This is a genomic window from uncultured Porticoccus sp., from assembly GCF_913061305.1.
In the GTDB taxonomy this organism is placed as follows: domain Bacteria; phylum Pseudomonadota; class Gammaproteobacteria; order Pseudomonadales; family Porticoccaceae; genus Porticoccus.
On record NZ_CAJXST010000005.1, the window covers coordinates 230323 to 287993 of the forward strand.

At 53.0% G+C, this 57671-nt stretch carries 54 protein-coding genes (2 of these 54 only partly in view); 32 read left to right on the top strand and 22 right to left on the bottom strand.

What is annotated here, in order from left to right:
* The 3 genes in view from nagZ to QZ516_RS07995 are tightly spaced (at most 15 nt apart) and all read left to right on the top strand, a layout consistent with a single transcriptional unit that may run on beyond the window.
* On the top strand, window positions 1–978 hold the 3' portion of the coding sequence (gene nagZ / locus QZ516_RS07985; protein WP_297188239.1) for a beta-N-acetylhexosaminidase. It extends 39 nt beyond the left edge of the window; 978 of the gene's 1017 nt are visible here — the last part of the coding sequence; its start codon lies beyond the left edge, outside the window; it ends in the stop codon at window positions 976–978.
* Between the two features lie 15 nt (window positions 979–993).
* Window positions 994–2097: a mechanosensitive ion channel family protein gene (locus tag QZ516_RS07990; RefSeq protein ID WP_297188241.1), complete on the top strand. Its 1104-nt coding sequence runs from the start codon at window positions 994–996 to the stop codon at window positions 2095–2097.
* Window positions 2094–2849: an S-methyl-5'-thioinosine phosphorylase gene (locus tag QZ516_RS07995; RefSeq protein WP_297188251.1), complete on the top strand. Its 756-nt coding sequence runs from the start codon at window positions 2094–2096 to the stop codon at window positions 2847–2849. Before QZ516_RS07990 ends, QZ516_RS07995 begins: the two co-directional genes overlap by 4 nt.
* A 53-nt stretch (window positions 2850–2902) precedes the next feature.
* On the opposite strand, the gene QZ516_RS08000 is transcribed toward QZ516_RS07995, so the two are convergent.
* Window positions 2903–3706, bottom strand: coding sequence for a CsiV family protein (locus QZ516_RS08000; protein WP_297188253.1), 804 nt, complete (start codon window positions 3704–3706; stop codon window positions 2903–2905).
* Complete coding sequence (gene mfd / locus QZ516_RS08005) at window positions 3707–7156, bottom strand: transcription-repair coupling factor (protein WP_297188255.1); 3450 nt, start codon at window positions 7154–7156, stop codon at window positions 3707–3709.
* A gap of 120 nt (window positions 7157–7276) precedes the next feature.
* On the opposite strand from mfd, the gene QZ516_RS08010 reads away from it, so the two are divergent.
* The 10 genes from QZ516_RS08010 to nqrM all read left to right on the top strand — a co-directional run bounded on the left by QZ516_RS08010 (window position 7277) and on the right by nqrM (window position 17013).
* A complete protein-coding gene (locus QZ516_RS08010; protein WP_297188257.1) occupies window positions 7277–7927 on the top strand; it encodes a hypothetical protein in 651 nt (216 codons plus the stop codon).
* 194 nt (window positions 7928–8121) lie between these two features.
* On the top strand, window positions 8122–9597 hold the full coding sequence (locus QZ516_RS08015; protein ID WP_297188259.1) for a glyceraldehyde-3-phosphate dehydrogenase: 1476 nt from the start codon (window positions 8122–8124) through the stop codon (window positions 9595–9597).
* 279 nt (window positions 9598–9876) lie between these two features.
* Complete coding sequence (locus tag QZ516_RS08020; RefSeq protein ID WP_297188260.1) at window positions 9877–11220, top strand: Na(+)-translocating NADH-quinone reductase subunit A; 1344 nt, start codon at window positions 9877–9879, stop codon at window positions 11218–11220.
* Between the two features lie 2 nt (window positions 11221–11222).
* Complete coding sequence (locus tag QZ516_RS08025) at window positions 11223–12425, top strand: NADH:ubiquinone reductase (Na(+)-transporting) subunit B (protein ID WP_297188263.1); 1203 nt, start codon at window positions 11223–11225, stop codon at window positions 12423–12425.
* Window positions 12418–13191: a Na(+)-translocating NADH-quinone reductase subunit C gene (locus QZ516_RS08030; RefSeq protein WP_297188265.1), complete on the top strand. Its 774-nt coding sequence runs from the start codon at window positions 12418–12420 to the stop codon at window positions 13189–13191. Before QZ516_RS08025 ends, QZ516_RS08030 begins: the two co-directional genes overlap by 8 nt.
* A 5-nt stretch (window positions 13192–13196) precedes the next feature.
* Window positions 13197–13856 carry an NADH:ubiquinone reductase (Na(+)-transporting) subunit D gene (locus tag QZ516_RS08035; RefSeq protein WP_297188267.1) on the top strand — a complete coding sequence of 220 codons (660 nt, stop codon included), beginning with the start codon at window positions 13197–13199 and terminating at the stop codon, window positions 13854–13856.
* The gene (gene nqrE / locus QZ516_RS08040) at window positions 13856–14473 is read left to right on the top strand and encodes an NADH:ubiquinone reductase (Na(+)-transporting) subunit E (protein WP_297188269.1); all 618 of its coding nucleotides are present in this window, start codon (window positions 13856–13858) and stop codon (window positions 14471–14473) included. The genes QZ516_RS08035 and nqrE overlap by 1 nt, the downstream gene beginning before the upstream one ends.
* Window positions 14474–14494: 21 nt before the next feature.
* Complete coding sequence (gene nqrF, locus QZ516_RS08045) at window positions 14495–15718, top strand: NADH:ubiquinone reductase (Na(+)-transporting) subunit F (protein ID WP_297188271.1); 1224 nt, start codon at window positions 14495–14497, stop codon at window positions 15716–15718.
* 41 nt (window positions 15719–15759) lie between these two features.
* Window positions 15760–16764 (top strand): FAD:protein FMN transferase, encoded by a 1005-nt coding sequence (locus tag QZ516_RS08050; RefSeq protein WP_297188273.1) that lies wholly within the window; start codon window positions 15760–15762, stop codon window positions 16762–16764.
* Window positions 16765–17013: a (Na+)-NQR maturation NqrM gene (gene nqrM / locus QZ516_RS08055; RefSeq protein WP_297188275.1), complete on the top strand. Its 249-nt coding sequence runs from the start codon at window positions 16765–16767 to the stop codon at window positions 17011–17013. It abuts the gene before it with no gap.
* Window positions 17014–17046: 33 nt separating this feature from the next.
* Here the strand turns inward: nqrM and QZ516_RS08060 are convergent, their stop codons facing one another.
* Window positions 17047–18468 carry a LysM peptidoglycan-binding domain-containing protein gene (locus QZ516_RS08060; RefSeq protein ID WP_297188277.1) on the bottom strand — a complete coding sequence of 474 codons (1422 nt, stop codon included), beginning with the start codon at window positions 18466–18468 and terminating at the stop codon, window positions 17047–17049.
* A 307-nt stretch (window positions 18469–18775) separates the two neighbouring features.
* The gene (gloB, locus tag QZ516_RS08065) at window positions 18776–19543 is read right to left on the bottom strand and encodes a hydroxyacylglutathione hydrolase (RefSeq protein ID WP_297188279.1); all 768 of its coding nucleotides are present in this window, start codon (window positions 19541–19543) and stop codon (window positions 18776–18778) included.
* Between the two features lie 79 nt (window positions 19544–19622).
* On the opposite strand from gloB, the gene QZ516_RS08070 reads away from it, so the two are divergent.
* From QZ516_RS08070 to sohB, 7 genes are all read left to right on the top strand, one after another.
* Entirely contained in the window at window positions 19623–20447 is an 825-nt protein-coding gene (locus QZ516_RS08070) for a methyltransferase domain-containing protein (protein ID WP_297188281.1), read from the top strand.
* Window positions 20448–20897, top strand: a complete 450-nt coding sequence (gene rnhA, locus QZ516_RS08075; RefSeq protein ID WP_297188283.1) for a ribonuclease HI — start codon at window positions 20448–20450, stop codon at window positions 20895–20897.
* Between the two features lie 26 nt (window positions 20898–20923).
* Window positions 20924–21664, top strand: a complete 741-nt coding sequence (dnaQ, locus tag QZ516_RS08080) for a DNA polymerase III subunit epsilon (RefSeq protein ID WP_297188285.1) — start codon at window positions 20924–20926, stop codon at window positions 21662–21664.
* Between the two features lie 450 nt (window positions 21665–22114).
* Window positions 22115–23767 carry a hypothetical protein gene (locus tag QZ516_RS08085; RefSeq protein WP_297188287.1) on the top strand — a complete coding sequence of 551 codons (1653 nt, stop codon included), beginning with the start codon at window positions 22115–22117 and terminating at the stop codon, window positions 23765–23767.
* A 26-nt stretch (window positions 23768–23793) separates the two neighbouring features.
* Window positions 23794–24627, top strand: coding sequence for an NAD(+) diphosphatase (gene nudC / locus QZ516_RS08090; protein WP_297188289.1), 834 nt, complete (start codon window positions 23794–23796; stop codon window positions 24625–24627).
* Window positions 24624–25271, top strand: coding sequence for a cation/multidrug efflux pump (locus tag QZ516_RS08095; RefSeq protein ID WP_297188291.1), 648 nt, complete (start codon window positions 24624–24626; stop codon window positions 25269–25271). The genes nudC and QZ516_RS08095 overlap by 4 nt, the downstream gene beginning before the upstream one ends.
* 70 nt (window positions 25272–25341) lie before the next feature.
* Window positions 25342–26364 carry a protease SohB gene (gene sohB, locus QZ516_RS08100; protein WP_297188292.1) on the top strand — a complete coding sequence of 341 codons (1023 nt, stop codon included), beginning with the start codon at window positions 25342–25344 and terminating at the stop codon, window positions 26362–26364.
* 23 nt (window positions 26365–26387) lie between these two features.
* Here the strand turns inward: sohB and QZ516_RS08105 are convergent, their stop codons facing one another.
* The 3 genes from QZ516_RS08105 to QZ516_RS08115 all read right to left on the bottom strand — a co-directional run bounded on the left by QZ516_RS08105 (window position 26388) and on the right by QZ516_RS08115 (window position 29825).
* The gene (locus tag QZ516_RS08105; RefSeq protein WP_297188294.1) at window positions 26388–27554 is read right to left on the bottom strand and encodes a cation:proton antiporter; all 1167 of its coding nucleotides are present in this window, start codon (window positions 27552–27554) and stop codon (window positions 26388–26390) included.
* A gap of 134 nt (window positions 27555–27688) precedes the next feature.
* Complete coding sequence (locus tag QZ516_RS08110; RefSeq protein WP_297188296.1) at window positions 27689–28177, bottom strand: DUF934 domain-containing protein; 489 nt, start codon at window positions 28175–28177, stop codon at window positions 27689–27691.
* Window positions 28158–29825 carry a nitrite/sulfite reductase gene (locus QZ516_RS08115; protein ID WP_297188298.1) on the bottom strand — a complete coding sequence of 556 codons (1668 nt, stop codon included), beginning with the start codon at window positions 29823–29825 and terminating at the stop codon, window positions 28158–28160. Before QZ516_RS08115 ends, QZ516_RS08110 begins: the two co-directional genes overlap by 20 nt.
* A 240-nt stretch (window positions 29826–30065) precedes the next feature.
* Between QZ516_RS08115 and QZ516_RS08120 the strand changes: the two genes are divergently transcribed.
* Window positions 30066–30197 (top strand): hypothetical protein, encoded by a 132-nt coding sequence (locus tag QZ516_RS08120; protein ID WP_297188300.1) that lies wholly within the window; start codon window positions 30066–30068, stop codon window positions 30195–30197.
* 109 nt (window positions 30198–30306) lie between these two features.
* Here the strand turns inward: QZ516_RS08120 and QZ516_RS08125 are convergent, their stop codons facing one another.
* Complete coding sequence (locus tag QZ516_RS08125; protein ID WP_297188301.1) at window positions 30307–30522, bottom strand: DUF2970 domain-containing protein; 216 nt, start codon at window positions 30520–30522, stop codon at window positions 30307–30309.
* A gap of 2 nt (window positions 30523–30524) precedes the next feature.
* Window positions 30525–34217 carry a methionine synthase gene (gene metH / locus QZ516_RS08130; RefSeq protein WP_297188303.1) on the bottom strand — a complete coding sequence of 1231 codons (3693 nt, stop codon included), beginning with the start codon at window positions 34215–34217 and terminating at the stop codon, window positions 30525–30527.
* A gap of 198 nt (window positions 34218–34415) precedes the next feature.
* On the opposite strand from metH, the gene nfuA reads away from it, so the two are divergent.
* Window positions 34416–34997, top strand: a complete 582-nt coding sequence (nfuA, locus tag QZ516_RS08135) for a Fe-S biogenesis protein NfuA (RefSeq protein WP_293615294.1) — start codon at window positions 34416–34418, stop codon at window positions 34995–34997.
* Between the two features lie 95 nt (window positions 34998–35092).
* A complete protein-coding gene (locus QZ516_RS08140; RefSeq protein ID WP_297188305.1) occupies window positions 35093–35683 on the top strand; it encodes a TetR/AcrR family transcriptional regulator in 591 nt (196 codons plus the stop codon).
* Window positions 35684–35758: 75 nt separating this feature from the next.
* Here the strand turns inward: QZ516_RS08140 and QZ516_RS08145 are convergent, their stop codons facing one another.
* The 3 genes from QZ516_RS08145 to QZ516_RS08155 form a co-directional block, all read right to left on the bottom strand.
* The gene (locus QZ516_RS08145; RefSeq protein ID WP_297188307.1) at window positions 35759–36823 is read right to left on the bottom strand and encodes a 3-deoxy-7-phosphoheptulonate synthase; all 1065 of its coding nucleotides are present in this window, start codon (window positions 36821–36823) and stop codon (window positions 35759–35761) included.
* A gap of 129 nt (window positions 36824–36952) precedes the next feature.
* Window positions 36953–40351: a UvrD-helicase domain-containing protein gene (locus QZ516_RS08150; protein ID WP_297188309.1), complete on the bottom strand. Its 3399-nt coding sequence runs from the start codon at window positions 40349–40351 to the stop codon at window positions 36953–36955.
* Complete coding sequence (locus QZ516_RS08155; RefSeq protein WP_297188310.1) at window positions 40348–43041, bottom strand: PD-(D/E)XK nuclease family protein; 2694 nt, start codon at window positions 43039–43041, stop codon at window positions 40348–40350. Before QZ516_RS08155 ends, QZ516_RS08150 begins: the two co-directional genes overlap by 4 nt.
* A gap of 86 nt (window positions 43042–43127) precedes the next feature.
* Here QZ516_RS08155 and rmuC point away from each other — a divergent pair, with 86 nt between their 5' ends.
* The 3 genes from rmuC (at window position 43128) to QZ516_RS08170 (ending at window position 45700) form a co-directional block, all read left to right on the top strand.
* On the top strand, window positions 43128–44465 hold the full coding sequence (gene rmuC / locus QZ516_RS08160) for a DNA recombination protein RmuC (RefSeq protein WP_297188312.1): 1338 nt from the start codon (window positions 43128–43130) through the stop codon (window positions 44463–44465).
* 71 nt (window positions 44466–44536) lie between these two features.
* Window positions 44537–45037 carry a DUF2489 domain-containing protein gene (locus QZ516_RS08165; RefSeq protein WP_297188314.1) on the top strand — a complete coding sequence of 167 codons (501 nt, stop codon included), beginning with the start codon at window positions 44537–44539 and terminating at the stop codon, window positions 45035–45037.
* Window positions 45038–45562: 525 nt separating this feature from the next.
* Complete coding sequence (locus tag QZ516_RS08170) at window positions 45563–45700, top strand: hypothetical protein (RefSeq protein WP_297188316.1); 138 nt, start codon at window positions 45563–45565, stop codon at window positions 45698–45700.
* Between the two features lie 4 nt (window positions 45701–45704).
* Here QZ516_RS08170 and QZ516_RS08175 read toward each other — a convergent pair whose 3' ends face one another.
* The 3 genes from QZ516_RS08175 to QZ516_RS08185 form a co-directional block, all read right to left on the bottom strand.
* Window positions 45705–46031 (bottom strand): DUF1330 domain-containing protein, encoded by a 327-nt coding sequence (locus QZ516_RS08175; RefSeq protein WP_297188318.1) that lies wholly within the window; start codon window positions 46029–46031, stop codon window positions 45705–45707.
* 41 nt (window positions 46032–46072) lie between these two features.
* Entirely contained in the window at window positions 46073–46393 is a 321-nt protein-coding gene (locus QZ516_RS08180; protein ID WP_297188320.1) for a hypothetical protein, read from the bottom strand.
* 156 nt (window positions 46394–46549) lie between these two features.
* A complete protein-coding gene (locus tag QZ516_RS08185; protein WP_297188322.1) occupies window positions 46550–46909 on the bottom strand; it encodes a hypothetical protein in 360 nt (119 codons plus the stop codon).
* A 325-nt stretch (window positions 46910–47234) separates the two neighbouring features.
* Here QZ516_RS08185 and QZ516_RS08190 point away from each other — a divergent pair, with 325 nt between their 5' ends.
* Window positions 47235–47552 carry a hypothetical protein gene (locus QZ516_RS08190; protein WP_297188323.1) on the top strand — a complete coding sequence of 106 codons (318 nt, stop codon included), beginning with the start codon at window positions 47235–47237 and terminating at the stop codon, window positions 47550–47552.
* A gap of 193 nt (window positions 47553–47745) precedes the next feature.
* On the opposite strand, the gene QZ516_RS08195 is transcribed toward QZ516_RS08190, so the two are convergent.
* From QZ516_RS08195 to QZ516_RS08205, 3 genes are all read right to left on the bottom strand, one after another.
* Window positions 47746–48144, bottom strand: coding sequence for a hypothetical protein (locus QZ516_RS08195; protein ID WP_297188325.1), 399 nt, complete (start codon window positions 48142–48144; stop codon window positions 47746–47748).
* 147 nt (window positions 48145–48291) lie between these two features.
* Window positions 48292–49380, bottom strand: coding sequence for a tRNA (uridine(54)-C5)-methyltransferase TrmA (gene trmA / locus QZ516_RS08200; protein ID WP_297188326.1), 1089 nt, complete (start codon window positions 49378–49380; stop codon window positions 48292–48294).
* A 136-nt stretch (window positions 49381–49516) separates the two neighbouring features.
* On the bottom strand, window positions 49517–49834 hold the full coding sequence (locus tag QZ516_RS08205; RefSeq protein ID WP_297188327.1) for a hypothetical protein: 318 nt from the start codon (window positions 49832–49834) through the stop codon (window positions 49517–49519).
* Between the two features lie 552 nt (window positions 49835–50386).
* Between QZ516_RS08205 and QZ516_RS08210 the strand changes: the two genes are divergently transcribed.
* Window positions 50387–50941 carry an NAD/FAD-utilizing enzyme gene (locus QZ516_RS08210; protein WP_297188329.1) on the top strand — a complete coding sequence of 185 codons (555 nt, stop codon included), beginning with the start codon at window positions 50387–50389 and terminating at the stop codon, window positions 50939–50941.
* Window positions 50942–50976: 35 nt separating this feature from the next.
* Here the strand turns inward: QZ516_RS08210 and QZ516_RS08215 are convergent, their stop codons facing one another.
* The 4 genes from QZ516_RS08215 to QZ516_RS08230 form a co-directional block, all read right to left on the bottom strand.
* Window positions 50977–51336 carry a 4a-hydroxytetrahydrobiopterin dehydratase gene (locus QZ516_RS08215; RefSeq protein WP_365333320.1) on the bottom strand — a complete coding sequence of 120 codons (360 nt, stop codon included), beginning with the start codon at window positions 51334–51336 and terminating at the stop codon, window positions 50977–50979.
* 25 nt (window positions 51337–51361) lie between these two features.
* Entirely contained in the window at window positions 51362–51670 is a 309-nt protein-coding gene (locus tag QZ516_RS08220) for a TusE/DsrC/DsvC family sulfur relay protein (protein ID WP_297188332.1), read from the bottom strand.
* A 6-nt stretch (window positions 51671–51676) separates the two neighbouring features.
* Window positions 51677–52330: a Bax inhibitor-1/YccA family protein gene (locus tag QZ516_RS08225; RefSeq protein WP_297188334.1), complete on the bottom strand. Its 654-nt coding sequence runs from the start codon at window positions 52328–52330 to the stop codon at window positions 51677–51679.
* A gap of 109 nt (window positions 52331–52439) precedes the next feature.
* Window positions 52440–53597, bottom strand: coding sequence for a patatin-like phospholipase family protein (locus QZ516_RS08230; protein ID WP_297188336.1), 1158 nt, complete (start codon window positions 53595–53597; stop codon window positions 52440–52442).
* Window positions 53598–53795: 198 nt separating this feature from the next.
* Here QZ516_RS08230 and QZ516_RS08235 point away from each other — a divergent pair, with 198 nt between their 5' ends.
* The 4 genes from QZ516_RS08235 to msbA form a co-directional block, all read left to right on the top strand.
* Window positions 53796–56069: a DNA internalization-related competence protein ComEC/Rec2 gene (locus tag QZ516_RS08235; RefSeq protein WP_297188338.1), complete on the top strand. Its 2274-nt coding sequence runs from the start codon at window positions 53796–53798 to the stop codon at window positions 56067–56069.
* A gap of 146 nt (window positions 56070–56215) precedes the next feature.
* Window positions 56216–56851, top strand: a complete 636-nt coding sequence (locus QZ516_RS08240) for a MotA/TolQ/ExbB proton channel family protein (RefSeq protein ID WP_297188340.1) — start codon at window positions 56216–56218, stop codon at window positions 56849–56851.
* Window positions 56848–57270, top strand: coding sequence for a biopolymer transporter ExbD (locus tag QZ516_RS08245; RefSeq protein ID WP_297188341.1), 423 nt, complete (start codon window positions 56848–56850; stop codon window positions 57268–57270). The genes QZ516_RS08240 and QZ516_RS08245 overlap by 4 nt, the downstream gene beginning before the upstream one ends.
* A gap of 9 nt (window positions 57271–57279) precedes the next feature.
* Window positions 57280–57671, top strand: partial view of a lipid A export permease/ATP-binding protein MsbA gene (gene msbA, locus QZ516_RS08250; protein ID WP_297188343.1) — the beginning only. 1483 nt of this gene lie beyond the right edge of the window; 392 of the gene's 1875 nt are visible here — the first part of the coding sequence; the start codon lies at window positions 57280–57282; its stop codon lies beyond the right edge, outside the window.

The following is a 57671-nucleotide window of genomic DNA, read 5'->3' on the forward strand; positions in this document are numbered from 1 at the left end:
GTACTGACCCCGGAAGAACGGGCCCTGATTCTCAATCCATCAGTGGGCGGTATTATCTTTTTTGCCCGAAACTTTGCCAGCCGCAGTCAGCTCGTGGAGCTGGTGGCAGATATTCGCGCAACAAGAGCTGAGTTGTTGCTCTGTGTCGATCAGGAAGGGGGCCGGGTGCAACGCTTCCGCGATGGATTTACCTCTTTGCCACCGATGCAGTTACTGGGTGATTTATTGTTGAAGGACGAGGATGGCGAAGCATTGCTTCAGGATGCCGGTTGGCTGATGGCCTCTGAATTACTTGCCTGCGGACTGGACTTCAGCTTTGCCCCCGTACTGGATCTGGATCGTGAAAACTGCGCGGTGATCGGCGATCGGTCGTTTGCTGATAATCCGGAGCAAGCCATTCGGGCCGCCCACTTGTTTATTGCCGGTATGCATCAGGCCGGCATGGCGGCAACAGGAAAACACTTCCCGGGCCATGGTGGTGTCATCGCCGACAGTCATCACGAAACACCCTATGACAACCGCTCTCTCCAGCAACTGCGAGATCGGGACTTGCAACCGTTTGTCCGACTTGCCGGTGAACTGGATGCGATTATGCCTGCCCATATCGTTTACCCGGATGTTGAATCTGTGCCGGTGGGGTTTTCCCGTATCTGGCTACAGAAAATACTGCGCGAGGAATTACAGTTTGAGGGGGTCATTTTCAGTGATGACCTGTCCATGAAAGGGGCGGATCTGGTGGGTGGTTACCCGGAAAAAGCCGACCGTGCCCTTCAGGCCGGCTGTGATATGGTGCTGGTCTGTAACAACCGTGCGGGTGCCTTGGAAGTGCTTGATTTTCTTTCTGAAAACCCTGTGAAGCCGTCTGGAAGATTAGATAAAATGGCGGCCAGGCAGTATCCGGATTGGGACGCGCTGCGATCCTCCGAACGCTGGCAGATCACTTCGCAGAAATTTGCAAAACTGCTGAAAAAGTCGTGAACAGGAATCCATAGCATGCAGCAACTGGAAGCGTGGTTAGTCAATATCACCGGGGAAAGCTATCTGTTGATCGCCGAGATTTTCCTGATCGTTCTGGCAGCCATGACAGCGGGATTTCTGGCAACGCGAATACTGAACTTTCTGCAAACGCGGGCGCTCAAGACGTCAAATTTTTGGGATGACGCCTTGATTGAGGCCTGCCGCCGTCCGGCAGTCTGGGCCATCTGGATACTGGGGGTTAATTATGCGGCGGCTGTCGCCGCCAGGCAGGCCGGATCCGAATGGTATGAATTGCTGGCACCTATTAACCGGGTTGTCATTATCTTTCTGGCGGCGCTATTTTTACTCAACCTGATTAAGCGTGCTGAACTGAATCTGGTGCATCCAGAATATACCAGTGATCCCATGGATGAGACCACGGTCAAGGCCATTGGCAAATTGCTGCGCGCTTCGGTCATCATCACCGCCACGCTCATTGCCATGCAGGCTTTTGGCTACAGTATTTCTGGCTTGCTCGCTTTTGGTGGTATCGGCGGCCTAGCAGTGGGTTTTGCCGCCAAGGATCTGCTGGCAAATTTCTTTGGTGGTTTGATGATTTATCTGGACCAGCCCTTCAAGGTGGGGGACTGGGTACGATCCCCGGATAAGGAGATTGAGGGCACTGTCGAAGATATCGGCTGGCGACTGACACGTATTCGCACCTTTGACAAGCGTCCACTCTATGTTCCGAACTCGGTGTTTAACAGTATTGCCGTGGAAAACCCCTCGCGTATGTTTAACCGGCGGATCTACGAGACGGTGGGTATTCGCTACCAGGATGTCGATAAAATGGCGGGAATTGTGGCCGACGTGAAACAGATGTTGTGCGATCATCCGGAAATTGATCAGAACCAGACCATGATCGTCAATTTTGTCTCTTTCGGTGCCTCATCGGTTAACTTCTTCGTTTATACGTTTACCAAAACCACCAAGTGGGTGGTTTTTCACGAGGTAAAACAGGATGTGCTGTTAAAGGTAAGCGACATCGTAGCCGGTCACGGTGCCGAGATTGCTTTCCCAACATCCACTGTCCATATTCCCGACCAGCTGCGATTGTTGCAGGCCTCGGAGGTCGAATGAGTATCGGCATTATCGGTGGCAGTGGGCTGGACAGCTTTTCCGATCTGAGCATTCGGGAGCAGCGTGAGGTCAGCACAGATTGGGGGGAGCCGTCTGCCCCCCTCTGTTGTGGCACGCTGGGCAATACGGAGGTTGTATTTCTGGCGCGACATGGTGTGAATCATCAGCTGCCGCCTCACCGGGTCAACTACAGGGCCAATATCGCTGCATTGCGTGCGGCGGGAGTGAAGGCGATCTATGCCGTCAATGTGGTGGGTGGTATCAATGGTGAAATGGGCCCGGGCGATCTGGTTATTCCCGATCAGATTATTGATTACACATTCGGGCGGGGTCACACCTACTCGGATAGCGCGGATCAGGCATTACAGCACATCGACTTTACTTTTCCCTATGACGATAGCCTGCGGGACAGATTGTTGCAGGCGGCTATTGCCTGTGGGACTGCCTCTAAGGTAAGGGTTCATGCAGAGGCTGTTTATGGCGCCACGCAGGGCCCCAGGCTGGAAACCGCTGCCGAGATTGCGCGAATGGCGAATGACGGCTGTGACATCGTCGGCATGACCGGTATGCCGGAGGCGGCATTGGCTCGGGAGTTGCAGATTCCGTACGCCTGTCTGGCGCTGGTGGTGAACATGGCGGCTGGCTTGAGTGACGAGCGGATCTCTTTTGGGCAGATGGAGGCGGTGATGGCAAACAATATGCCGCTGGTGCGCAAGGTTTTGGCCAAGGCCTTGGCGAGCCGACAGCACTGATGGCATTTTTCCGGCTCACGCCTTATCACCGTCAGAATTTTTGAGTGCTGAAGTCAGTCAGCTGCGGCCGAAGTATGACGTGTTACCAGAACCAGTACCCCCATTTCAGGGTGATCCAGATAGGTCAGTTTGTTCAGGTCCACCTGTTCCGACTGATTGAGAACAATGATCTTTTTAACCGGCGGGTGGCGTCGATCGACGGGACTGCTGGTATCGATGGCGGCCGCTGGCGAGGCGTCGCCGGGCACCGGAAGAGCCGCTAGCCAGGGTTTTACCGGTAATTGTGGCCAACTGTCTGGTCGGTCCGGATTGCCAGGTGAGGCGGTGCCAGTCCCTGCTGTGGTGGCAAAACTGGTTTTCCAGAGATCTGCCTGAATGTGCAGATAGCGGGTCACTACCAGCCGTATACTGCCCTCCAGCTCATGGTGGTTGCCATGGCGATGGCCTCCGGAAACAATAATCCAGGGGCTCTGTGCCTGTCCCAGCCCGGGTTGGCGCCATGCCATGTGGGTCAGTACTCGATAGCCTGCGGCGCGGTTCAGTGTGTATTCATCGGGTCCCAGGCTGAAATCTTCCTTCTCGAGACGAATCAACAGTTGTTCCGCAGGTTGGGGGTTGTCCGCCGATGTGGATGTATCGTTCTCAAGCCGTTGCCAGTTTTCCGGGTATTGCAGTCTGATGTTGGTCGGATGTTGTTCATCCTGATAAAGATCCTGCTGGCTGAATACGATCAGCTCAACCTGATACCAGTCTTCATTTGGATCCGCCCGGGTCTGGTCGGAGAGGCTTGTGCTTAAGGTGACTGCCAATAGCAGCAGACAGTTGAAAGGCATGCCAGCGGTTTTGAGTGGTCTCATTTAATGTCCATTGTTTGCGGGGGTAAGCCGGGTCAATAGCGTCTGTAGCTGTTCAAGTCGCTGTTCTTTCGTTTCCATCGGTAGAGTATATTTCAAGGTTGAAGCCCCTTGAAGTCGAAAAACAGTGGGCTCTTTTTGTACCATTTGTACAATCACCAGTGGTTCCACCAAGGTATCACTGCCAAATTCAATCCGTCCACCGGTTGCGCCGGCTTCTACCTTGCAGATGCCGAGTTGTCTGGCCTGAAGTTTCAGTGATGTGACTTGAAAGAGCGTCTTCAGATAATCGGGAAGCAGCCCGAAACGGTCGATCATCTCTACCTGAAGCTCCCATAAATCATCTTCTGTGGTGGCGTTGGCAATGCGCTTGTACATCATCAGACGCATGTGGACATCCGGCAAATAATCCTCGGGGATCAGCGCCGGCAGGTTCAGGTTGATCTCAATGTCCTCCGCCAGAGGCACATTCAACTCTACCGCCTTGCCTTTGCGCAGCGCATCAACAGCACGATCCAGCAGTTCCATGTAAAGCGTGAAACCAATCGATTGAATCTGTCCACTTTGATTCTCGCCGAGCAGTTCGCCGGCACCGCGAATTTCCAGATCATGGGTGGCCAGTGTAAACCCGGATCCCAGGTGATCGGCATGGGTGATGGCCTCGAGTCGCTTGATGGCGTCAGCCGTCATGGTTTTTGGCTCGGGAGTGAGCAGATAGGCATAGGCCTGGTGGTGAGAGCGTCCCACTCGGCCCCGCAATTGGTGCAGTTGGGCCAGCCCCAGTTTGTCGGCGCGGTCAATGATGATGGTGTTGGCACTGGGGATATCGATGCCGGTCTCGATGATGGTGGAGCATACCAGCACATTGAAGCGCTGGTGGTAAAAGTCGGACATGACTTTTTCAAGATCCCGCTCGCGCATCTGGCCGTGTGCGATATTAACCCGCGCCTCCGGCACCAGCTCTTCTATCACCTGCGCCGTTTTGCCAATGCTCTTGACCTCGTTGTGCAAATAATAGACCTGCCCGCCACGCAGAATTTCCCGCAGGATCGCCTCCCGGGTCACTCGGGGATCATTCTGGCGGACAAACGATTTTACCGAGAGTCTTCTCGCCGGGGGGGTAGCGATAATCGACAGATCCCGAATGCCTGACATCGACATGTTCAGGGTGCGTGGAATGGGAGTGGCCGTCAGTGTCAGGATGTCCACTTCGGCTCGCAGAGCCTTGATCTGTTCTTTCTGGCGGACGCCGAAGCGATGCTCCTCATCAATAATGAGCAGTCCCAGATTCTTGTAATTCACTTTGGCATGGAGCAGCTTGTGAGTACCGATCAGAATATCGACTTTTCCCAGGCCGGCACGGTGGAGAACCTCCTGTTGTTCCTTGTCAGAACGGAATCGCGATAGCTCCTCGATAGTGACTGGCCAGTTGGCAAATCGGTCGCGAAAGTTTTCCAGGTGTTGATGGGCCAGAAGGGTGGTCGGCACCAGCATCACCACCTGTTTGCCGCTGGCCACAGCGATAAAGGCGGCGCGCATGGCGACTTCCGTTTTCCCGAAGCCAACATCCCCACAGACAAGTCGGTCCATGGGCTGCTCAGCCAGCATATCCCGCCTGACGGCTTCGATGGTGTCCAGCTGATCGGGCGTTTCCTCGAAGGGGAAATCCGCACAGAAAGCGCGGTAGTCCGCTGCCGGGTCGCGGCAGGCAAACCCCTTGCGCGCTGCCCGCGTCGCATAGATGTCCAGCAACTCGGTGGCGGTATCGCGAATCTGCCGCAGGGCCTTGTCTCTGGCTCTTTGCCACTGGTCTGTGCCCAGTCGGTGTAAGGGTGCCAGGCTGTCTTCCGCACCACTGTAGCGGCTGATTAAGTGCAGCGATGAGACCGGGACGTAGAGTTTTGCCTGATCGGCATAGGATAACGTCAGAAACTCCTGGGGTTCGCCACTGGCGGTGATGGTCTGCAATCCCAGGTAACGACCGACACCGTGATCGATATGGACCACGGGCGCCCCAACGCTCAGTTCAGTCAGGTTTTTGATGACCTGGTCGGCATCGGTGCGCTCTTTGTTGCGTCGGCGACGTTGCATGACCTGCTGGCCAAACAGTTCTGTCTCGGTAATCAGGCTGATATTTGCCGGCGCTACAACAAAGCCGCGGGTCAGCGGGTAGGCGGTTATGGCGAGGGCTTGTGTTCCTTCGGCAAAAGATTCCCAGTCGGTTACGTCCTCTGGGCGAATAGACTGGCGGCCGAGCAATTCCAGCAGGGTTTCCCGGCGGCCCGCTGATTCCGCGCAGATCAGTACCCGCTGTCTCGCGTTGGCCAGATGTTCCTGAAGTTTTTTCAGGGGATTGTCTGCCTTGGCATCAATCGCCACCGGCGGTGGAGCGGATATGTGCAGGGAAAAATGATTTTTCTGCTGGTCGGATTCGCTATTGATTCGTGTGCAGGGGTATTCTTTCAGATGGCCGAACAGTTCTTCGACCGGGATAAATAAGGCTGCCGGGGGGAGCAGCGGCCTGGTTGGATCAACACCGTATTCCTGGTAGCGCTGGCTGGCATCCTGCCAGAATTTTTCGGCGGCCTGTTCCACAGCCCCTTCGGTAAAGATAAGGCTGTGATCGGGCAGGTAATCAAACAGGGTGGCGGTTTCTTCAAAAAACAGAGGCAGAAAATACTCGATTCCCTGGGGTGGAATACCCTCACTGACATCCCTGAAGACCGGGCAGCGTCGCTCATCGACATCAAAGCGGGACAGCCAGTTGTTCTGAAAGCGCCGGATAGCCGGTTTGTCCAATGGGACTTCCCGTGCGGGCAGTAGGTGTATGTGATCGGTTTGCTCCAGCGTGCGCTGGGTGTCCGGGTCGAAGGTGCGAAGCGTCTCAATTTCATCGTCGAACAGGTCGATACGAAAGGGCAGTGTGGCACCCATCGGGAAGATATCAATCAGAGCGCCCCGAACAGCGTATTCACCGTGTTCGGCCACGGTATCAACACAGCGATAGCCTGCTGACTCCAGTTGGGTGCGCACTGTATCGAGATTCAGCTTGTCACCACGTCGGTAATCGAAGGCGCGCTGATTGACGAACTCGGCGGGCGGCAAGCGGTGCATCAGGGTGCCGACGGGCACTATCACGACACCGCTACGGGTTTGCGGTAAGCGGGAAAGGGTGCGCAACCGTTCGGAGACAATATCCTGATGCGGTGAAAAGATATCGTAGGGAAGGGTTTCCCAGTCAGGGAAATGGAGTACAGCGGCCTCTTCGCCGAGGAAGAATTTCAGTTCGGATTCCAGCTCAGCTGCTGCTTTTGCCGAGTCTGCAATGACGACGGTCAGCCCCGGCACTTGTTGGCTTGCCTCGGCAATGACCAGGGCGCTGCCGCCGTTTACATCCTGCCAAACGCGCTTGTCGCCAGCTGTGTTGGCTGGCGGTAGTGACAAAATCGACATACTGGAATGGCACTTCTGTGGGTTAACCTTGAAGGTATGCTATTTTAGCGGGGCAATAGAGAGATTGATATGCCGTACCCGTGTTTTCCATTCAGAGGCAGTTTGCTGATAGGCTTTTGCTTGCTGTATCTGCTGGTGATGACCGGCTGCAGCGGCTCCTCATTCCGGGTCCAGGATCTGGCCAAAACGGATATCGATATGGTGGCGGACCTGCACTATCAGCAGGTCGAGCTGTTGCTCAAGGAGCTGACGGTGAAGCTCTATAAGAGGAATCCGCGAGAATTGCAGAAGGTCCCCGGCAAGACGATAGACCTTCGTGTCACACAGATTTTTACCCATCCGGGAAAGCCCCAATTTGCTGAGCTGGGCGGCAGTGGGATCGATGCTATGCAGCTGTCTGTGGACCCGGCATTCAGAGGCGACCGCGTGTTTGCCCTGATGGTGGGAATGACGGGCATGATCAGGGAGTCCTACGGCATGAAAACCGAGTTTTTCATGCTCAGCAAGCTTGATTATCAGAAGCTTTATTACAGTGCCCGCAACATTGAAATTGCCATGTGGCGGATCAGAACGCACCTGGACGAACAGGGCAAGGCCCTGATTCTTACCAATAGTCGCAAGGGGGAGGGTTATAACCTCAGTTACGAGCGCCTGTTCGGTAAATTGATTGCCCATCAGGATATGCTCGCCTTGATCATTGCCCAAAAAAACCAGCGAGTCATCAAAACAGTTGCCCTGAATGTGGCCAGCATGGCATTTATCCCCCTCTGAAAATTTCCCTGGCCAGTAATCACCGTTGCGGTGTCCGGTTTTTTGACCGCATAGCTGTTTGCTGATCCAGATCAACCATCGTCGAACCGCAGTACCGGTTATTCACCGCACTTTGTTGCCCTTAAAAGACTGAATGCCGATAATAGCGCCCCAACCCGTGATGGGATTGCCGCCCATCGTGTTAGACCAACAAAATGAGAGGTTTACCTGTGACCGAACAACATCGCCCCATTCCTGCCGACTTTTTTGCTGACTGGAAAGAGCGCGAGTCGCTGGCCGAAGCCATGATCCCGCTGATCGGAAAGCTTTACAGGCAAAATAACGTCTCTCTCTACATGTATGGCAAGAATATGGTCAATCGTTCAGTGATTGATCTGATGAAGGTTCATCGTTTTGTTCGCCAGATTGAACAGAATGAGCTTTCGGAATTTGAAACCTTCCCTCTGATTCTGGCGTTGTCGGAAATGGATTTGGGGCCTGCCCATATCGACGTGGGTAAGCTGACTGTCAAATACCAGGAGTCCGGTAATGGCGAGAATCTGACTGCGTTCCTGCAACGGGAGGTGGGCGATGACATTGGTTGCGTGCGCAAGCCACTGCCACAACCCCAGGATGTGGTGCTCTACGGTTTTGGTCGTATCGGCCGGTTGCTGGCCAGATTGTTGATTGAAAAGACAGGTAGCGGTGATCTGTTGCGATTGCGTGCCATTGTGGTTCGCAAGGGGGGCAGTGCGGATGATTTGGCCAAACGAGCCAGCCTGCTACGACGCGATTCTGTTCACGGTGCGTTTGACGGCACCATCAGGGTCATTGAGGATAAAAATATTCTGGTGTGTAACGGCAACCCCATTCAGGTGATCTACGCCGACTCTCCTGCGGAGGTAGATTACACCCGCTACGGTATCAGCAATGCCATTGTGATTGACAATACCGGTGTATGGCGTGATGAAGAGGGTCTATCCAGGCACCTGCAATGCCCCGGTGCCAGCAAGGTGATCCTCACCGCGCCCGGCAAGGGCAATATTCCGAATATTGTTTATGGGATCAACCAAAATGAGATTACTGCAGATACCAAAATAATTTCTGCCGCGTCCTGTACCACCAATGCCATTGTGCCCGTGCTGAAAGCCCTGATGGACGAATTCGGCATAGACCGTGGGCATGTGGAAACCGTACATTCCTACACGAACGATCAGAACCTGATTGATAACTATCACAAAGGGTCACGTCGGGGTCGCAGTGCCGCGCTCAATATGGTGATTACCGAGACAGGTGCTGCCAAGGCGGTGGCAAAGGCATTGCCGGAGCTGGCCGGCAAGTTGACCGGTAATGCGATTCGGGTGCCGACACCCAACGTATCCATGGCGATTCTCAATTTGCAGCTGGGTCGTGAGACAACCAGAGAAGAGCTCAATGAATACATGAGAAAAACCGCACTCTATTCGTCTTTGCAGCAACAGATTGACTATACAATTTCTTCCGAAGCGGTCTCGACCGACTTTGTCGGCTCGCGGCATGCCTGTGTTTATGATTCAGAGGCGACGATCGTGAGTGGTGACAGTGTTGTGCTGTATTGTTGGTACGACAATGAGTTTGGTTATAGCTGTCAAGTGGTGCGATGTCTGGAAAATCTGGCTGGCGTATCCTGGCCGATGTACCCAACAGCCTGACGGGCAGTGTCTCTCGCTGCAGTCGGGAGCTGTTGCCCTGACAAATTGTTGGTGGTGGGTGCTTGGTCGAGAATCAATTACCACAATGTCTGTACTGGTAATGGGAAGCCTCCGCCTTTATAATCGCGCCGATTTATTTGCCGGTGTCGGTGTGCTTCAAGCAAGCCACCTTGCACGAAAAGCACTGGTGCTGCCGTAGGATGACCACGATGTTTTCGGCTGCATTTTGGGGGCTCGAGAAGAGCAATAATTAATTACATTTCGTAATAGGCATTACCTATGATTAAGATCCGTCGGGGATTGGACTTACCTGTTTCGGGCTCGCCCGAGCAAGTCATTCACGATGGTCCCACAGTGAAATCTGTTGCTGTTGTTGGCCCTGATTACGTTGGTATGAAACCAACCATGGAGGTCAAAGAAGGCGACAGGGTCAAACTGGGCCAGTTACTTTTTACTGACAAAAAAACCGAGGGCGTCCGTTATACCGCCCCGGCTGCCGGGGTGGTCACTGCCATCAACCGCGGTGAGCGGAGAGTGCTCCAGTCAGTGGTGATCGATGTGGAGGGTGATGAAGAAGAAACCTTTGCAGCGTACAGCAATGATGAGTTGAGTCACCTCGACCGCGCGGCAGTGGTAGAGAATCTGGTCAATTCAGGTTTGTGGACGTCACTGCGCACGCGTCCCTATTCAAAAGTGCCGTCGCCATCTGCGACGTCACCGAGCTCCATTTTTGTCACTGCGATGGATACCAATCCGCTCTCGGCGGATCCGGCGCTGGTCATTGCCGAACGCGCAGATGACTTCGAGAACGGGTTGACCGTGATAAGCCGTCTGACGGACGGGGCAGTGCATCTTTGTACCTCCAGTGATTCCCCGATTAGTGGAAGCGCTACCGGTGTTCAGGTGCACAGCTTTGCTGGGCCGCACCCCGCCGGACTCGCCGGCACCCATATCCACTTTATCGATCCGGTGAGTGATCACAAAACGGTCTGGACGGTGGGTTACCAGGATGTACTGGCGATAGGTGCATTGTTCACGACAGGCCATATCGATACCCGCAGAGTCATATCGCTGGCGGGCCCCCAGGTTGCCAGGCCGCGACTGGTTCGCACAAGACTGGGTGCCAATCTCTCAGAATTGACTGCCGGTGAGCTAAAGGACGGTCAGAATCGACTGGTTTCCGGATCGGTGCTTTCCGGTAGAGCGGCCAGTGGACCTTTTGATTTCCTGGGTCGTTACCATGTCCAGGTATCGGTTTTGCTGGAAGGTCGGCAACGGGAGTTTTTCCGTTATCTTTCTCTTGGTGGCCACCGGCACTCAGCGATGCCTATTTACCTGTCATCCCTGAGCAAGAGCAAAAAGTTTGATTTCACGACCAATACCAATGGCAGTGAGCGGGCGATGGTGCCGCTGGGCAACTATGAGAAAGTGATGCCGCTGGATATATTGCCTACCCAGTTATTGCGGGCGCTGATTGTCGGGGATACGGAGACAGCACAGAAGTTGGGCTGTCTGGAGCTGGATGAGGAAGACTTGGCACTTTGTACCTATGTCTGCGTAGGAAAGTATGAATACGGTCCGATTCTTCGGGATAATCTGGCCCGCATTGAGAAGGAGGGCTGATAATGAAAATATTGCGTAATTATCTCGATAAAATTGAGCCCCACTTCGAGCATGGCGGTAAGTTGCACAAGTGGTATGCCCTCTATGAGGCGGTAGATACGATTTTCTACTCCCCGGGGACAGTGACCAAAAACGGCTCGCATATCCGCGACGGCATTGATCTGAAGCGTGTCATGATCACCGTCTGGCTGGCAGCCTTTCCGGCCATGTTTTATGGCATGTACAACCTCGGTTTCCAGGCCAACACCATTTTGGCAGCTATGGATGCCACATCCATAGAAGGTTGGCGGGGACCATTAATCACCCTGTTTGCCGGACATGATCCGAGCAGCATCTGGGACTGTCTCTGGTATGGTGCCGTTTACTTCATTCCCATTTATGTGGTGACCTTTGTTGTGGGTGGCTTCTGGGAGGTTATGTTTGCCACCGTTCGGGGTCATGAAATCAACGAAGGGTTTTTTGTCACCTCGATCCTTTTCGCCCTTGTCTGCCCCCCTGACATGCCGCTGTGGATGGTGGCTCTGGGTATCAGTTTTGGTGTGGTGATTGGCAAGGAAGTCTTTGGTGGTACCGGCAAAAACTTTCTCAACCCGGCACTCGCCGGTCGAGCCTTTCTGTATTTTGCCTATCCTGCCGAGATGTCCGGTGATGCGGTATGGACTGCTGTCGATGGCTATACCGGCGCGACGGCTCTGTCTGTCGCCGCCAGTGAAGGTATGGCGGCACTACAGAATCAAATGACCTGGCTGGATGCGTTCCTTGGCAATCTGCATGGTTCGGTTGGTGAGGTTTCCACACTGGCCATCTTTATCGGGGGTGCTCTGTTGCTGATTACCAAAATCGCCTCTTGGCGCATCGTTGCCGGCGTAATGATCGGTATGATTGCGTTGTCGACCCTGTTTAATTTTATTGGCTCTGAAACCAACCCCATGTTTGCCATGCCCTGGTACTGGCATATGGTGGTAGGTGGATTCGCTTTCGGCATGATATTTATGGCCACTGAACCCGTTTCTGCCTCAATGACCAACACGGGAAAACTGTGGTACGGCGTATTGATAGGTGTGATGGCGGTGTTGATCCGTGTTGTGAATCCGGCTTTCCCGGAGGGCATCATGCTGGCGATACTCTTCGCCAATCTATTCGCGCCGCTGATCGACCACTTTGTGGTGCAATCCAATATCAAAAGGAGACTTGCACGTGGCTAGTAATGAGCGGATAGGTAAAGTTCTGACAGTTGCTGTCGCGTTGTGTCTGGTCTGTTCTGTGGTAGTGTCGTCGGCAGCGGTGCTGTTGCGTGATGCCCAGCAGGCCAACAAGGCGCGGGATAAGAAATCCAATATTCTTTCTGCTGCCGGATTGCTTGAGCCCGGCATGAGTGTTGAAGCGCAGTTTAAAAAAATCGAGGTCAAGATGGTGAATATCGACACCGGTAAGTTTACCGATGACGTTTCTCCAGACACATATGATCAGCGCAAAGCGGCGAAGAACCCGGAGCTTTCGGTGAGTCTTTCGAAAGAGGAGGATGTGGCTGGCATATCCCGCCGCGCAAAATATGCTGTCGTGTATTTGGTGCGCGATGGTGATGACCTTGAAAAGGTGGTGTTACCAATTAGGGGTCCCGGCCTCTGGTCCACGCTTTATGGCTTTATCGCCATTGAGGGTGATCTCAATACAGTCGCCGGTTTGGGCTTTTATGAGCACGGCGAGACCCCCGGCCTGGGTGGTGAAGTTGACAATCCGCTGTGGAAAGACAACTGGCCAGGCAAGAAAATTTACGGGGATGATGGGGACGTTCAGCTGACGGTGATCAAGGGCTCTGTTGATAAATCCCGCTCGGAGGCAATTTACCAGGTGGATGGTTTGTCCGGTGCTACCCTGACAACACGTGGCGTTGATAACCTCGTTGAATTCTGGATGGGTAAAAATGGCTTCGGTAAATTTCTCTCCAATCTGAAAGCCGGGGAGGCGTAATCACTATGAAAATCAAAGACATTATTGTCAGACCTATTTTCGATAACAACCCTATTGCCCTGCAGATACTGGGCATCTGTTCTGCATTGGCAGTGACATCCAGTATGAAAGTATCGCTGGTTATGTGCATTGCATTGACAGTGGTAGTGGCGTTTTCCAACCTGTTTGTTTCAATGCTTCGCCATCACATTCCCGGCAGCATTCGTATCATTGTGCAGATGACGATCATTGCCTCACTGGTAATTGTTGTCGATCAGATAATCAAGGCAGTGGCTTACGATATCAGTAAACAATTGTCCGTTTTTGTGGGGTTGATTATTACCAATTGCATCGTGATGGGCCGTGCAGAGGCTTTTGCCATGAAAAACCCACCGATTTCCAGTTTTCTGGATGGTATCGGCAATGGTCTTGGCTACAGCATGATTCTGATTGTGGTGGCGTTCTTCCGTGAACTGTTGGGTACGGGGAAGCTGATGGGTATTGAAATCATGACCGCTACCAACGTTGGGGGCTGGTATGTACCGAATGGTCTGATGCTTTTACCCCCGAGCGCTTTCTTTATTATCGGTTTCATTATCTGGGCGATTCGCGCCAGGAAAAAGGATCAGGTAGAACCGGCGGACTTTACAATTTCGGCCAATAGTGGCACCAAGGAGGCGATGTAATGGAACATTATCTGGGTCTTCTGATACGGGCGATATTTATCGAGAATATGGCCCTGGCTTTTTTCCTTGGTATGTGTACGTTTATCGCCATTTCGAAAAAGGTCGAAGCCGCTATTGGTCTTGGCATAGCGGTCATTGTGGTGTTGACGATCACCGTGCCGGTTAACAATATTATCTACACAGCCCTTCTTGCTGAAGGCGCGCTCGCCTGGACAGGCATTGAGGCGTTGGCCAATGTAGACCTGAGCTTTCTGGGTTTGCTGAGCTATATTGGTGTGATTGCCGCCATCGTTCAGATTATGGAGATGTTTCTGGACAAGTATGTTCCGGCCCTCTACAACGCATTGGGCGTGTTCCTGCCATTGATTACCGTGAATTGTGCCATTTTGGGTGCTGCATTATTCATGGTGGAGCGCGACTATAATCTGGCTGAAAGTGCTGTATACGGGTTTGGTGCCGGTACTGGCTGGGCGCTTGCGATTGTGGCCCTGGCAGGCATTCGGGAAAAGCTTAAATACAGCGATGTCCCGGAGGGTCTACGTGGCCTGGGCATTACATTTATCACGGTTGGCCTGATGTCGTTGGGCTTTATGTCCTTCGGCGGCATATCCCTGTAATCGGCGAAGAGAGGATAGATAATGAATCTGGAAATCATACTCGGCGTCGTCATGTTTACCGTTGTCGTGCTGGCATTGGTGGCCTTCATCCTGGCAGCGAGATCACAGTTGGTCAGTTCCGGTGACGTGACCATTGATATCAATGGTGAGAAGAAAATTACCGTAGCTGCTGGTAACAAGCTTTTGCAAACTCTGTCCAACGCTGGACTTTTCCTGCCCTCCGCCTGCGGTGGTGGTGGCACATGCGCCCAATGTAAATGTATTGTCCTCGATGGTGGCGGTGCCATGCTGCCAACCGAAGAGTCACACTTTACCCGCCGTGAAGCTAAAGAGGGCTGGCGTCTTTCCTGTCAAACGCCGGTTAAACAGGATATGCGGGTAGAGGTCCCCGAGGATGTCTTTGGGGTCAAGCAGTGGGAGTGCACGGTTGACAGCAATCCGAATGTGGCTACTTTCATCAAAGAACTGACGTTGCGTTTGCCTGAGGGTGAGAACGTCAACTTCCGAGCCGGTGGTTATGTCCAGCTCGAATGCCCTCCCCACCATGTCAAATACAAAGATTTTGATATTGAACCCGAATACCGGGCGGATTGGGAACGATTTGGGTTTTTCGATCTGGAATCAAAAGTGGATGAAACCGTTATCCGCGCCTACTCCATGGCCAATTACCCGGAAGAGCGGGGTGTGGTGAAGTTCAATATTCGCTGTGCGACACCACCGCCCGGATCCAAAGGCATTCCCCCGGGTCAGATGTCCTCTTACACCTTTAGCCTGAAACCCGGCGATACAATTAAGGTGTACGGCCCATTTGGCGAATTCTTTGCCAAGGACACCAATGCGGAAATGGTGTTTGTCGGTGGTGGTGCCGGTATGGCGCCCATGCGCTCGCACATCTTTGACCAGCTTCGCCGGATAAAAACTGATCGCAAGATAACGTTCTGGTATGGCGCTCGCAGCCTCAAGGAGTGTTTCTACAGCGAGGAATATGACGAACTGGCTGAGCAAAATCCCAACTTTGAGTGGCATTTGGCCCTTTCGGATCCACAGCCCGAAGATAACTGGGAAGGGCTCACTGGCTTTATTCACCAGGTGCTTTATGAAAACTATCTAAAGGACCATCCTGCCCCGGAAGATTGTGAGTATTACATGTGTGGTCCACCCATGATGAATGCCGCGATGATTAAAATGTTGGTTGACCTCGGTGTAGAGAAAGACAATATCCTTCTTGATGACTTTGGTGGTTAATGAATCATTTGATCAACCGACTAAAAATAAAAGCGGGGCCTATGGCCTCGTTTTTATTTGTCGCTGCAATGGTTTTTCTGTTGTCTGCCTGCGATCGACAGTCTCAGTTGGTGTTCGACGGTCGGACGATGGGCACTACCTATCAGATCAAATTGGTGCCGGGTGAGCAATCAGTCAGTGACGGCCTTGGACAAAGAATTCAATCCAGATTGGACAGTCTGAACCAGACCTTCACGACCTATCAGCAGGATTCAGAATTGATGTTGTTGAATCGCGCACCAGTGGATCAGATTTATGCAGTTTCGTCAGATATGTCAAAGGTGTTGAAAACTGCCAAGGAAGTACATCAATTGACGTCCGGGGCATTTGATCCCACCGTGGGTGCATTGGTAAATCTATGGGGGTTTGGTCCGGATAACACAGGCGACCGGATTCCTTCGGAAGCAGATATAGCCGCTGAACTGGCATTGGTGGGTTTCAATAAGCTGCAGATCACCCCGGATGGTGCCAACATTATTAGATCCAGCGATATTGCGCTGGATATGTCTGCGGTTGCCAAGGGCTACGCAGTTGATGCTGTTGCAGAATTACTGGAGGGAGAGGGGTTTAACAATTATCTGGTTGAGGTGGGTGGTGAGCTTCGCCTAAACGGTTTAAAAGCGAACAAGGATCCCTGGCGTATTGCCATTGAAGCGCCTTCCCTTGAAAGGGGATTGGTTCAGAAAGTCCTGATTCCCGGAGACGTCGCAGTGGCAACCTCTGGAGATTATCGCAATTATTTTGAAAAAGACGGCAAGCGCTATTCGCATACCATAGACCCGCGCACCGGTTATCCACTCGACCATCAACTGGCTTCTGTTACGATTATTGCTGAAACGGCAGTTTTTGCGGATGCTCTGGCCACCGGATTTATGGTGCTGGGTGCTGATGCCAGTCTTAAAGTGGCTGAAAAAAATAAACTGGCGGTTTATTTGTTGGTCAAAGAGGGAGATGCTTTTAAAGGCTACTATTCATCTGCCTTTGCCCCTTATCTGTCCGGAGACTAGATGATGTTGGAGTTTGTGCTGGTATTTATGGTGCTGATGCTGATCATTGCAGCCATGGCTGTTGGTGTGATGATGGGAAGAAAGCCATTAAAGGGATCCTGTGGCGGTGTTGGTGCTGCGTTGGGTGAAAAAAACTACAACTGTGACATCTGTGGGGATGATCCCAATAAATGCGATGAGATAAGCCAGGCCGATTCGGGTGGTGAAGGTCCGCGCAGTGATTTAGCCTACGACGCCACCAGACGATAAGAACACTTTTTTATTAGCGTTTGCGGTAGAGGGTCAAATACGCAAGGGATTAATAAATAAAGTCAGCTGTTGCCCCGGTTTGAGATAATTCTCAGGATTCAGCTTATTCCAGCTCAGAATATCGTCAATTTTCAGGTCAAACTTGCTGGCGATGCGGTATAGCGAGTCGCCCCGGCGAACCTGATAATTGACCTTTTTCTCTTTTGTTGTCGCCGTTGCTGAGCCTGAACCTGCTTTCACATTAAGTAGTTGTCCAGGCCTTAAGGGTGCATTGATATCCAGCTGACTCCATGTTGCGATATCCTGAACACTGACCTCATGTTCCCTGGCAATCCGCCAAAGCGTATCCCCGGCTTCCACGCGATATGAGACTAGAGAGACCGTCTGTGGATGGTGATCGAGGCCCGTACCGGGAATCTTCAGGCGCTGGCCAATTTTGAGTAAATCCCCCTGCAGACCATTCTGAACGCGTAACTGACGAATACCGACTCTATGTTTAGCCGCAATGCCTGACAGGGTATCTCCGGACCTGACTTGATACTCCTTGATCGGTGCCCACTGAGCGACTGGTGTATTGTTTAGTACCAGTTTGAATCCTTCTATGCTCTCTACCGGAAGGACAATCCGGTGGGGACCTTCAGGATGGGTGACCCAGCGGCTGTAGCCGGCATTGAGCTTATGCAGTGTGCCGCTGTCAATGCTGGCCATTTCCGCAGCTTTAACCAGATCGAGTTGTTCTGGTAAATCGACGACCTCAAAGTAGGGCGAGTCCGGAATCGAAGGCAACACGATGCCGTGGGATGCGGGGTCTGCAACTACCCGGGATATCGCCAGCAATTGCGGTACATAGGCCCTGGTTTCACGGGGCAATTTCAGTGACCAGAAATCCGTTGGTTTGCCGTCGCGCTTGTTGCGCTCAATGGCTCTTCTGACCGTGCCTTCACCACTGTTGTAGGCCGCCAAAGCCAATAACCAGTCGCCTTCAAAATAGTTGTTCAGGTATGTCAGGTAACTGATCGCCGCTTCGGTTGCCGCCAGTGGATCACGGCGTCCGTCGTACCACCAGTCCTGTTTGAGTCCGAATCGATCGCCAGTCATCGGGATGAACTGCCAGAGTCCAGATGCCTGGCTGCCAGAGTGGGCAAAAGGATCGTAGGCGCTTTCAACCACCGGCAGCAGTGTCAACTCCAGGGGCAGCTTGTTGTGTTCCAGCGCCTCAACAATATGGTAGAGATACAGCTCGCTGCGGCTCATGACGCGGTCAATATAGCTCTGGTTATTGCTGAACCACTCGACCTGTTTAGCGATGCGGGGGTCATTGTAGTGCCCTTGCAGGGTCATGCCATCGCGCACTCGGTGCCACAGGTCATCGGGAGTGCTGGGCATGGGGTTGACCGGTTCGGTTTTGTCAGTATTTTTTCCGGAGAAGATGATCCACCGTTTTTCCCGAGGCACAGCGGCAAGCTGTGTATTGGTCTTCTTCACTTTGCTGGGGTGGGTGGTTGCGCTATGCGGGGCATTGTGACTTGACTGTTGCGCGCAACCGGATATTAAGGCAATAAAAACAATAAGATACGATCGAAAAAAAGTCTGCATGGTATTGTGTTCTTTTTGCCAGCATCAGCTTAAGGATTCTAACTACCTGCGGCATCAAGATCAATTTATCTCTGATACTTCGGGGCTGTGTTGTGAACACACGCCCAGTTTGGTATGCCGGGCGCTATTCAGCGGGCATTGAGCCGAGCGGTGGCGAAGAACCGGACTAAAACTGATCCTTCCAGTGGCGAATGGCGGCGAATACCTCTTCAACGGTTGCTCCGGAAGGCAGTCCCCTGGCGCTGGCCGCCTGCCTCACGGGAGCCTGGGTTACGCGCAGGAAGGGGTTGGTTGCCAGCTCTTCTGCCAAACTCGAAGGGACCGTGGCCTGTGCCTCATTGCGCAGCTGAATGACCTGTTTTAAGCGCTCCTGCACCGCACGATTTTCCGGCTCCACAGCCTGGGCAAATAACAGGTTGGCCTTGGTGTATTCATGGGCACAATAGATTTTCGTTTCCGGCGGCAAGGCGGCAAGCCGCGACAGTGATCGCCACATTTGTTCGGGTGAGCCTTCAAATAGTCGGCCGCAGCCCCCTGCAAACAGGGTGTCCCCACAAAATACCAATGGGGTTTCTGCCTCAAAAAAAGCAATGTGATCCAGGGTGTGGCCCGGTACGCCAAGCACCTTAAAGTGGGTGTCGTCGAGAGTAAGCTGATCGCCATCGACCAGGCTGTGCGTTGTCTGGTGTATGTCCGGTGGCCCATAGACCGGAACTGCCGTATGGTGAAGCAGTAAATCGACTCCACCCACGTGATCGGGATGATGGTGCGTGATCAGAATACCCGATAGATCCAGGTCAAAATTCGTCAGTGCCTGCAGAACCGGTTCCGCGGCTCCCGGGTCCACGACAAAGGCCAACCGACTACCGGGTTGATGAAATAGCCATAGATAGTTGTCCGAAAATGCAGGCAACCTGTGCACGATAAGAGGCATGATAGGTTCCAGTGGTTTTAAAAAGTGATCTTTCCCATAATAACCAACTTCTTCCTGTGGGTGAAAACCGGAAATCAGAATGAAACGGTATAACTGGTTGTTATCAGCAAGGGAGTTTCTAGAGCAGCGGCATGTTGTCCGCCCTCTGGCTGACTCGCAGGGTTCGCTGGACAGTTGGTTTCAGTCCCGCTACGGCCAGGTGTTGTTGCATCGCGAAAGGTCCATGCTAGAGCATATGATGCCTGGATCGGGTGCCCACCGTCTCATGTATCTGGGTGCCAGTTCAAACCGTTTGTTGACGGGGGACTTTAATCATTTGCAGAGTTTTTCGATGGGTGCCTCTGCGGCGTTGCCAGGGAGCGCCTCGGCAATCGCGGATTTCGACGCCCTGCCGTTGCCATCGGAAACCATTGATACCGTGTTGTTGCACCATGCACTGGAATTTTCCGCCTACCCCCACGAAGTGCTCAATGAAGTGGCAAGGGTTCTGACTCCCTGTGGCCATGTGGTGATCGTCGTGATGAATCCACTCAGTCTGTTCGGTTTAAGTAAATGGGTCGCACGATATTTCTCTTCCCGTGCGATATGGTCTTACCATAGCCTCCGTTATAGCCGCCTGCTCGATTGGTTGCGGTTGCTCAACCTGCAACCCATTCAGGCTGTTTCGGGTTGCTTTGGCTGGCCACTACAACACCCGGCTACGCTGGATCGAACGGGCTTCCTGGAGACTATTGGCCAAAAGAGCAAGTTGCCTTGGGGCACCTTTTATATTGTGGTGGCCAGAAAATATACCGCCCGGCTAACCCCGGTTAAACCTGGATTGTGGCGTTCAATCAGCATTCCGGTTATGCCGGTCACAAAGAAAAATGGCGCCATGAAAAAACCATTCGATGGAGACCAGTAATTGAAGGATGTAGAAGTTTTTACCGATGGTGCCTGCCGGGGAAACCCCGGCCCCGGTGGTTGGGGCGCACTGCTGCGATACGGAGATCTTGAGAAAAAACTTTACGGCGGTGCTGTGGATACAACCAATAACCGTATGGAGCTGACGGCTGCTATCGAGGCGCTCTCTGCATTAAAGAAACCCTGTCGTGTCGCGCTGACCACCGACTCCGAATATGTGCGGCAGGGAATTACCAGCTGGTTGGCCAACTGGAAGCAGAGAGGCTGGAAAACCTCGGCGAAAAAACCTGTGAAAAATATTGATCTCTGGCAGCAGTTGGATCAGCAGGTGGCCAGACATGAAGTTCAATGGCACTGGGTAAAGGGCCACAGCGGTCACCGTGAAAACGAGATTGCCGATCAATTGGCAAATCTTGGTATCGACGAGCTTTTATCAAACCACGGACAATAAATCACACAGCACAACAAGGTATTACCATGCGACAGATCGTCCTCGATACAGAAACCACGGGACTGGAAACCAGTCAGGATCACCGGATTATAGAAATCGGCTGTGTTGAGCTCGTTAATCGCCGTCTCACCGGTCGACATTATCACCAATACATCAACCCCCTGCGGGAAGTGGACGATGGTGCGATGGAAGTGCACGGGATCAGTAATGAGTTTCTTGCCGATAAACCACTGTTTGCCGACGTAGCCGAGCAATTCCTGGCTTTTATTGAAGGCGCTGAGCTGGTCATTCACAACGCCCCCTTTGATGTGGGATTCATTGACCATGAGTTCAGAAAGCTGGACGGCTTTGGCAAGGTGATGGATTACTGCACTATCGTGGATACCCTGGTGATGGCCAGACAGCGTCACCCTGGCCAGAAAAACAATCTCGACGCCCTGTGCAAGCGGTATGCCGTGGACAATGCCCAGCGTGATTTACACGGCGCATTGCTGGATGCTGAGATTCTTGCAGATGTTTACCTGATGATGACAGGTGGTCAGGTGGATCTTGTTCTGGGCGGGCAGAGCCATACCACCGGAGATCTCGGTACACAGGAAATACGCCGCCTGCCATCTGACCGGCCGCAGCTGCCTGTCATCAAGGCCACTGCAGAAGAGGTTGCCGCACACCGTGATCAGCTGGCCCGTATTCAACAAATCAGCGATGGCCAGTGTGTCTGGCTTACCACAGCCGGTGCCGTAGAGAAACCTCTCGCTCGAGAGTAGACATGATACTGAAAAGGACTACCCCCAAAAAAACACAGGTGTAAGGCAAGGCTATCAGCACCGCCCGTCCGCAGGGGTTCGCCGGAACAGGAGGGCGATCTACCAGTTCGACACCCGTGTTGATGGCAACAGTGAACATACCAATATGTTTCCGGCTGAGTTCCCCTGGGTTAAATATCCCTTGGACTTTGTTGATAGAGACCGTCGTTATAAACACGTTATCGATGGTTAGGAAAAAGCATTAGTCAGACGGATTGCCGAAAATCGTTGATAACCGCCTGATAAAATTGGCTGAAATATGTCATGGCCCTTAATTTTCGGGTCTGTCGACCCGAGCTCAAACCACGGTGGCTAATAATGTTATTATCGATGCACATAGGTGGTTGCGAACGGTATAGCTGCGCTCTGTTTTTTGTATTGGTCGGTGATGTGAAATAGGCATTTGATGATATGTATCAAATAAATACACAGGCATTAAAGCTGATCAGGGAAGAGCTGGATAAGGAAATTGGTCTCCTGGTCGATCTGCTTGCGCAGCCGGTGGAGTCTGTTGACTGGTCTGAATGTAACCGGGGTTTATCTCAACTTCGCGGAGTGTTTTCGCTGCTGGAAATGGTCGGCGGGGAAATGCTTCTGGGTGAAATGCAGGAGACCTTTATAAAAGCTGAGGGTGGCTCCCTCGACGCAGCGGCGGTGAATACCGTCAGGCACTCACTGGAGCTGATGCCCGGTTATGTGAGTCAGCTGCAAATGCATGGCAAGGACAGCCCCCTGTTTTTGTTGCCAGAGATCAATCAGTTGCGGGCAGCCCGCAAACAGCCTCAACTCAATGAATACCAGCTTTTGAACGGTTTAATGCCAGATGTCCCGATGATTTGCTCAGTGGCACACAAGGATCATCACTCAATCGAAGCGATCCGGGTTGCTCGACAGCTGTATCAACAGGGTTTGGCCCATGTTCTCAAGGGAAGTACTCGTCCCACTGCCATTAAAGTAATGGCCCATGGTATCCAGCGCTTGCGCAATTCGCTCAGTGATGAGAAAGAGGTTAACTACTGGGCACTGGTATTTGATGTGTTGGGTGCGCTTTATCGTGGCGCACTTGGTTTTGAACAGAGTCGTCTGCGCAGTCTTATGGCTGTTGAACGGCAGCTGCGCATGCTGTCTGACAATGCACCTGCCGAACAAAGTTATCCAATACCCCTGCAGCAGAGTATGTTGGCCAATTTTCTGCTGTCCGGTATGAACACCGGGGGTGCTGTCAAGCTGGCGGCTCGCCTTGGCATCTCCCCGCTGAATTTTACCGCTGCCGATATCCGCAATGCGCGGGCCATGTTTGTGGAAGAGGGCAATCAGTCTTTCGTCGAGCGCCTTGCCGTGATTGCTGCCCAGATTGAGCAATTGCGGAGTTTGCTGGATGATCAGATGGCACAGGCGAGTACTGGAAATAGACCTCTCAAGGAGGCCGCCGTGCTTTTTGCTTCACTATCTGAAGAGTTGAAATATTGCGGGCTGGGTTTGGCTGAAGAGCGCTGTTCTCAGCATGCTCTTGCCATTGGGGGCCTGATGGACAGTACCTTGCCCTCTGGAATTATTGAGGAGATGGCAGACACGCTGCTGTATCTGGACTCTATTATTATGGAGCTCCAGTCGCGGCCACACTCTGAAAGTGAGCGGGCTCAAATTAATACGTTGAGCATTAAAGAGGTTGTTGAAGAAAATATTATCAGCCATGCGCAGCGGCGAGTGTTGCAGGAGGCATTGAGTCATCTGGCCAGCATCATGCAGCTGACCTCGGATTATTGTGATGGCATTGCCGGCGATGAGCTGGCCAAGCCGCTGGCCGATAACTTCAAAATGATATTGGGTGCAGTCGGTATACTCGGCTTGACGCGTGCGGAGAACGTAACAGCTCGCTGTCTCGATATTATCAATCACAGCCTGGAGCCTGCCAGTCAGCTGCCACTGTCATCCATCGTCGAGGTGTTTGCCGATGCCGTGGTAAGTCTGGAGTACTACCTGGATAATCGCCGCTGGAATTCCAATTTCGAAGATACCGTTCTCGGTGTGGCAGAAGAGTGTCTTGAGAAACTGGAAAGCTAGCTATACCTCCAGAGAAACAGCAGCCAATGTCCGATTATCACTTTGAGCCCTGTATCAGCATTCCCGAAGATAATGGCCGCCAACCGGTATTTCTGCTGGTACGTGATCAGCAATTGCTCTGCCGGGCGAGCCCGGATCCCGGTATTCTGTTTGATGGCGCTGAAGTGGATACCTCAGCTTTTTCGGTACACCTGCTCGGGCTGTTCCAGGGCTGCCCCTGTTATGTGGTGGATATGACACATGCTCAGGTACTACCGGCGGGGACTGAATGGCGTGATCTCCGTGCGTTGTTGCAGGTTCTCTCCGCTGAATTTTTCAATCTGGCCGGACGGGCCTGTCAGGTTGCTCAATGGGATATTCAGCACCGTTATTGTGGTTTCTGTGGCAGCCAGACGGTGGCTTCCCCGGGCGACCGGTCGCGGTGCTGCAATGCTTGCCATGCGTCTTTTTACCCCAGAATCTCGCCTTGCGTGATCGTTCTTATAACCCGGGGCGATCATTGTCTATTGGCCAGCAGTGCTCGCAGCCAGGGAAAATTTTACAGTGCGCTGGCAGGCTTTATTGAGCCGGGGGAGTCGGCAGAACAGACCCTGCACCGTGAGGTGATGGAGGAAGTGGGTGTTCGGGTAGATAACCTGCGCTATTTCGGAAGTCAGTCCTGGCCGTTTCCAGGGCAGTTGATGATTGGCTTCCATGCCGACTATCACTCCGGCGATATTCAGGTGGACGGTATCGAAATCGCCCTGGCGGACTGGTGGCGATTTGATCGTTTGCCTCCCTGCCCGGATTCGCGAACCCTCTCGGGTCAACTGATCCAGCATTTTGTTGATGGCTGTCGGGGTATGGGTTCGCGCCCATGACTGTTTCCACGTTAGTGCCAATCATCGTAGGTGTCATTTTTTTACTGCTGGCACTGAGGTTGCTGTTGAGCGGGGGCATGCTCAAGGCCATCGTGCGAGCCGTACTGGGATTATCGTTTCTGGCAGCCAGCGCCATGTTTTTGCTTGGCGGCTATGACCTGCTGACCTATAAACGACTATTGGTGGAGCAACCCGTGGCCACCTTGCAGTTTGTCAAACTGGCACCACAGCGCTACCGTGTGTTGCTTGTTCAGGTTGATGGAGAGGAGCACCACCTACGGCTGCTGGGGGATCAGTGGCAACTGGATGCACGGACCTTGCGTTGGCATCCTTCGCTGGCCAGTATCGGCTTTAAATCCCAGTACCGTTTGGACCGAATCAGTGGCCGTTATGCCGATATAATTGAACAACAGCACGGCGAGCAAACGGTACACCCGCTGAAAATCAGCCCCTATGGTTTTGATACCTGGCAGGCACTCAGACAGGTACCCTGGTTGCAGGAGTGGGTCAGCACCCAGCAGGGCACCGCAACTTATCAGCCGATGGCGGACGGTGCTGTTTATGAGGTGACGCTGGCTTATGGCGGGTTGTTTGCCCGCCCGATCAATAGCGAAGCCAAGCGGGCAGTATCCGGTTGGCGATAATCTTCACGAACAAATGCGCGTTATTTCTAGAGAGTAGACAAATAGAGCAGATAGATAGGGGAGTCATACATTGGATTTTTTACTGGAATACGGACTTTTTCTGGCCAAAGTCGTTACGGTTGCGTTGTCTTTGGTGATAGTAATGGGATTGCTCATCAATCTTGGTGGCCGCATTCGCAAGCAAGAGGGGGTTCTGGAAGTTGAGAAAATCAACGATACCATCGAGCAGTTGGGAAATGCTGTGCAGGCAGCCATGCTCGGTAGCGCTGAAAGAAAAAAACTGACAAAGCAGAAAAAGAAAGAGGCTAAAGAGCGGCTCAAGCAGGTATCAGAAAAGACACGGGTATTTCTGCTGGCATTCAAGGGTGATCTCCGCGCCTCCGCGGTGGCAAGTCTGAGAGAAGAGATCACCGCTGTCTTGAGTCAAGCCAAGCCGGAAGACGAAGTGGTTGTGCTTCTGGAAAGCGCCGGGGGTATGGTACATAGCTATGGTCTGGCCGCCAGTCAGCTCGATCGCATCAAGAAGCGGGGTATCCCGCTCACCGTCTGTGTCGACAAAGTAGCCGCCAGTGGCGGTTACATGATGGCCTGCGTGGCAGACAAGATTCTTGCAGCTCCTTTTTCCATGATCGGTTCTATCGGCGTGGTTGCCCAGCTGCCCAACTTCAACCGGCTTCTCAAAAAACACGATGTCGATGTGGAGTTACACACCGCCGGTGAATTCAAGCGAACACTGACGATGTTTGGCGAGAATACCGATGAGGGACGGGAAAAATTCATTGAGGATATCCAGGAAATCCATGACCTGTTCAAGGATTTTGTCGGTAGCCACAGAAAAAATCTGGATATCGACAAAATTGCTACGGGGCAGGTTTGGTTGGGCACCCGAGCGCTCGAGGAATCGCTGGTGGACGAACTCATGACCAGTGATGAGTACCTGGTTGATCGTTCAAACCAGGCTGACATTTATCAGGTCAGTTACCTGCACCACAAATCCCTGCCTGAAAAGCTGGGGCTGGCCACGGAAAACAGGGTGGATAGTCTGTTGCTCAGGTGGTGGGACCGGTTGTGCAATAGCCGTTACTCCGTCTGATCAATGGCCCGGCTTAAACCCGGTCAATTGCGCCGGAGTTTTTCACTCACCGCGATCGGGTTGGGGAAGTTGAACGTGACAATGTAGCTGGATACCAGGAAGGTCAATATGGCAGCAGCCTGAATCAGGTGCGATGCCATGACACCGATCAGCGAGGCATTAAAGGCGACGTAGGCGATCAACAGGGAAAACTCGCTGATTTGGCCAAGCCGGAAACCGAGATCCCAGGCCAGTACTTTCTTCTCGCTCTGGCGTTCGAGCAAGACGCGGAATATCACGGGTTTGAGAATCAGCATGGCTACCCCAAGTGTCGCCGCTGCGAGGGCGATCTCCGGCAGTAGGCCGAGATTAAAGCCGGCACCCAGGGAAAAGAAAAACATGATCAGAAAAAAGTCCCGCAGGGGTTTCAGTGTCAGGGCAATATGCTGAGAGATAGGGCTTGATGCGATTGTGATACCTGCCAGAAAGGCACCGATTTCCCGCGACAGGCCAAGTACCTCTGCCAGCTCAGACAATCCCATGCACCAGCCGATAGCCAGCAGAAAAATATACTCGCCCATCTGATCGAACTTGGCGATCAACTTGAGTAGCACCCAACGCACGAATCCCCAGGCAAACAGTATCAACAGGGGCAGGGCGAGTAGAGTGATACCGATTTGCGTGATATTAATCTGCCCGCCATCGCCACTGAGCAGTACCAGTAATACAAATATGGCGAGAAAATCCTGCATTAGAAGCAGGCCGATCATCATTTCGCCGATATGGCGATGATGGAGGATTGTCGTGGGCAGCAGCTTGATACCAATGATGGTGCTGGAAAACATCATCGCTGCACCGATGATCAGGGATTCGGTCGCTGTGAAGCCAAACAGCCGGGCTATCAGATAGCCGACACTGGCGAAGAGTAACGAACTGATCAGCGTCACTACCGTGACCTTCCTGAAGGCACTGAGTAGTGACTTCGGTTGCAGGTCCAGACCCAACAGAAACAGCAGGAAAATAATGCCGATTTCGGAGATTTCAGACAGCAGGTGCACGTCCTGTACCCAGCCAAAGCCGTAGGGACCAATCAGTGCACCCAGGGTGATATAGGCGACCAGTAATGGCTGCCGGCCAAAGATCGCCATGGAGGCAATAATGGCAGAGCCAGTGAAAATCAGAAAGAACGATTGAAAAACCGTTTCGGACATAGGACCACTCCAGAATCCATATTGTGCGCGATGGATTCTGGAGCGACAAGCCTGTTTAACCGTTACGTATTGCCAGGGAGGCTATTTCGCGTCAGGTTTTATGCCTTGGGCCACGTTGGGGGCTGTCGTAAAAATTACTGGTCGCGACGGAATAGCGGGTTGGGTTCATTCGCGTCACCCTGATAGGTAACGCTGAAATCATTCAGGGACTTCAGCGCTTCCTCCAGGTCAGTGCCGTCCCTGAGCTGAAAAGCATCGAAGCCGCAGCGTTTCAGGTTGAACAGCTGGTCGCGGATCACATGCCCGATAGCGCGCAGTTGCCCATTGTAACCATAGCGCTCGCGCAGCAACCGGCCGGCAGTAAAACCACGTCCATCGGTAAATGAAGGAAAGTTAATGGCGATAACCGGAAACATGTTGGCTTTCTCGCCGATGTCTTCCACTTCCTCGTCACTGTCTATCCAGATACCCAGTACCGGCAGGCGGAGATTTTCTGAGTGCTCCAGCCAGTACTTCATGGGTAGTAGAAGGAGCTTGTTGACCGGGGGTTCTCCCAGAAACGCCTTGGGGAGAACCTCCCATTTGTCATCGACAATTTTGTCCTTAATGATGATTTTTGGCATAGACGCTCTCCTTGAAGGGATCGAGACCAATGCGGCGACAGGTGTCTATAAACAGTTCATCTCCGCGGCGGTTTTCTAAATACACATTGAGAATTTTCTCAATGACATCGGGCATTTCCTCGCGGCCGAAAGAAGGCCCCAGCACATTGGCCAGTTCGGCATCTGTGCCAGCCCTGCCGCCCAGTTGAATCTGGTAGAACTCTTCGCCTTTTTTATCGACGCCGAGCACCCCGATATTGCCCACATGGTGATGACCGCATGCGTTCATGCAGCCTGATATGTTCAGTGTCAGATCGCCGAGATCGTAGAGGTAGTCCAAATCATCGAAGCGGCGTTGGATGGCTTCAGCCACCGGAATGGACTTGGCGTTGGCCAGCGAGCAAAAATCCCCTCCGGGGCAGCAGATCAGGTCGGTCAGTGTACCGATATTGGGTGTGGCAAAACCGGCCACTTTGGCTTTTTGCCAGAGGGCAAACAAATCCGATTTTTTGACATCTGCCAAGACCAGATTCTGATTATGCGTGGCACGAATTTCGCTGAAGGAATACTGATCTGCCAGGTCGGCTATTGCTTCCAGCTGGCTGTCTGTCACATCGCCGGGAGCAACACCGGTTGGTTTCAGTGACAGGGTGACAATTCGATAACCCGGTATCCGATGCGGGTGGGTGTTGCGCTCCAGCCAGCGACTGAACGCCTTGTGTTCCTGTGCCTGGTTACGGAGTGAAGCTTCTGCAGAGGCATCGTCCAGTGCCTCATAGGCGGGTTCGGTAAAATAGGCTTTTACCCGTTTTACTTCTTCCTCGGTGAGTGTTTCCGGACTGCCCTTGATATGGGCCCACTCCGCCTCGACTTTTTCAGCAAAGACTTCGGGCGTCCAGGCGCGCACCAGAATCTTGATTCTGGCTTTGTACTTGTTGGCGCGGTTACCGTAGCGATTGTAGACACGCACAATGGCTTCCAGATAGGTCAACAGATGTTGCCAGGGCAGAAATTCGCGGATAACACTGCCTATTACCGGTGTGCGTCCGAGACCGCCACCGACCAGTACCTGAAAACCGGTTTCCCCGGCATCATTTCTGACAATCTGCAGGCCGATATCGTGAACCAGAATGGCTGCACGGTCTCCTTCGGTACCGCTGACGGCAATTTTGAATTTGCGCGGCAGAAAGGCGAATTCGGGGTGAAAGGTTGACCATTGGCGCAGAATTTCACACCAGGGGCGAGGGTCTTCAATTTCGTCAGCGGCAACACCGGCAAACTGGTCCGACGTGATATTGCGAATACAGTTGCCGCTGGTTTGAACGGCATGCATTTGCACTTCGGCCAGTTGGGCCAGGATCTCGGGCACTTCTTCCAGTTGTGGCCAGTTCAGCTGGATATTCTGCCGGGTAGTGATATGGCAATAGCCTTTGTCATAGGTTCTGACAATGTTGGCGAGCTTGCGCAGTCGTGTTGAATTCAGCAGACCGTAGGGCACTGCGATTCTGAGCATGGGTGCCAGGCGCTGAATGTAGAGGCCATTCTGCAGGCGCAGGGGCAGAAACTCTTCATCGGTCAGTTCCCCCGCCAGATAACGGCTGGTCTGGCCGCGAAACTGGGCAACTCGCTCTTCAATGATTTTTTGATCGTTTTCAGTATATTGGTACATAAATTGTCAGGTTTTCAGCAGCTGGACAAAGAAAGGCGCAAATTCTACAGGTATTACCGCAGACTGTCAGTGGGACGTGGATGATAGCGCCCACAGCAGCAATTTTGAAAAACTTTTTCCCTCTAAGTACCGACCGTTGGGGAATAACGGGGCTGTGGTGACTGTCATGGCTGGGACAATGGCCATTGATATTGCTACAATGCCGGGCGCCGTTTTTATGAAGCCATAGAGGGTTAAAAAATGTCTGACCAAGCGGAAGTTGCCCAACCTGACGAATCCAGGAATGATGACAGTAGCGTCGATGCCATTGCCACCGTCGCGGCTGTGACGATTGTTGTGCTGGCCGTTGTTTTCTGGCTGACCACTTTTTAGGTTCGAAGCAAAAAAAACCAAAAAGGCGGCCCGTGGGCCGCCTTTTTTAGGCCGGTTATCTTCATGTGCGGGTTTTAATCGCTGCATTCTATCCCGGCATTAGCAGCTCTTACATGCCAGCACTTTTTAGCACCAGTTTTACTACCATCACCACGCAGAAAATAAACAACACCGTGAAGATCAGGCCTGACGCGATATAGGCGTATATATTGCCGTGTTTGAAGTCCCGCTCCCGGTTTTTGCTGCTCTGTACGCCCAAAAAAGCCGCCAAGGTGCTGAATACAATCTGCCAGAAGCCAGGTTTTTGGTCGTTGTCATCGTTCATGCTCAATCCTCCAGCACCGGACTCAACCAGCGTTCCATCTGGGCGACAGGAACGCCTTTTCTCTCGGCCAGGCTCTCGAGTTGATCCCGCTGGATCTTGCCTGTATTGAAATATTTGGCCTGCGGGTGGGAAAAATAAAAGCCACTCACTGAGGCCGCAGGCAGCATGGCAAAGCTTTCGGTCAGCGAAATCCCGGTTGTGGCGGTGGCATCAAGCAACCTGAAAAGCGTTTCTTTTTCACTGTGGTCAGGGCAGGCGGGATAACCCGGTGCGGGCCGGATACCGCGATAGGCCTCTTTTATCAGTGCCTCCGTGTCCAGTGCTTCATCGGCGGCATAGCCCCAAAACTCGGTTCGGACGCGTTGGTGAAGCCGCTCTGCGAAGGCCTCTGCGAACCGGTCGGCCAGTGCTTTTACCATAATACTATTGTAGTCATCGCCATTGGCTTCGTATTCCCTGGCCAATTCATCGGCACCGATGCCCGCGGTCACCGCAAAGGCGCCGATATAATCCTGAATGGCGGTGTCTTTTGGTGCCACATAATCTGCAAGTGACATCATCTGCGGTGGGGCACCCGGCTTTCTGGTTTGTTGACGAATCTGATGCAGTGTGCCGATGACATCGCTGCGCGACTCATCGGCATAGACTTCAATGTCGTCCGCATTGACGGTATTGGCCGGCCAAAGTCCAAAGACACCTCTGGCCTTGATCAGCTTGCCATCTATCAATTTTCGCAACATGTCTTTTGCATCAGCAAACAGGTTGCGCGCCGCTTCGCCGACTCTGTCGTCGTCAAGAATTTTCGGGTATTTGCCCGACAGGCCCCAGGTAATGAAGAAGGGTGTCCAGTCAATCATTTCCACCAGGTCTTCCAGCGGGTAGTCCTCCATGACCTGTACCCCCAATTTGCCGGGGACCGCTGGTTGATATTTACTCCAATCGGTTTTCAGCCCGGCTTTTCGGGCCTCTTTGTAGGTGAGGATGGTCCCGCGGGGTTTGCGGTTGGCCGTGCGGTGTCGAACCTGCTCATACTCCAGCTGAAGGTCTGCCACAAAGGCGTCGCGCAGGTCTTTGCTGAGTAGTTTGCTGGCAACGCCAACGGCTCGGGAGGCATCGGGCACGTAAACGGTCTGATTGCGCTGGTATTTTGGATCAATCTTAACTGCAGTGTGGGCCTTGGAGGTGGTGGCGCCGCCGATCAGCAGCGGAAAGTTCAGCTGGCGTCGCTCCAGTTCGCTGGCAATATGTACCATCTCATCCAGTGAGGGGGTAATCAGCCCTGAAAGGCCAATAATATCCACGGACTCTTTCAGCGCAGTATCAATAATTTTGTCGGCGGGCACCATGACGCCCAGATCGATCACTTCGTAGTTGTTACAACGCAGTACAACGCCGACAATATTCTTGCCGATATCGTGGACATCGCCCTTGACCGTAGCCATCAGGATCTTGCCATTGGCCTGGGCATCTTCTTCTTTCTCAGCCTCTATGAACGGCTGCAGGTAGGCGACTGCCTGCTTCATCACGCGGGCAGATTTCACCACCTGGGGGAGGAACATTTTGCCCTCGCTGAACAGGTCGCCAACCACGTTCATGCCATCCATCAGGGGGCCTTCAATGACGTGCAGCGGGCGCTCAGATTCCTGTCTCGCAGCTTCGGTATCCTCTTCGATATAGCTGGTTATCCCTTTTACCAGCGAATGCTCGAGGCGTTTTTTCACTGGCCAGGAACGCCACTCCAGATCTTCCTTGCGCTCTGTGCCACTGCCGTCGCCGCGGTACTTTTCGGCGATATTGAGCAGGTTTTCCGTAGCCTCGGCATGGCGATTGAGAATCACATCCTCAACCCGGTCCCGCAGCTCATCGGGTAAATCGCTGTAGACGGCCAACTGTCCGGCATTGACGATGCCCATGCGCAGCCCGGCCTTGATGGCGTGGTAGAGGAACACGGAGTGGATTGCCTCCCTGACAGGGTTATTGCCCCGGAAGGAGAAAGACACATTGCTGATGCCACCGGAGATCAGGGCGTGGGGCAGGTTCCGGGTGATCCAGCTTGAGGCCTCGATGAAGTCCATGGCGTAGTTGTTGTGTTCATCAATCCCGGTGGCCACAGCAAACACGTTGGGATCAAAGATAATGTCCTGGGGCGGGAAGCCCACCTGATTGACCAGAATGTCATAGCAGCGCTGGCAAATTTTCTTGCGTCTTTCCAGGTTGTCTGCCTGACCGTCTTCGTCAAACGCCATGACGACCACTGCCGCACCATAGCGCAGGCAGAGTTTGGCCTGTTCGATAAAGGACGCTTCACCTTCCTTGAGGCTGATCGAGTTGACCACGCATTTGCCCTGGGCCCACTTTAAACCGGCTTCGATCACATGCCATTTCGATGAGTCGATCATCAGCGGTATACGTGAAATATCCGGTTCCGATGCCACCAGTTTAAGAAACGTGGTCATGGCCTCTACGGCATCGAGCATGCCCTCATCCATATTGACATCGATGATCTGTGCGCCATCTTCCACCTGCTGTCGTGCCACCTGCAGTGCCGTGTCGTAGTCACCGTTCATGACCAGCGATTTGAAACGGGCAGAGCCGGTGACATTGCAGCGCTCTCCCACATTGACGAACAGCGATTCGTCAGTAATGTTGAATGCTTCGAGACCGGAAAGCCGACAGGCAGGGGCAATCTCCGGTACCTGTCGAATGGCCTTGGTAGCCACAGCTTCGGCAATTGCCCGGATATGGTCGGGCGTGGTGCCACAGCATCCGCCGAGAATATTGATCAGGCCGCTCTGGGCAAACTCTTCGACAATCTCGGCCATCTCGGCTGCGCTTTCATCGTATTCACCAAACTCATTTGGCAGTCCCGCGTTGGGGTGGGCACTGACCAGGGTGTTGGCAACCCGTGATAACTCTTCAATGTGTGGTCGGAGTTCCTTGGCGCCCAGAGCACAGTTGAGACCGATCGAAAACGGCCTGGCGTGAGCCAGTGAGTTCCAGAAGGCTTCGGGAGTTTGACCCGACAGCGTGCGGCCACTGGCATCTGTAATCGTGCCGGAAATCATTAGGGGCAGTTCGGTGTCGAGCTTTTCAAAAACAGCCTGTACCGCAAAAACTGCCGCTTTGGCATTCAGTGTATCGAACACAGTCTCGATCAGGATAATGTCAGAGCCACCGGCAATCAGTCCTTCAGTGGCTTCCATATAGGCGGTCACCAGTTCATCAAAGCTAGTGTTTCTCGCGCCAGGATCGTTGACGTCCGGCGATATGGAGCAGGTGCGGCTGGTGGGGCCTATGACGCCGGCTACCCAGCGGGGCTTTTCCGGTGTGGCGATGGCATCACAGGCTTCTCGGGCAATCCTGGCTCCCGCTTCGTTCAGCTCCCGGGCCAGAGATTCCATGCCGTAGTCCGTCATGGATACGGCGGTGGAGTTAAAGGTGTTGGTCTCGATAATATCCGCACCGGCTTCGAGGTAGGCCTCGTGAAGCGCACGAATCACCTCGGGTTGCGTCAGTGTGAGCAAATCATTGTTGCCGGCTACATCCTGTGACCAGTCGGCGAAGCGTTCACCCCGGTAATCGGACTCGGTAAAACGATGGGACTGGATCATGGTGCCCATGCCGCCATCCAGAATCAGAATGCGTTGTGTTGCTGCCCGGTGAAGAGCGTCGATGTGAGTTTGCCGATTATTCAAGGTGTGTTTCTCTGTAACTGGGGGTAAACAAGGGGCTGCATTCTAGCAGATTTATCAGCTGGTTCTCAGCTTGCCGGGCACCTGGTTCTACCGGTGGACTGTGTCCGGGTAAAAAGTTCGGTGTTTGATTGTCGCGTTCAAGCAAGGCTGTTAGAATACATGACTAAATTAGTCAGGTATATCTATCAGGTTGTTCTTATGCTGAGTATCACTATCACCGAATCCGCCGAACAGTATCTGGCGGGACTGTTGGCCAAGCAGGATTGCGAAGGCATCGGTATCCGTATGTTCGTCACCGATCCGGGCACACCGAAGGCAGAAACCTGTATTGCCTACTGTCGTCCAGGTGAAGAGCAGGAGAAGGATGAGGTGATGGAACTTGACAGTTTCAGGGCGTATTTTGATCACCGCAGTCTGCCTTTTCTTGAAGATGCCAAGGTGGATTATGCCGACGAGAAGTTTGGTGGGCAGTTGACCATCAGGGCACCCAATTCACGCATGCCCAGGGTCAGTGACGACAGCCCGCTTGAAGACAGAATTAACTACCTGCTTTACAACGAAATCAATCCTGGACTGGCAGCCCACGGCGGGGTCATCAGTCTTGAAGAAATTGTAGACAATGTGGCTGTACTGCGTTTCGGTGGCGGATGCCAGGGCTGCGGCATGGCCGATGTGACCCTCAAGGAAGGTGTGGAGAAGACCATGCTGGAAAAAATTCCTGAGCTCAAAGGTATCAGGGATGTCACTGATCACTCTGATCGGAGCCAGGCTTATATCTAGAACCGCACCACAAGTGCTTTTTATATATACTGATGCTGTGAACTTGAAATAATAATCCAGCAGCTGGTTCTCAATAGGCCGGTAAGGAGCATCAAATGCCCAGGCTGCCAGAGTTTGATCGGGAAGAGGTTCTCGATAACGCACTGTCTTTGTTTTGGTCGGATGGATATGAAGCCAGTTCCATCAGTAAACTTCTCAGGGCGATGAACCTCAATAGAGGTAGTCTCTACAGCGCTTTCGGTAGTAAAGCCTTGTTGTTCAGTACAGTGCTTGACCATTATATGGCCTATCTTCAGTGCCATTTATTTAACTGTACACTGGTCAGTGTCGAAGATCCCTGTGAGGCAATCACCTCTTTTTTTGACAAAGCATTCTTTGAACCCGACCAGAGTCAGTTAGCCAATGGCTGTTTGTTTTTCAACGCGATCTCCGAACTCAGTAATAATGAGCCTGAGCTGGCCGGTAAAGCCCGGGAATCGGTCCACTGGATTCGTCAATTATTCTATACCCGGTTGTTGGAGGCGAAACAGTTGGGGAAGGTCGATTCCGGGCAGGATATTGAAGGGTTGGCCGACTACCTGATTGCGCTTGTGGCAGGTTTGCGCACTCTGTGTAAATCCGGTGCCAATACAGCGGTATTGAGGCGGGTCATTGATGCCGGGCTGAGTACGGCTTTTACTCGATAGATTATGATAAAAAACATCAAAAAACGGGCTGTTAGGCCCGTTTTTTAATGTTGTATAGAGAGATGGGGGTATTGCTTAGCGGTGTGGTAAAACTGCCTTGAGCTTGTTGTGCACATCGCGCAATGCCTCTTCCGTGGTCTCCCAGTCTATACAGGCATCGGTGATTGATACCCCGTATTCGAGATCACTCAGGTCGGCAGGTATTTTCTGGTTGCCCGATTTCAGGTTGCTCTCGATCATCAGACCGATAATCGATTGATTCCCCTCCAGGATCTGATTGCTCACATTTTCCATGACCAGCGTCTGCAGGTCATGATTTTTGTTGGAGTTGGCGTGACTGCAATCCACCATAATATTTGGGGTAATACCCGCCTTGTTCAGTTCCTGTTCTGCCAGATTGACACTGACGGAATCATAATTGGGTTTGCCGTCACCTCCCCGCAATACCACATGGGCATAGGGATTACCTGCGGTGGTAACAATGGCCACGCTGCCTTCGGCATTGATACCGAGAAAACGGTGGGGGCTGGCAACGGATTTCAGTGCGTTGATGGCGACACTCAGGCTGCCATCAGTGCCGTTTTTGAAGCCAACGGCGCACGACAGCCCGGAAGCCATTTCCCGATGGGTCTGGGATTCGGTCGTTCTCGCACCGATGGCAGACCAGGAAATCAAATCCTGAATGTATTGCGGAGAAATGGGATCGAGCGCTTCGGTCGCAGTAGGCAAGCCCAGCTCGGCAATATCCAGTAACAGCTTGCGCCCCACATGCAGCCCCTCGGATATCTTGAAGGAGTCATTCAGGTAGGGGTCGTTGATTAGCCCCTTCCAGCCGGTGGTGGTGCGGGGTTTTTCAAAATACACACGCATGACAATAAATAGCGAATCACTGACCTCATCGGCCAGTTTCTTCAGTCGTGCGGCATAATCCAGCGCAGCTTTGGTGTCATGAATAGAGCAGGGCCCGACGACCACAAGAATTCGGTGATCCTTGTGGTTCAGGATATTCTGAATGACTTGGCGGCCCTCGGTGATGGTTTTTCGGGCAGCATCGGACAGGGGCAATTCCTGTTTCAAATCTCTTGGCGTGATCAGCACATCCTGAGAGAGAATATTAATGTTATCAACGGCGTTGGTCATTGGTTTCTCGAATCGATAAGGGTTCAGTCAGCAAGCTATTCTACATGAAACTCCGGGTGCTTTGGCACTCTACAGGCCCTGCGGAGAGGAAGATGCTGTCTCCGGGGGCGGCAAGTCACTAAAAAATACTCAGGGAATGGTCTCGATTGCCTGCAGTAAAGGAAAATACAGCGCTTTCCTGATGGGTGTGGCAGTGGGTTCCTCGAACAGCCGGGCGTAGCGCTGAAGTTGTTCCTGATATTGAGCCACTTGTTGCTTCAGAAATTGTTGGTCTGATTGCCCTACTGCCGGGGCGGCGGTTTTGTAATCGATGATCCAGCGGATGCCCCCGTCGACAAAACTTCGATCGACGACAGCCGTTTTCGGTTCTCCGTTCGGTGCCATGTAGCCAATAGCCAGTTCGGTGGCGCTATCGGGATGCCGATTGTCCAGAATCCACCTGGCTGTGGGATCGGTGAGACAGTTTTCTACAGCCTGTGCCAATACCGCCAGTGGCGCTGTGGTGTCATGTAGTCCGAGCTGCCGTAGCTGAATCTTCCAGAAAGGCATGCGTTGCTGGATGGTCGCTGTGGACCATTGGTCAATACCGTCAATAACTATCTGCTGCAGAATACGGTGTAATACGGTACCGGTATGGCGAGCTTCCGGTGCCTTGTTGCCACTGCCCAGCTCATTGGGCGCTACAGCTGCCTCCACCGCGGTTGGTGAGGTCGGTGTAGCTCCCGTTGTTGGCGGCCATCCCCAACCAGCTGGTAGGCGGCGCAGAGAGCTGAGTACCGTTTCATGGGCGCGTACAGGTGTGTTTTCCTCGGGTGGGTAGTCGTGCCACTGAATCCACGTGGATCTGGTTTCAAAGTCGGTTTTCAGCGCTGGCCAAAGGCTATCCAGCAGGCTGCCGGCTGTTGGGTTGTCACCAGACATGGTGCAGAGCAGATGCAGATGATCAATGGCGCGGGTGGTCGCAACATAAAGGATCCGCGCGGTTTCGAGTTTGATTTTCAGTTTTCGCTCGCGGTTCAGGAACTGATAAAGCGGGTCATTCTGCTGGTCCGCCCGGAACAGTGGGCTGATGAGCAGTTGATTATCACCGCTACTGCTGGTGCGCTCCTGCCACAACAGCAATTGCTTGTCTTCTCCCCGGGGTTTGCGGTTCAGACCAGGCAGGATAACGGTATCAAACTCCAGTCCCTTGGCTTTGTGTATGGTCATCACATGGAGCGTACTGTCCGATCCGACATCGGCTTTGGCGTAGAGCGATTTGACCGCTTTTTCAAAGGTGGGCCAGTGCTCGATACTTCCCGCAGACTCGTGTTTTTCCAGCAAGTCCAGATACTGGTCACAGTGTTGCTGATCTGTGATGGAGTTCAGTGCAACCGCACCCCCGAGTGCGCGCCAGGTTCCCTCAATCCAGCACCGCAGGGGCAGTCGCTGGCGTTGTTGCCAGGCAGCCGTCAGTGTTTCCCCCACCCGTTGGAGAATTTGCCGGCCGCCTGACGATAATCCCGGTATTGCTGTTATGCGCGACAATTGCCCCAGCAATAGTGGGAAACGTTCCCGAGCTGTTTCAGGATAGTCACCAACGGGTTCCGCCACGCTGATCGCCAGGAGATCTGCCATGTCCAGTCCGCACCAGGGTGCCCTGAGCACAGCCAGCCAGGCAATCCGGTCAGCAGGTGACAGGAGTGCGCGGGTCAGGGACATCAGGTCGACCACGGGCATGCGGTTGCCGAGGGGGTCAATATCGGTTGCCTGCCAGTGGTGTCCTGCCTCCCGGAGTGCTGCAAGAATGTCGGGCAGCTGGGTGCGGGTGCGGACCAGTATGGCGATCGAACCCTGTGGGTTACGTTTTTTGGCGGCATTGACCAGTGCCACTATCCGCGATGCTTCAGCGCTGTTGTCAGGCGCATTGATGAAGGCATCCAGAGTGACCGGCTGCTCCGGTAGAGCACCATGAAAAGCAGTGGCGGGGCTGTAACTGACGGCGCCGCGACCTATCTCGTCGCGTGCCGGAAAAATATGGGGAAAGGCGTCGTTCACCCAGTGGATGAGATTTTCCTGGGAGCGAAAGTTGACCTGTAAATCCAGTGCTTCGAGTTGCAGTTGGCCGATGGGCAGTGTCCGAGCCTCCAGGAACAAACCTACATTGGCGTTGCGGAAACTGTACAGCGATTGCATGGCATCGCCGACGATAAACAGCGTGCGGCCATCACCCTGCTCCCAGCCTGCGATAAGGCGGCGCAAAATATCAAACTGTACCGATGAGGTATCCTGAAATTCGTCGGTGAGAATATGTTTTATCTGGTAATCCAGCCGCAGTGCGAGGTCGGTTGGCTCATCCTCCGGGCCCAATGCGCGGAGGGCGGCCAGGGTGATCTCGGTAAAATCGCACACCCTGTGCTGCTGGAAATGCAGGCTCAGTGCCGCCGCCAGGGTGGGGAGTAAATAGGTCAGTGCATTGAGTGCCAGCCACTGATTTTCTTCATAGCGGGGCGCGGGCAGTGCTCGAATATCTTCCAACAGGTCTTTCAGGCCGCTGATGGCCTGCAGTTGATCGACCAACTCGCCATAGCTCGCCTTTTGCTGTTTGGCCAGGATCTTGTCGCCGTTGACCTCGGTTGGAAAGCCCGTGTTCTTGTCCACGCGGCTCCGCCATTTTAAATCCTTGGTCAGCAAGAGCTCACAAATGCCCAGCCAGATGGGTAACTCTTCGGCGGAGTGACCGGGTAACCCTGTCATCCCCTTGCACCACCGGAGAGACAGATCATTTTTCTCCAGTGGCAGTTGGCTGCCGGCATAATCAGCCAGCAGGGCCAGTTCGCTGGCGAAGGGGGCCAGAAGATTGGCTGTTGCGGTCAATGTTTCTTCAATCACATTGTTCAGGAATGATTCCAGGTAATCCCGGGCATCCCTGCTACTGAACATATGGGACAGCCACTGCTCGCGTTTTTTCAGTAATGCGATCAGCAGCTGCTCCAGCTTGTCGAGGTCGTTATCCAGATGCTGGAGGAGGGTTTCCACCGCCTGCCCCAGGGATGTTTGCTGTTCCAGCTCACGGAGCAGCCATTCGGCAATGACCAGGCGAAAGTGGGGTTCTGGATCTTCCAGGGGCTCGGCATAGTCGCCGATACCACTTTCCAGGCCCAGTTGCTGGGCGAGGTTGAGGCAAAAGCCATCAATGGTCTGGATCCGCAAGCGGTTGGGGGACTGCAGGAGCTGCCAGTTTTTTTCCCGGTCTCTGGCAAGGGCCGCGGTAGCGAGTTGCAGTGTGGCCTGCTGGTGGTCGCTGTCCGGCAGAGAATGACTATCTGCCATTGTCAGTGCCTGAATAATGCGATGTCGCATTTCACCCGCCGCTTTCCGGGTAAAGGTCATGCAGAGAATTTCTTCCGGTGCTTCCACCGTTGCCAGTAACCCCAATACCCGCTGGGTAAGCAGTTCTGTCTTGCCGGAACCAGCCGGTGCGGCAACCGCAAAGGATCGTTCCGGATCCAGTGCCCGCTGGCGTTGTGCCGCATCTGCTACGGTCATACCTCGTCCTCATCTGCAAATAGCTGCTGCCTTTCTGCGACCCGGTTCAGCGGTTCAAGCTCGGTCTGATACCGCAGGGCATAATCGCCATGGAAAGAGACAGCGGCATAGCCGGCCTTGAACTCGCCCGCCAGGGTAGCCGCAGCCTGTTGCCAATGATCCATCAGGGCCTGCCAGCTTTCCGGCTCGTTCTTTTTGCCCTTGGGTGGAGCTACCCCCGCCAGCAGGCCGTCGGTCTCGGAATAGCCGGTAAACAGAGGTTCCGATGGGTTGATGAGGGCAAAGCAAATAGCCGATGCGGGTGTTTCGCTGCACAATAAATAAAGCGGTAGCTGGAGATCATCCGGGCGATCTCCCAGCCACTGGCCGGTCGCCGCTTTGCCAGTTTTGTAGTCAATAATGACCGTCTGGCCATCAGCCAACTGATCAATCCGGTCGATGACCAAATGTAGCGGTAAGCCACAAAACTGCGTATTTTCGTGCTTTTCGAGTGCGGCCACGCTGAAGGGTGGCCGCTGTTTCTCAACGGTTAGCCATTGTTTCAGTAACCCTGCCAACCGTTGTTGTTCGATGCGGGTAAACGCCTTGCCGAACAGGTCTGCCCGTCGCATCTGCCAGGGTTTCAGGGCAGTATTGACGGTTGAGTCAATCAATGAAGCCAGCTCCGGTTCGGACAGTGCCAGCAACTGTTGCTGATTTTCCAGGTGTTGCCAGAGTTGCCTCAGGCATTCGTGAATCAATGAGCCGCGATCCCCGGCATTGAGGCCGATAGAGGGCTCCCGGGGTTGCTCTGCCCCCAGTCGGTGAATGGCAAAGGCGTTGAAGGGGCAGCTGGCCTGATTTTTCAGGATACGGGTGCCACCTCTAACAGCTTCTTTTGCTGTATCGAGCGGTGGGGCAAACTCACAGGAAACCGGTTCCAGCGTGACAAAATCCGTAACCTGACCGGTTTTCCGGGGCAGTTTATCCGGTTCGATTTTCGCCACGCCAGCAATCAGGTTGGTGGGTTGCAGCTGCTGGTCACCGTCAAACTGGCTGTAGCTCAGGATGACTTTGGGCGCCGCTTTCATCAGATTGACCAGTTGCCGTTCTGCCAGTTCGCGTTCTCGCCCGGGGTCAGTTCTCGGCATGCCAAATTCTCGCTGCAGGCCAACCGGTAACAGCGGGTTGAGCGCTGTGGGTTGTGGCCAACGGCGGTTGTCCAGGCCCATGATCCAGAGGTGATCAAAATGCAGTCCCGCACCTTCGAGAAACCCCAGAACCTGAATGCTGCTATCGGGTGTTTCTGCCTGGAAAATGGTGCCATAGGCCAGTTGTTGGAGCTGTTGCAGTGCCTCGTTCAGATTTACCTTGCAGTTCAGCTGATCCAGTGACTGGTATTGTTCCAGCATGTCCAGCCAATGCTGTCGCTGCTGATATTCCTCGCTGTCCAGTGTACGTTCACCGGGCCAGCCCAGCGTGGTCAACTGTTGTTGAAACAGTGTCAGCCATGCAGAGAATCCGGCAGTCGCCGGCAATGCCCGACGCAGGACGTCCATTTGTGACAATTGTTGGCTCATGGCGGAGCCGGTGATCTTTTCCACCTCACTGACCAGATGGCGGAATTCACTGCTACGGAGAGAGACTCTGCCCTGTTTGCGCAGCAATAGCTCCGCTTTGGCCCTCGGTTCGGGAGACAGGCCACTCCAAAAGGGCGCGTTGAGCATACGGCAAAAATCCGTCAGCGGTAATTCGGCCCGATTGAGCGTCAACAGTAGTAATGCTGAGGCGATCAGTGGTGTTTCAGCGAGCGGTATGCCCGCCGACAAGTTAAAGGGGGCGCTGGCTCTCAACTGCCCCGGTGCACCGTAACCCGGTTGCAGGCGGGTTCGCAGAAGGCGCGCAATTTTGTTGCGCAGTTTCGGCAGCTCCGGAACAAGGATACCAATGCGGGCTTCAGGCGCGGCCAGATAATGGGCCACTGCCCAGTCGGCGGCGGCAGTCAGCTCAGCCTGTTCATCGTATAGCGCGACCTGTTGCGGCTGCGACTGAACGGGTTCCGTCTCGCTAAAAGCGAGGTTATTGCTGATGCCTTCAAGCAGTTTGCGGTGCAAGGGGGTCAGGTTATCAAACCCGCAGAGTGTTACGGTTGGAATGGCGGGCAGGATCCCGCAGCTATAGGCCCGCTGGAGTATTTTTACCTTATCGGCTGATGTGATGAGGCTGTGTTGCCTGAGCTTTTCGCGAAAATGACTGATCCACCGCCACAGCAGTGGTGCTTCCTGCTGTAGACGGGTATCCGGTACCAGATAGTTCTGGATGTTGGCATAACTGTTACTCGCCAATCTGGAAAAATTCGCCGGCAATACCGTGGCGGGTCGCTCGCGGTCTTCTGCAACCACCTGCTCCCAGAGGAATAACTCCATGGCAGTACTCAGTCCGGAACCCGCTGCTGCCTCGATGAAACCGGCGTCACAGCAGCGCAGCCACTGTTCATGGACCCATTGTTCCAGGGCATAAACTTCGGGTGCCGACCAGTGCAGAGTGCAGGAATGTTGCGAAAAGCCCCAGGCCTGGCGGATTTTGCTGGCCAGTCGATTGTTGGGCGTAAGAATCAGCGCGCCGTTACCGAGGTCTTCCCTGAGCGGGCCAATGTCAAAAAGCGGGCGCATCATGGTGGGTTTCTTTGTTATCCTTGAATCATCTTTCATGATCGCACAACCCTCAATGTTTACCAAAACAGTGCTGTGATGGTGTTGTTTGACAGCGCTGAAATTTTTTGTACCCGGGAAACGCCATGCTTCTGACCCTGAATACATTTTTATTGCTCGCAGCTGGCTTTATTGTCGGCGTTCTACTGACTTTTTTGCTGACCCGTCAGCAGTCAGAGAAACAGCGTGCAGTGTCCGATGTGACCATTTCCCGCTTGTCAGAAGATCTGGAAAACCAAAGCAGCAAGCTTCATCAGCGCGAAACGGAGCTCGGTGCGCTCAATCGCGACAAAGCCTCACTCGAGGCGCGTCTTGAAGGTGAACGGACCCGTTACGAAGAGCAGTTGCAGTTGCTCAGGCAGGCCCGTGAGTCACTGGTTCAGGAGTTTGAAAACCTTGCCAATCGCATCTTTGATGCAAAACAGCAAAAATTTTCAGAGCAGAGCAGTCGGACACTCAACAGCAGTATCGATCCGCTGAGAAAGGAGATTCACGATTTCCGCAAAAAAGTTGAGGATGCCTATGACAAGGAAAACGCCGAGCGCAACAAGCTGGTGGGTCAAATCGTCGAGCTGCAGAAGCAGGCCCAGAAAGTTGGGGAAGACGCCGTTCTGCTGGCCAATGCATTGAAGGGTGAGAGCAAATTCCAGGGGAACTGGGGCGAGGTCATTCTGGAGCGGATTCTGGAGCAGTCCGGCCTAACCAAGGGGCGGGAATATGAAACCCAGGTGGCCCTGAAGAACGAGGAGGGTAATCGTCGAAACCCCGATGTCATTATTCACCTGCCGGATCAGCGGGACATCGTGGTGGATGCGAAGGTGTCATTAACGGATTACGAACGTTATTGTCGAGCAGAGCTGCCCGACGAGAAACAGCGCTGTCTGAAACAGCATATTCTTTCCCTGCGCACCCACATTAATGGCCTGAGCCGCAAAGCGTACGAGCAACTCGAAGGCGTGAATAGCCTGGATTTTGTGCTGATTTTCGTGCCGGTGGAGGCCGCCTTTATGCTGGCGCTGGAGCATGACCATACACTTTTTCGGGATGCCTATGACAAGGGCATTATTCTGGTGAGTCCCTCCACCCTGTTGGCAACATTGCGAACGATTCACAATATCTGGCGTTATGAAGACCAGAACCGCAACGCCCAGCAGATTGCGGCTGAAGCGGGCAAACTGTATGACCAGTTGGTGCTGGTTGTGGAATCCCTTGATGATCTCGGTCGGCATATCGACAGGAGTCAGGAGGCCTGGCAACAAACCCGTAAACGTCTTGTCGATGGCAGGGGCAACCTGATCAAGAAATTTGATGACATCAAAAAACTGGGCGCCCGTACCAAGCGCTCACTACCCGATAATCTGGTCGAGCAGGCCACCGAACAGGATGATGTCTCATTGCGGGCCAGCCTTCATCAGCCGGAATAATTGCCCGCTAGCGGGTTTATCGGACGACTGCGATCCGGTATCTGGTCGCACATCTTTCAGAGGAGTTTGTAATGGAACTGATCACGAGTCTGGCGCTGGTTATTTTAATTGGCTTGAGTGGCTATGCCTTATACCTTTACCTGCAACTGCGCAAACTGAAAAATACACAAAATGCCAGGGAAAAAGCGTTGGCAGCAGAGCAGGAGGACCGCAAAGCCCACTACCGAAAGAGTATACATGTGATTGCCTCGGCCATCGTGGCCGATCAGGTCACGCTCACTGAAGGGGCGATTCGTATCAGTATGATGGCTGCGCAACTGGATCTTCCCGAGCATGAGCGGGAGCACTACCAGGTATTTTTTCAATTGACGGAAGCCACTGCGCACATACCAATTTTGGATGAATGGCAGAAGCTCAGCACCCGCGATAAACTGCGCTATGACCGGGAGCGGGAAGAAATCGAAACAAAGTATCGGGAATTCGCGGTGAATGCCGCCAGCAGGGTTTTGCAGAAACCTTCTCAGCCTGAGCAAGGTGAAGAGCCGTTATTCTATCCGGTTGGCCGTCATTAGTTGGCGGGCCTTTTTTTGGTGCCGGGCTGTTTTGCATCAATGCCATTTGTAAAGGGGTGAAAAAGTCCTTATATTCCCGGGGGCTGTCCTGCGGTAACCTACATAAAGAGTAATTGCGTGTTGTGCACGCCGATGATACCAACCCGGAGTTTGATTGAGTCGATGGCGTCTGTCTGGGTAATGAGTCTCTACCGAAATCAACATGAAAATGAAATAAGCCTGCAACAAGGGAAGACCTATACTGATTAAAGAGCATTTTGTGCACCAGTTATCAGAACTGCGGCGAAGCTCCTCATACTATTGAGTTTCGTTATTTTGCCACGCTTTTTGGCTAGGTCAGATTTGAAAAGGAGTTTTAGATTATGAGTAAGTTGTATGCAAAACCCCAGTCGTTTTACAAAACAATCCAACAGGGTAATCAGGGGCTGAAACAGCAAAATTGGCCCGTGTGTCGAATCATCCCCCAATCGGATGGCCAACCTGGCACAGTTTCACACGCCGTCGAATCACAGAAGCAGCTAAGCAATGACGACCCGCAGCCGGGATCAAGGCAGCCGCGTGGCTGAGAACCTGCGGCCCCGGCAAGTTGTGCTGGGGCTCTGGCTCTGGCTGGTAAAGAGTGATGACTGGTACGGAGTGACTGGTGCGAGGCGAGCGGGCTGAATGGTCAGCCTTTTGGCAAATAGGGAATGGTCTTTGCCGCGTCGGAGTCATCAATCACATGCAAGTTGCTGATGCTGCCTTTTATTCTTGACTCCCGGAATGCCTTGTATTCGGGATCATTGATAAATGCCTGTAACGCCGCCATGTCAGGAAACTCAACCAGGGCGATCATGTCCGCTTTGCACGGCTCTCCTTCAACGGTACTGATATTGGCACTGCGGGACAGGTACTTGCCGCCGTGTTTGTGGGCGATATCGTGCACGTTAGTAGCGTAATCTGCTATCCATGCTTCATCGGTCACGGTGACATCAGCAATTAAATAAACGGCCATAATTCATACTCCGATATTGTCTGGTGTTTCGACGGTTGTGTTTAGCTTATTTTGGCAGCCAACAGGCACACCCCGAGCCAAGTGAAATAGAAGGGTATACAGAATAACAGTACGCGCCAGTTTGACTGAAAACAGTAACGAATGGAGTGTGTGATAGCATCCTTGCGCAGTTGCCAGGTAACGACCATTTGCAGCGCCACCAGTGAATAGATGAATTGCACTGCGATAGCTGGAAGCTCGCCGGGCAGCATCGGCGTGAAAACCAGTAATGCCACGATAAATAAAAAACCAAACGCCAGCGTATTCCTGGCAGCCGGTGCCTTATCCAGGGTGCGGAAGTTGTCCCACAAAAAATATGTCATGGCGATGGGCCCACCGAAAAATGACCCCAATCCGACCTGCAGGGGGGAGTAAACAGCCGGTTGCTTTATCACAATATCATTCACCGCATCGCCTCCGGGGGAACATACAAACGAAGTCTTGACGTTATTGCTGAGTTCCGGGCATTGATGACCATATTATTGGTTGCTTTTACCGCGGACCAGGCGAAACAGATAAATGGCAGCAACCCCCAGAAAACCTGAACAGAGCGTGATGAATGCGCTAGTACACCAGAAAATGAAAGGTCCACTCTTGCCGTGTAGTACCAGATCGCCGACGGTCAGGGCTGAAAAAACGGCCATTGGTGCACTATAGGAAAGGGCCGTCAGCATGCCATCCCGGAGGTTGTACAGGGCGCTGAATCCGGAAATGAACGTGTTCATCAGCAAGCCGAGAATACCGGCAGTCAACATCCATGGAAGCTGCATGCTGAGCATGGACAGGTAAAAGATAAAGAAAGTTGCCAGTCCGATGAGAGATGCTTTGATGGGTTGCATAAGCGTGACTAACTATCCAGAGTGTTGATTATATCGAACGGGTTATAGACGGGTTGAATAGGCTTTCCCGGTAAAACAGCCGCAATAAAACACGAGATTTGCCGCAAGTGCAAATCCCTTGATCAGCGGTATGGGTGGCAAGAAGACTGTTTTCTGTCTGATACACCAGTATTTTCCACTGGAAAATCGTCCGGATGGTGCCGTTACCAACAATCAGTGCCCCTCAGGGGGGGGATAGGCCTAGATTTTTGTCGGGAGGCCCATTAGACTCCCTATCCTCAGGCAGTTGTGCCCGTTTTTTGTTCAATACCCAGAGGGAGTCGACATGAATTTTGTAAAATTACTTGGTATTTCGGTATTAGTATTGGGTCTGGCCGCATGTGGCGGCTCGGACAATGGTGTCAGCGAAGAGCAAGCTGCAGCAGAAGCAGCCGCAGCGTTGTCTCCTGAAGAAAAAGCCGCAGCAGAAGCCAAGGCCAAAGAAGAAGAGTTGAAAGCGATTGAAGCAGCAAGAATTGCTAATGAAGAAGCAAGAAAGAAAGCTTCCGAAGAAGCGGTTCCTCTTCCCAAGGAAAAGATTCTGCCTGAAGGCATGGTGGAAGGTAGTGTTGAGCACTCCATCTGGTTGAACAATCAGCAATAATAAGATACTAAAAATAGCAGGTCTGTTCTGGAGCCCGGCCGGTTAAATCCGGTACCAAAACAGACCTGCTTTTTTTATCTCCTTTCCACTATCTCTGTCTGTCTTTGCCGCTACCGCTGGTAGTAAGCATTTCATATCAGCCACTACCAATCGATGGTCTGCATCATCATCACCAAGTGCTGCTGTTCCAGCTTTACTGATTGAGCTCCGGCTGCTTCTCTTCCTCGGCGGGTATGCAGGGCCGACCGCTTTGTTTTCTGACAGGACACCCTTTTTTGACATGCTGGCGCGTTTCGATAATGGATTCGATCGCTGCTCTCGGGTTGCTGTTGATATTTTTCTGGCAGTAGCTATCCATCCATGCTGCCACTTCGCTGTCCTTTTGGGTGCCCAACACCCCCTGAGGGTGCTTTCCGGCATATTTGTATTCGTTATAACCCGCCACAAAACCCTGTAACCAGTTGAGAGACGGCCCGTGACTATTCTGCTTGCGGGCGTCTAGCCATTCAGAGCAGTTTTCAGCGATTTTATCGGGTGAGGCATAGAGCAGGGGAGTGATCAAGAGTCCTAGTGCGAGCAGACAGTATTTCATTCATAGGTTCCTAAGCAGGGGTTCGGATAAGGCTTATAGTCTGGCGAATATCTTGTTGAGACTCGAGAGATTCAAACAACTTTAGCTGTTAAGCGCAACAGGGTTTATCAGCACGGGTTTTTAATTTCCGGTGATTGCGCCTGCGCGTTACGAATTGGTCCTCTTCAATAACACCCCACACTCGAGGTGATGGGTGTAGGGGAATTGGTCAAAAACCGCAAAATGTTCAATTTGATGGCTGCTGCCAAAGACTTTAAGGTTCTCTTTCAGGGTTAGCGGGTTGCAGGAAATATAGAGAATGTTGTCGAATTTCATGGCCAGTCGAAGCGTCAGGTTATCCAGGCCGGCCCTTGGTGGGTCCAGAAAAATGGTGCTGAACCTGTATCTCTGCAAATCGATATCCTGCAACCTGCGGAACGGGCGAACACCTTCCAGCGCCTGACAGAAGTCTTCGCTGGACATCCTCACAATGGTGACATTATCAATTGCATTGCTGTGCAGGTTGGTTGTTGCCGACTTCACTGAAATTTTGGAGATCTCTGTTGCCAGCACACGATTAAAATTTTGTGCCAGAACACAGGTGAAATTACCGTTTCCACAGTACAGCTCCAGAAGATCACCACCACCGCCCCTGGTCTTGTCCAGTGACCAGGCCAGCATTTGCTGGTTGATGCCGGCATTGGGTTGAGTAAAACCACCTTCAACCTGCTGATACTGGTAATCTTGGTTATCGACCTGCAATTTTTCCAGGACATAGTCCCGCTCAAGGGTGAGTTTCTGTTTACGGCTTCTGCCGATCACCGCAACGCCGATACGTTGTTGTAGCGCCGCTGCGGTCGACTGCCACTCGTCATCCAGTTTCCTGTGATAGAGCAATGTGATCAATGCATCGCCACTCAGCGTGGTTAAAAATTCCACTGAAAATAAACGCCGGCTCAATATCGAAGACGCGTTGATCTCTGTGATCAGCGAAGTCATGAGGCGATTGATCAGTACAGAGCCAATTGGAAACTCCGTGATGATATAGGGCGTTTTCTGCCCTGGCTCATTCATGGCAAAGTGCGCCCGGCCGTTCTCGTGCCAGATACGAAATTCGGCGCGCATCCGAAAGTGCAGTGGCTCTGACGGGTAGACCTCTATGTTTTCAGGAAGTGGAATATCCAGGAAGGTGGCATGTAGTTCCGTAAGTTTTTCGTCAAGCTGCTGCTGATAATTATCGGGGTTAATGGTTTGCACTGATTACCTCACCATCGGGGGGGGGGGATACTGGATACTGAAACAGCCCTTTGCACAGGGAGGGCTATGCATTAAAAGGTGAGGTGGACAGTCAAACTGCGATCACTGCTGACCCTGGAAAAGCAGGTGTTCCTGCTTACTTATTGCTCGCATCTCTCAATCGACGCTGTGCTTCCAGGTAGCGTGGCATCGGGCCAACATCCTCATATACCTCACTACCCTCTTCAACGCGGATAACCTTGGAGCCTGGTATATACGGCATTTCAGCCTCCAGTGTTTCCAGAGCAACGTTCAGCAAATGTGCTGCTATCTCGTTGGCAGGCAGCTGGTACATTTCGGAAAGAGCCAGAAGTTTGATCTGATCTGATTCGTGTACGCTGATTGACGTGGGCAGTAAATCAGCATTTTCGGCTGACCGTTTCTCCCAGTCTTGAAGAAGTTGGGAAAAGGCCATAGGGCTTCCCTGATAGTTCATTGTTACCTCGGCTACTGCGGCTGATCAAAATGTGTCAACTTAATGTAAAACATCCGGCTCCAAAAAGGTACGGTTTTTCAGAAGCAAAAACAGATTGAAATTGAAGTTATAGGCTTTTGGGCTGGGGGCGTTACAACCTGACGGATATTGTACAAAATTATTGATAAAATTAGAGGGGATCGTGGCTCAGATTGAAGAGAAAGTATCTTCACCTCCTTCCCCTGTCTAAAGACAGTGAATAGTTGGCATGGCATGCTCTGGAACAAGTCGTAGACGGGAGCCTGGATAACAGCTGAAGAATGTTTTGGAAATCATCGCTCGGCCTGAATGCGCTTCTCTTTAGATGAAAATAGCGGGCCACCCCGGGTTCTGATATAGCCTTTTGATATCAATTTTTCTTTCGTTCTCTGCTCGTGGAAAAAGAATTCGTGCCTATACTTCAGGTAGCAATCAACCCCAACGAGTCTGTTGTAGTAAGCAGTAAACAGCTGGGGTGGTCGGGTGGTTTCCTGGTTATCTGGAGGAGAGTGTATGAGACGCTATTACTTTATCAGCGATGAGCTGGACGAGTTGAGTGTTGTTGAGCGTGAGCTGGAAGGTCATGGTATGACCAGGCCGCAAATCCATGTTTTGAGCCTCGATGATGACGGGTTGGCACACCATCACCTGAATGACGTTGCTCCGCTGTTGCGAAAAGATGTGATTCGGGCAACAGCAGTCGCTGGTGTATTCGGTTTTCTGAGTGCGGTTTTGGTGATGTCCTTTGCCATTTTCTCCGGCGCCACTGCGTCAATTGGCTGGATTCCGTTTGCCATGCTGGCATTTGTGGTGATGGGCCTGATTACCTGGGAAGGTGGCATGTGGGGCATTCAACAGCCGAATTCCCGCTTCAGGCGTTTTCAGGCGGCGTTGGCAGAGGGCAAGCACATTCTCTATGTGGATGTAACAGTCGACCAGCGTTCAATCCTGATGGGTGTTATTGAACGGCATCCCGGTTTGACAAGCGCTGGCAGTGAAGAATCGTCCAATGAACTGTTGATCAGTGCCGAAAACGGTGCGCAGCGTTTTGCGAAATGGGCACCCTGAGCAAACTCTGTGCTCCAGTTTATTTGAGCCGGGGGCTACACTGCATTTGATGAGTCAGTTGTCTCCAGCTCACTGGTTTTGGCCGCCAGAATAAAATCATTGCGATGCAGTCCTCGGATCTTGTGACTCCACCAGGTCACTGTCACCTTGCCCCACTCGACTAGTATGGCGGGGTGATGCTGAACTTTTTCGGCCAACTCGCCAACGTGATTGGCAAAGGTGAGCGCCTGCCGAAAGTTGCTAAAGTGGAAGCTCTTTTCAAGTTGTTTGATACCGTCTCTATCCAGCACAGCCCAACCGGGAATCTGTTTCATCAGAGAGTCTATTTGTGCATCGTCAACCCTGGGGGCATCAGCGCTACAGGCCTCACAGTGCTCTTTGGCTAGTGTCATAATGAATGCTCCATGATTACAGCAAGTGTTACAGGCAGTTTTTCGGAGGTGGCAAGCCAGCCAACCTGGCGACCCGTTTAGCCGGGCTTGGCGGGAACAGCTGCATGAGGTAGATACTTCGTGCCTTGCTGATCTCCAGGTGTTCGGCCATGAATTTAATCAGGGGCCGCATGGAAGGAGAAAAGCCGTAGGAGGCATAGAATTGTCGTGCCAACAGAATAACCTCAAGGTGGGCATCGGTCAGCGGCATTTCAGTTTTGGCGGCTTCCTGCCTGGCCAGGTTTTCTGACCAGGCAGGAAGTTTTGTCAGATGGTCGGGTGTTGTCGTTTCAGTCACCTGAGATCAATCGCTGCTCATGCCGAGCAGGTGTAAAAGGCTGGTGAACACGTTATAAATCATTACATAGAGAGTGACTGTGGCTGAAATATAGTTGCGTTCACCGCCATGAATAATAGCACTGGTCTGCCACATGATGACCCCGGAGGAGATCAGCAGAAAAATGCACGACAGTGCCAGGGCCAAGCCCTGGATTTGCAGAAAAATGTTGGCGATGGCGGCAACGAAAGCCATCAGAATACCGACCATCAGGAAGCCGCCCATAAACGACAGTTCCTTGCGGGTTACCAGTACGTAACCGGAGCAGGCAAGGAAGATCAATGCGGTCCCGCCGAGCGCAGTTATTACCGGCTCTGCACCGGAAGTTGCCAGATAAAAACTGATAATAGGTCCTAATGTAAATCCCATCCATCCTGTCAGGGCAAAAACCCAGATCAGTCCGGCAGAGCTGTTCTTGTTCTTTTCAACCATCCACAGGCAGATAAAGAACGGCAACAGTGTCCACAGCCCCATGTAAGGTGCATTGACCGCCATTGCCACGCCACACATGATGGCGCTGAACGCCAGCGTCATGGCCAGAAGCGCGTAGGTATTGCGCAGAACCTTGATGACTGAGGGGTCGAGTGTTGTTGTCGAAACAACTGCTTTTTCGTATGCCATGGCTTTTTGAGCCTCCTGATGTTGAATTCTTACGTTGGACATATCTTACAAGCTGTAAGTTTCAAAGCAATGATTACCGTTCGTGATACTGACAATCATTCACCGGGCATCATTCTTCCTCGAAAAAGCGCAAAATTTCCTGCCGCTGCGCTAACCCGTCCTGATAGCCCAGTTCCAGAAGCTTGCGGCAGAAGCCCTTTGAAAAGAGCAGGTAGCTGGCTGTGCTCACACCACCTCCGCTGGTCGTGGCTCCGGTGAGCCGAAGAAACACGCGAATACTGCCGGGTAATTCATTCAGATAATCACAGGCGATCTTGTCGATGGGTTGGGAGGGCAGGATGGCCAGAAATTTTACTGGTTTCAGGTCAGTCAGGCCGTGTTTTTCCCGCTCGCTTTCAGACAGGTGTTCGTTGAGACGATTGATATTTCTCAATGTTTCCAGATCGCTTTCGATGCTGTCGATAAAGGCACTGCTAAGCAAGTGCCCAACGATCTGGGCGATAGACGGCGAGTGATCAATGGGTGGTGGTCGATTTTTTCCATTGGGTGAATCGCTGACGCCGATAACAAACACCTTGTCCGCGCCGAGGTTCAATGCGGGACTGATCGGCTTGAGTTGTCTGACAGCGCCATCACCAAAAAACTGGTCTTTGATTTGAATCGCCGGGAACAGAAAGGGGATGGCAGATGAAGCCATGAGGTGGTCAATGGACAGCTCTGTGCGCAGGCCCAGTTGCCGGGAAACAGCCCAGGGTTCGTGAACGTCGGAGCCTTCAAAAAAGGTTACCGATTTGCCCGTGCTGTAACTCATGGCTGTAATACTGACAGCGTCGAGTTCCCCAGTGTTAATGGCTTCCCGGATATGGCGAAACCGCACATAGTTATCCAGTAACTCCCGCAACGGGGTGTTGTCCAGCAGTGCTTTTGGTTTGCCCAGGGCGTAGCCACTGTGAAAAAAAGACAGCAACATATGAAAGCTGTTTTTAAGTACGCCAAAAAGGTCTGTGCGATAAACCTTGTCCGCATCCAGCTGGCGCCAAATGGCTTCCAGTTTTTTGATTCTAAGGCTGAACGGTCCTGCGCGTCCGGCAATTGCCAGGGTGTTGATGGCCCCGGCTGAGGTGCCGCAGATAATCGGGAAGGGGTTCTTGACGTCTTTCGGCAAGGTCTCGGCGACGGCTTTCAGAACGCCGACATGATAGGCGGCCCTTGCTCCCCCGCCCGATAGTACCAGGCCCACTTTGACAGGCTTGTCGTGTTTACCCATGGTTTGTGCCAAAAATGGTTAGCAAATTGGTTCCCGCTTTTTTTGTTATCCGCCCATCAATGCCAAGCTGGCTGGCGAAACACCAGCTTGAGCAGCGTACCTGTGAAGGATCGCCGACAATGGGAACGCTGGCAATGGTCCAGCGGGTAATTATACTGGGCAAATAATCTGCCACCCGCAAGGTGATTGGTGACAAGGATGTCCCGAATGTTATCTCCCTACCTGTTTGCCGCTGGTATCTTCAGCGTCGCTTTCTGGCCCCATCTGCCGCCTCTATGGGTGGTTTTGCTGTTTATGCTGGCCGGTTTCCTGCTGCGCTGGTTCTGGGTGCCGTCCACTTTCCTGTTATTGGGTCTGGTCTATGGCTGCTTTTGGGGATATGACACATTGGGGCATCAGTTACCCGATGAGCTCACCGCCACGGATTTCACTATCATTGGCGAGGTTTACGGAATCCCGGTGCGCGATGGGCGCCGGGTGCAGTTTAATCTGCGCCTGGATGAAGCCTCGACCAATCTCAAGTTGCGGAAACTCCGGCTCAGTTGGTATGGCGAACAGGCGTCTCCGCAACCCGGGCAGATCTGGCAATTGCAAGTCCGGCTGCGGCGCCCCAGAGGTTATATCAATCCCGGTGGCTTTGATTATCAGGCATGGTTGATTCAGCAGGGTTTTTCAGCCACGGGCTATGTCAGGGCATCCTCGCAGAACCGGCTGCTTGAGCAGCGCTGGTCCCTCGACCGGTTGCGTTATCAATTGCAACAAAAGATTGCCGGGAGCCATGTCAACGAGGACGCACAGGCGCTGATGTCGGCCTTGACGATTGGCGACCGGTCGCTTATCTCAAAGGATTTGTGGTATCGCCTCTCATTGCTGGGCGTCATTCATCTGCTGGTGGTTTCGGGCCTACACATCGGTTTCGTGGCGGCGATGGGCTACGGCACCGGTTCGTTGCTGGCCAGGTGTTTTACCCTGATCTGTCGACCGGTCAATGCCCGCTACTCGGGGGCCGTCTTTTCCCTCGTTTTTGCGCTTTCCTACAGTGCGCTGGCCGGGTTCAGCCTGCCAACACAGCGCGCATTGATCATGGTGATGGCCGCACTGGTTGCACTTTTGGCAAATCGCTACATTGGCAGGGCTATGATATTTGGCCTGGCGCTGGTCGGTGTCGCGCTAATCGACCCTCTGGCCATCATGGGTGCAGGTTTCTGGTTATCGTTCGGTGCGGTAGCGGGATTGTTGTGGCTGGTTCCGGCTGTGAATCAGGTCCCGAAATGGCGGCTGTTTTTTCGGGTGCAGTGGCTGATGTTCCTCCTGCTGATTTTGCCATTGGCTTTCTGGCAGCTACCGGTGGCCTGGTTCTCGCCATTGGTCAACAGCGTGGCCATTCCCTGGGTCAGTTTTCTGGTTGTGCCGCTCTGCCTGCTCGGTGTGGTGATTATCCCCCTCAGCCCGGTTGTGGCTGAATGGCTGTGGTGGGTGGCGGGAAAACAGTTGGAGTGGTTTGTCACCCTGACAGGTGAGCTCACAGTCCCGGCGTGGTTGCCGCTTTATTCGCCCTGGCCTCTGACGGGGCTGTCATTGTTCCTGATGATCTGTATCGCGGGGCTAGTTCTATTGCCCAGAGGTGTTCCCGGTCGCTATCTGGCGATTCCTCTGGCAGTTGCCCTGTTTTATCTGCCGACTGACCGTCAAGCGCCTTTGACAGTCACAGTTCTCGATGTGGGGCAGGGGTTGTCTATAGTGGTGCAGACCAGGCGGCACACACTGGTCTATGACACGGGGCCGGGTTATGCCGGGGGTTACGATGCGGGCAGTGCCTTGGTCGCGCCGTTTCTGCGGAGGCAGGGAGTGACCGGGCTGGATGCGCTGGTGGTCAGTCACAGTGATAACGATCACGCCGGTGGTGTTGCCGGATTGCTGCGCCATTACAGCCCGGCCATGTGGCTGGCTGGCAGCCCTGCCGTTGAAGAGACAGTTCCTGCACCTGAGCAGTGCCGTGCAGGGCAGTCCTGGCAGTGGGACGACGTAGAATTCCGCGTCCTCCATCCCGCCGATTCACGGCAGAAAAACAACAACAATCATTCCTGTGTACTGGCGATCAGCTATCTCGACCAGGTGATTCTGTTGCCCGGCGATATCGATGCATCCGTGGAGCGCCGCTTACTGCCACAATTGCAGCAGGTGGCGGCAGAGAAAAAGCAGTTTGCCCTGCTGGTAGCACCTCACCACGGCAGTAAAACCTCATCTTCGCAACAGTTCCTGGCGGTGGTTAGGCCGCAGCAGGTGGTATTTTCCGCGGCCTATCGACACCATTTTGGTCATCCTGCCGAGCCGGTGGTGCAGCGCTATCTGAAGCAGGGCTCAACCGTGTGGAATACCGCAGAGCAGGGTGCATTGATCTTTCGTTGGCAGGACAACGGCGAATTTTCCACGACGGCGCAGCGCACGGAGGCCCGTCGCTATTGGTTTTGACACCGGCGAATCCCGTCGTTTTTTTGAACGACGTCCCGTAAATACCAAAATGGCAGCCAGATTGGGTGTATCCAACGCTTAACAGTTACTGTGCCATTCACTGATTATGGTAAAGTTTTGGCCGATATTAAGGTCTGGGGATAAATGTGTACGAATTGATCATTGCTGGCGGCTGGTTGATGTTGCCTATTCTGCTTTCCTCTATCGTCGTGATAGCCATTGCCTTTGAGCGCTACTGGACGCTGCGCCGGAGCAAGGTGGTGCCGCCTACGTTGCTCGGCCAGGTTTGGCACTGGATGAAGCAGAATCAACTGAGCAAGGAGAACCTTCATCAGTTGCGCAGCTCATCACCACTCGGCACTATTCTGGCGGCGGGTATCAGCAATTCTGGCCACGGTCGTGAGGTCATGAAAGACAGCATTGAGGAAGCCGCCAACCAGGTGATTCACAATCTGGAGAAAAATCTTTCTCCGTTGGGAACCGTCGCCGCCATTGCGCCATTGCTCGGTCTGCTGGGCACCGTTATCGGCATGATCAAGGTGTTTACGGCGATCATGATCGAAGGCACCGGCAATGCCGGGGTGCTTGCCGGTGGTATTTCCGAGGCACTGATCACCACGGCAGCGGGTTTGACAGTGGCTATTCCGGCCCTGGTGTTTCACCGTTTCTTTGAGCGGCGGGTCGATAGCCTGGTTGTGGAAATGGAAGATCAGGCCATTAAACTGGTTGATGCAATTCACGGCGACCGGGTGATGCGCAGCGATGAGGCCAGCGCCGGGTGAAGTTCCGCAGGCAGCGAAAACTCAACAATGGCGTCAACCTGACACCCTTGATTGATGTGGTTTTTCTGCTGCTGATTTTTTTTATGGTGTCCACGACATTTACCCGGGAATCGCATCTGGTGCTTGATTTGCCGAAAGCCGACGGCTCTCTGGCAGAGCTGCCACCCGACCAGATCGAAGTGTTGATCGACAGGGATGGCGCCTACAGCGTCAATGGACAGCTATTGATTAACCGTCAAACCGATACCCTGATGAAGGCGTTGCAGGATGTTTCTGCCGGCAATACCGATTTGCCACTGATTATTACCGCCGATGCCAATGCAACCCACCAGGCGGTGGTTACAGCGATGGATGCTGCAGGTAGAATGGGCTTTGTTCATCTGAAAATCACTACCATACAGCCCGACGGCGAATCCTGAGGAGTCATAGTGGCCACCACCGTTCCCGATACCGAACACCCTGAGATGTCCGGTCTGCAGGTCTATTTGCGATTACTTTCCTATCTGAAGAATTACTGGGGTATTTTCCTGCTCAGCATCGTGGGTCTGGTGTTGTTCTCTGCCATGGAAGTGGCGTTTATAGACCTGTTCGGCTATACCGTTAACGTTATCAACACCATCTCCGGAGAATCGACGGCGTTGCCAAGCCAGATGACCGATATGGGAAAAGGCTCGACGTCCTGGCTGGCCGGTTTGCTGGGTGGGGATGACGCCCTCGCCGAGAGCCGCTGGATTATCCCCGTGATCATGTTCATGATTGCGGTTACTCGCGGCATCGGGTTTTTTGTGGGCGGTTACTGCATGACCTATGTGACTCAGAT

What these genes read in the sequence shown, in the direction of transcription:
- nqrF (WP_297188271.1), top strand. Translation starts at nt 14,495, where the DNA reads ATGAATCTGGAAATCATACTCGGCGTCGTCATGTTTACCGTTGTCGTG.
- QZ516_RS08110 (WP_297188296.1), bottom strand. Translation starts at nt 28,177, where the DNA reads ATGCCAAAAATCATCATTAAGGACAAAATTGTCGATGACAAATGGGAG.
- QZ516_RS08050 (WP_297188273.1), top strand. Translation starts at nt 15,760, where the DNA reads ATGGCCTCGTTTTTATTTGTCGCTGCAATGGTTTTTCTGTTGTCTGCC.
- QZ516_RS08155 (WP_297188310.1), bottom strand. Translation starts at nt 43,041, where the DNA reads ATGAAAGATGATTCAAGGATAACAAAGAAACCCACCATGATGCGCCCG.
- QZ516_RS08120 (WP_297188300.1), top strand. Translation starts at nt 30,066, where the DNA reads ATGTCTGACCAAGCGGAAGTTGCCCAACCTGACGAATCCAGGAATGAT.
- QZ516_RS08115 (WP_297188298.1), bottom strand. Translation starts at nt 29,825, where the DNA reads ATGTACCAATATACTGAAAACGATCAAAAAATCATTGAAGAGCGAGTT.
- QZ516_RS08140 (WP_297188305.1), top strand. Translation starts at nt 35,093, where the DNA reads ATGCCCAGGCTGCCAGAGTTTGATCGGGAAGAGGTTCTCGATAACGCA.
- nqrE (WP_297188269.1), top strand. Translation starts at nt 13,856, where the DNA reads ATGGAACATTATCTGGGTCTTCTGATACGGGCGATATTTATCGAGAAT.
- QZ516_RS08035 (WP_297188267.1), top strand. Translation starts at nt 13,197, where the DNA reads ATGAAAATCAAAGACATTATTGTCAGACCTATTTTCGATAACAACCCT.
- QZ516_RS08185 (WP_297188322.1), bottom strand. Translation starts at nt 46,909, where the DNA reads ATGCAACCCATCAAAGCATCTCTCATCGGACTGGCAACTTTCTTTATC.
- QZ516_RS08125 (WP_297188301.1), bottom strand. Translation starts at nt 30,522, where the DNA reads ATGAACGATGACAACGACCAAAAACCTGGCTTCTGGCAGATTGTATTC.
- QZ516_RS08150 (WP_297188309.1), bottom strand. Translation starts at nt 40,351, where the DNA reads ATGACCGTAGCAGATGCGGCACAACGCCAGCGGGCACTGGATCCGGAA.
- gloB (WP_297188279.1), bottom strand. Translation starts at nt 19,543, where the DNA reads ATGCCTCTTATCGTGCACAGGTTGCCTGCATTTTCGGACAACTATCTA.
- QZ516_RS08020 (WP_297188260.1), top strand. Translation starts at nt 9,877, where the DNA reads ATGATTAAGATCCGTCGGGGATTGGACTTACCTGTTTCGGGCTCGCCC.
- QZ516_RS08000 (WP_297188253.1), bottom strand. Translation starts at nt 3,706, where the DNA reads ATGAGACCACTCAAAACCGCTGGCATGCCTTTCAACTGTCTGCTGCTA.
- QZ516_RS08015 (WP_297188259.1), top strand. Translation starts at nt 8,122, where the DNA reads ATGAGAGGTTTACCTGTGACCGAACAACATCGCCCCATTCCTGCCGAC.
- QZ516_RS08095 (WP_297188291.1), top strand. Translation starts at nt 24,624, where the DNA reads ATGACTGTTTCCACGTTAGTGCCAATCATCGTAGGTGTCATTTTTTTA.
- mfd (WP_297188255.1), bottom strand. Translation starts at nt 7,156, where the DNA reads ATGTCGATTTTGTCACTACCGCCAGCCAACACAGCTGGCGACAAGCGC.
- nudC (WP_297188289.1), top strand. Translation starts at nt 23,794, where the DNA reads ATGTCCGATTATCACTTTGAGCCCTGTATCAGCATTCCCGAAGATAAT.
- QZ516_RS08175 (WP_297188318.1), bottom strand. Translation starts at nt 46,031, where the DNA reads ATGGCCGTTTATTTAATTGCTGATGTCACCGTGACCGATGAAGCATGG.
- QZ516_RS08190 (WP_297188323.1), top strand. Translation starts at nt 47,235, where the DNA reads ATGAATTTTGTAAAATTACTTGGTATTTCGGTATTAGTATTGGGTCTG.
- QZ516_RS08180 (WP_297188320.1), bottom strand. Translation starts at nt 46,393, where the DNA reads ATGACATATTTTTTGTGGGACAACTTCCGCACCCTGGATAAGGCACCG.
- QZ516_RS08235 (WP_297188338.1), top strand. Translation starts at nt 53,796, where the DNA reads ATGTCCCGAATGTTATCTCCCTACCTGTTTGCCGCTGGTATCTTCAGC.
- QZ516_RS08070 (WP_297188281.1), top strand. Translation starts at nt 19,623, where the DNA reads ATGAAACGGTATAACTGGTTGTTATCAGCAAGGGAGTTTCTAGAGCAG.
- nfuA (WP_293615294.1), top strand. Translation starts at nt 34,416, where the DNA reads ATGCTGAGTATCACTATCACCGAATCCGCCGAACAGTATCTGGCGGGA.
- rmuC (WP_297188312.1), top strand. Translation starts at nt 43,128, where the DNA reads ATGCTTCTGACCCTGAATACATTTTTATTGCTCGCAGCTGGCTTTATT.
- QZ516_RS08205 (WP_297188327.1), bottom strand. Translation starts at nt 49,834, where the DNA reads ATGGCCTTTTCCCAACTTCTTCAAGACTGGGAGAAACGGTCAGCCGAA.
- QZ516_RS08025 (WP_297188263.1), top strand. Translation starts at nt 11,223, where the DNA reads ATGAAAATATTGCGTAATTATCTCGATAAAATTGAGCCCCACTTCGAG.
- QZ516_RS08085 (WP_297188287.1), top strand. Translation starts at nt 22,115, where the DNA reads ATGTATCAAATAAATACACAGGCATTAAAGCTGATCAGGGAAGAGCTG.
- QZ516_RS07990 (WP_297188241.1), top strand. Translation starts at nt 994, where the DNA reads ATGCAGCAACTGGAAGCGTGGTTAGTCAATATCACCGGGGAAAGCTAT.
- dnaQ (WP_297188285.1), top strand. Translation starts at nt 20,924, where the DNA reads ATGCGACAGATCGTCCTCGATACAGAAACCACGGGACTGGAAACCAGT.
- QZ516_RS08105 (WP_297188294.1), bottom strand. Translation starts at nt 27,554, where the DNA reads ATGTCCGAAACGGTTTTTCAATCGTTCTTTCTGATTTTCACTGGCTCT.
- QZ516_RS08145 (WP_297188307.1), bottom strand. Translation starts at nt 36,823, where the DNA reads ATGACCAACGCCGTTGATAACATTAATATTCTCTCTCAGGATGTGCTG.
- nqrM (WP_297188275.1), top strand. Translation starts at nt 16,765, where the DNA reads ATGATGTTGGAGTTTGTGCTGGTATTTATGGTGCTGATGCTGATCATT.
- QZ516_RS08230 (WP_297188336.1), bottom strand. Translation starts at nt 53,597, where the DNA reads ATGGGTAAACACGACAAGCCTGTCAAAGTGGGCCTGGTACTATCGGGC.
- QZ516_RS08170 (WP_297188316.1), top strand. Translation starts at nt 45,563, where the DNA reads ATGACGACCCGCAGCCGGGATCAAGGCAGCCGCGTGGCTGAGAACCTG.
- QZ516_RS08195 (WP_297188325.1), bottom strand. Translation starts at nt 48,144, where the DNA reads ATGAAATACTGTCTGCTCGCACTAGGACTCTTGATCACTCCCCTGCTC.
- QZ516_RS07995 (WP_297188251.1), top strand. Translation starts at nt 2,094, where the DNA reads ATGAGTATCGGCATTATCGGTGGCAGTGGGCTGGACAGCTTTTCCGAT.
- QZ516_RS08210 (WP_297188329.1), top strand. Translation starts at nt 50,387, where the DNA reads ATGAGACGCTATTACTTTATCAGCGATGAGCTGGACGAGTTGAGTGTT.
- QZ516_RS08165 (WP_297188314.1), top strand. Translation starts at nt 44,537, where the DNA reads ATGGAACTGATCACGAGTCTGGCGCTGGTTATTTTAATTGGCTTGAGT.
- QZ516_RS08225 (WP_297188334.1), bottom strand. Translation starts at nt 52,330, where the DNA reads ATGGCATACGAAAAAGCAGTTGTTTCGACAACAACACTCGACCCCTCA.